Here is a 56,656-nt window from a genome sequence, read left to right as displayed (position 1 = left end):
TGGGAACCGGTAACAATGGTTCAATCAATGCCCAGAGTTGATCATCCAAAATCGGTTTGGCCATAGCAGTGCTCCTTGCTCGCCAAACTTATAGCCTGACTGGACGAGAAGCACTAGCTCATTTTGTTAGATGCTCTAAATCTTCTTCTCCGCAACACAAAGATAATCCATAACAACAAGGGAAGCATTCCCGCCACGCGTGGCAACCAGATCGCCCACCAGGAAAGTGGTTTGATCGGCAGATCGTACACCGCCAGTTGTACTTCGGATTGACTATCATTGCCGCAAACCAGATATCGCCCATCGGTGGAGGTACGTTGCCATACTCCCTGCTGCTGAAGTAACTTCTGTCCGCTGGCAAGATCAAGAACGCTGCGCAAAGTCTTTGGCCCCAAAGGGACATGTCTAAGCCACGGATAGCGATTCACCCAATTGTGCCATTGAGGCACAATTGAATCTCTACCTTCAGACACAAATAGCTGTTTCTGATTTGGTATCACGCCAAATTCTATGTTGTTCGCATGCTCACCAAGGTCGCAGTTTTCGAGAATTATACCTGCTCTACCATATATGGAGAGTTTGCTCGACTTGTTTCCAGCTGTAGAGTTTTCAGTGGTCTGCAACACTGCCCAATCTTTCCCATGAGGTGCTACACGTACTTCTGACGGAAATGGCGAAGAACGAAGATTTAACAACGACAACGTTCTCGTGTTCAGGATATACCAGCGCGGGTTGCGTGAATTGCGCGAAGCAGCCCATAGTGTGGTGGGGTCTTCAAAATTAGTATGAATCAGCACATTTTCTGAATCAATCCAGTCCATGCTTGGAGACTTGATCTCAGGCCATTCCCTGACAATTTTCCCTGTACGATAGTTAAATAATCGAAGACCAGGCATTTTGGCATCCAGCTGTGCCTTGGCTACCGGAGTTCTGTGAGTCTTAAGGAGATATTCGCTGACAACGCCATGGTTAAAATATGGTGAATGGAGGATATGTTCGCCATCTTCCAACAGCTTGGCATGTCCCCAGCCTGAGATAATGCCTGGCATGGCCTGTTCCCCGATAAGCATCTGATCGCTTGTTCGATACACTCGAAACAGAGGAATGAACTTGAAGAGTTGACCTCCAAGCCTGGATGTAAACACACTCGAGAGTAGCATCGATGTGTTCGTGTTTCCTAACTGTTGAAAAGGTTCAAGCGACATTTTGCTCATGACAGCTGAATAAGTACCACTCGGTGAGACAAGCGGTGTTGATTCTGCAGTGGTAAAGCCCGGCAACTTGGTGCGTGTTTGCAATTGTGGATTAATGTGGTGCAAATGAAATTTGCCTGCTGGGCGACCTATCACAAGGGTATCTACATCCGAGTTGTTAGAGACATATCTTCCCCAGCCGCTATCTGGTCGATGAGTGTCAAAAGAAAATACCATCTCGCCATCACTCAAGCGGTGATACGCAGAAGTGCTACCGGAATTATCGTAGTAAACAACATTCAACCATGGTCCCAACAGATTCCAGGTAACTTGCCTCGGCTCTTCCTTCAATGTCAGTCGATAGCGTGGCTGAGGCTCCATCATGGCGACTAGCTGGAACCAGATAAACCAGCCGCAACCGCCAGCCAGCAACAGGAGCAGGCAGTGCCAACCGAAACGACCTCGTGGCAACAAAGTTGGCTTCATGTTGCACATTTCCTCATTGGTCATCGCTCTTTGGAGCATTAGACAATTCGGCTTGATTCTAGGCGATCACCACAGAATGATCCCACAGAAATGCTTCTTCGACAATATCGTGTAGGGAATTATCTCCGCCGATTGAGTCAAACAGTCCTCCGTCTCCCCAGGTGTTGTCTGGAGAACCACAAACCTGTTCATGTGTCATTTGACCATTTTCATAGAGTTGATACCAGGACTCCATACAGTTGTCGTACTAGTAAAAGAATGCCACACCACTAACCTCCGAGAAGTATGCAGCTATCCGACGAAGTTCGTCTGCTGCATCAGGATGGCCTTTGGCATACACGCCATAAATACTGTCGTTGAGCAGAACCAATCGAAGAGGTAAGTGCGAATGAATTGAAGCAAACATGGCACGAGCTTCCGTTTCGCTAGTGCGAATCAGCACTCCGTGAAATGCAAAACTCATGTTTTCCTCAGTCTGTGTAGTTCCTGCATATATCGTCACTTCCGACTGGAATGAACAAAACCACGGAACATGATGTATGCCCGTGGCTGCCAAAGGAAGCATACTCCCATACGTCGCAGTTCCTGTAAGCTATACTACTACGGTACTTAACGCTCCTGGTGTGGAACATGATCACCCGACGTCGATTTCTTGGCTCCGTGGCTGGCTCGCTGGCAGTTACGCAGGCTTTCGCTCATGCCCGTCATCAGCCGAAGAGGTATCCGAAGCTCACTTTTTACGGTTCCACGCAGCAGGTCTCCGGCTCGTGTCATCTGCTCGAATGCAGCAAGGGATTGTTTCTCGTTGATTGCGGCATGTTTCAAGCTGATCTGCCAGAGCCAGAGAAGGATAATGTCGAGTTTCCGTTTGATCCGAAAGACGTGAAGGCTGTCTTTCTGACGCACGCTCATATCGATCATTCAGGCCGGCTACCTTTGCTTTGCTCCAAGGGTTTTACTGGGCCGATTTACTGCACGGATGCGACACGTGACATCACCAAGGTCATGCTCGAATCGTCCATGAGCATTATGGAAGACAACCGCGATGAACGTGAACCGCTGGGTTCCATTGAAAACGTGGCTCAGGTGCTTAAGCAGATTGTTGCAGTGCCTTACAATCGCAAGTTTGAAAAGCATGGCATGACACTGCGGTACACCGATGCCGGCCACATTCTCGGCTCCTCCATGGTGGAGTTCTGGGTGGAAGGGGTGAAACTTCTCTTCACGGGCGACATGGGGCCGGATCATACGCCTATTCTGTGCAAGCCGACACAACACTACGGAGCCGATGCGGTACTGTTTGAATCAACATATGGCCCCTCGGCACGAGACTTTGTCAGCTTCGATGCGTTTGGCAAGCGACTTAACGACATCATTAATAATGGCGGATCGGTTTTGCTGCCCTCTTTCGGCCTGCACAAAACGCAATGCCTGATTTTCGTGCTGCACGATCTGATGCAGAAGCGTATTTTGAGCCAGGATATTCCCATTTTCTGCGATTCATCTTCGGCCCAGAGGGCGACCCAGATTTATTCGAAGTACAAAGAGTATTACGATCCGGATGCTCTGAAGCAGTCGAAACAGGAAGGCGGCCTGTTCTACCGCAATCGTTATCGCGATGCGCGAGGCGATGAAACGCTGGCTCGCCATACGATGAAAAACAGCGAGCCGGCGATTTATCTCTCCACCAGCGGTATGCTCGACCATGCCATGTCGCCCAAGCATCTGCTCAAAATAGCAGGCAGTGAAAAGAACGCGGTTTTCCTGGTCGGCTTTCAAGCCCCTGGCTCTGTTGGCGCCAAGCTGCAGGCTGGTGAAAGAAAGATCGAGATTCCGTGGGAAGAACGACGGGGCGATAAGTTCGAACGCGAGATGAAGGAAACAGAAGTGAAACTGCAGGTTGAAAAAGTCACTGGGTTTTCGAGCCATGCACGCGGACAGCAGATTCTGGAGTGGCTGGGACAATTCACTTCGGTGGGGCAGGCCTTCGTGGTGCATGGCGACAAGGACCGTGCTACTGGCTTGGCCGATGCTGCACGCAAGATGGATGTGCAGGCCAAGGCTCCCAAGCGGGGCGAAAGCTTCATTATTGAGCCAGGCCATCGAACCAAACCAGGTGCTGTGCCGGCACTTGACACGAGACCGGTAGCTCCTTCCGCTATCGACAAGTAACATAACCTAAGCAATCAAAAGGTCATTCACATGCTGTACACCTCACTCCTGTTTCTTACGCTGTTCATCGTTGTCGATCATCCGCCTGAAGATGACAAGATCAAAAGCGAAAACCAGGCGAATGGCATCAGGCCGCCTGCTGCTGATTTTCTGCTGACCCAGGCTGGCAAGAAGAAGGCAGGCGAAAAAGAAGCGATTCCCGCTTCGGATGTTAAAGCCATTGAAGCGAAGAAGGATGAGGAAGCGGTGGTACGTGGCGTGGTGAATGAAGTGTTCATTCCAAGGTCAGGCACGATTGCCATTCTGAACTTTGGTAAAGACAACAAGAAATGCTTCAAGGCGGTTGTTTATAAAGGCGATTTTGAAAAGTGGGAAGGCGGCGCGGATGGTATCAAGAAGAAATATCAGGGTAAAACGGTAACCGTGGAAGGCAAAGTCAGCATGTATCAGGGGTTACCCCAGATTGCCGTGAAGACCCCTTCGCAGTTCAAGGTGCAGTGAGGTTGATAGCTATTAGACTTATAAATCATAACCAGGGTTCAATCTGATTTCAGATTGAACCCGGTTGTGTTTCTAAACAGATATCATGGTAGTAGAATTTGTAATCCGTTTGCCGATGCGGGTTCTCTCTGGGTTGCGTGGCACCGAACTGTTTTACTGCACAAATCAGTGCGGGATTTGTAATTACAAGGGGGAGAAATTCAACTAATGCGTGGTATCCGGTGTTTTGGGTACATCCACGATCTTCTTCGGCGGACCGCTGATGAGTTCGATGAAGCTTTGAATGGCAACATAGAAAGCGGGGACGAAAAAGACAGCCAGTACGGTGGAAGTAATCATGCCGCCGAAGACTGCGGTGCCCAGGGCTTGTCGGCTGGCCGCTGCGGCGCCGCGAGCCCAGACTAAAGGCATGACGCCGAGGATGAATGCGAAGCTGGTCATGAGAATCGGGCGGAAACGCATTTTAGCTGCTTCAATGGCAGCTTCGAGAATAGTTTTACCCGACAGACGTAACTCGCGGGCAAACTCGACGATCAAAATGGCATTCTTACTGGCCAGTGCAATGATCAACACCACGCCAATCTGGGTGTAGATGTTGTTATCCATACCCCGGATGTTGACCGCTGCGACCACGCCCAGTAAGCCGAGCGGTACCACGAGAATCACTGCCAGCGGAAGAATCCAGCTTTCATATTGTGCAGCCAGCACCAGGTAAACGAGGAAGACAGCCAGACTGAAGACGATCACTGCCTCACCGCTGATGCGTTTTTCCTGGAAGGCAATTCCAGTCCATTCGAATCCCATGGAGCGAGGCAACACTTCGCCGGCAATATCTTCCATGGTTTTCAACGCTTCGCCCGAACTGACGCCTGGTGCCGAGCCGCCATTGATGGATGCTGCACGATAGAGGTTGTATCGAGCTATGGACTGTGGGCCGATGCGGTTCTCGACATCGAGCAGTGTGGCCAAGGGAACGCGGCCACCGGTGCGGTTGCGAACTTCCAAGCGACGCAGTTTGCTCGGATCGCCTCGGAATGCAGCATCCGCCTGCACACGCACCTGGTAGGTTCGGTCGAACTTGTTGAAATCATTCACGTAGACCGAGCCGAGGTTTGCCTGCAGCGTCGCAAAGACATCACTGAGCAGAACGCCCATGCGTTCAGCCTTGGTGCGGTCAATGTTCAGATATATCTGAGGCACACCGGCGCGGAAAGTGGATGCCGCCATGCCGATTTCTGGTCGTTTTTTGGCAGCGTCCAGTATGGCCTGTGTACGTTCCTGCAGAATATCTGGGCCAACGCCTTCCTTGTCTTCGACCATCATCTGGAACCCACCGGATACGCCAAGCCCCTGAATGGAGGGCGGAACCAATACCAGGACAAAGGGTTCCTGAATCTTAGCGAACTCCATCTGCAGTTGGCGAACTAGCGATTCCTGGGAAAGCTCCGGCGTGGTGCGTTCCGACCAGTCGGACCAGGCAGCGAAGGCGGTGGCGGCATTGGGGGCGCTGGTGCCTTCCAGCATGGAGAAACCGCCAATCACAAACCAGTGCTGCACTCCCTTGGTGCTGGCGAAGACCTTGTTCATGCGTTCCATCACATCGTGCGTGCGATCCAGCGACGCTGCATCGGGCAGATTGATCGAGATCATGACATAGCCCTGATCTTCAGTAGGCAAAAAGCCTGTCGGCGTTCGCTGATACCACCAGGCGGTAAAACCAGCCAGGCCGGCAAAGAGCAATAGAACAATAACCCAGACTTTGACCAGTTGCCTGATGCACCAGGTGTAACCCCATTCAATGGGGCGATAGACGAAATCAAATATCCTGGTGAAGATGTTCTTGCCAGTATGAGGCCTGAGGTAAGTTGCACACTGAGCAGGCTTCAGGGTTAATGCATTGATGGCACTGATGATGGCGGTGGCAGCAATAGTGAGAGCAAACTGGCGATAGAGCTGGCCGGTGATGCCACCCATGAAAGCGGTTGGCAGGAACACCGCCATCAAAACCAATGTGATGGAGATCACCGGGCCCGTCACTTCGGACATGGCTTTGATGGTAGCTTCACGTGGGGCGAGGCCCCGTTCGATATGATGTGCAGCATTTTCCACAATCACGATGGCATCATCCACCACGATGCCGATGGCCAATACCAGGCCAAACAGTGTCAACATGTTCACTGAAAAGCCCAGCATCGGCATGAAGGCGAATGCGCCGATAATGGTGACAGGTACGGTGGTGGCTGGAACGAGCAAGGCCCGCCAACTTTGCAGGAAGACGAGGATGACTATGAGCACCAGCACACCTGCTTCAAACAAGGTCACATAGACTTCGCGAATAGCGGCATCGACGAACTTGGTAGTGTCAAAGGGAATCGCGTATTCCATTCCATCAGGAAGCGTTGGCTTGATGCGTTCCATGGCAACCCGGATAGCCTTGGAGACATTGATGGCATTGGAGCCTGGCAACTGATAAATCAGAATGTTGGCAGAGTCATTGCCATTGCGGGAAGCGAATGAATCGTAGGTCTGCGCGCCGAGCTCCACCCGGGCAATGTCACGGAGATAGACTACCTGACCAGCGATGCTGGATTTGATGACGATCTTCTCGAACTGTTCCGGATCGGTGAGTCGCCCCAGAGTGGTCACTGTCATCTGGAACCGCTGGCCATCGGGAGTGGGAGGCTGTCCGATCTGGCCGGCTGCTACCTGAATGTTCTGACGGGCGAGGGCAGCTGTCACATCCTGGGTAGTAAGTTGCCGGGCGGCAAGTTTGTCGGGATCGAGCCAGACACGCATGGCATAAGAACCGACGCCGCGAACCATGACATCACCCACACCTTCGACACGGCTGAGTTCATCACGCAATCGCAACGTCGCATAGTTGGAAAGGAACAGGCTGTCGTACTTCTTGCTCGGCGAAGTGAGGGATACTGCCAGCACGATGTTGGAAGATTGCTTCTTCACCGAAAGGCCTTGCCTGCGCACTTCTTCGGGAAGGCTTGGCTCGGCAATGGAGACGCGATTCTGAATCAGCACCTGGGCATCATCGAGATTGGTGCCAATTTCAAAAGTAATGGTCAGTGCATAGGAGCCATCAGCAGAACTGGTGGAGGACATGTACATCATGTTCTCGGTGCCATTTACCTGTTGTTCAATAGGAGCGGCTACCGTGTCGGCAACCACTTTGGCATTAGCGCCAGGGTATACTGCGCTGACAACCACCGTGGGCGGCGTGATGGCGGGGTAGCGTTCCACGGGCAGCCGATAGAGTGCTACTAGACCAAAGAGAATCGTGATGACCGCGATAACGTTGGCGAAGACAGGTCGGTCGATAAAGAACCGCGAAAACATAGATGAATCCTGAATGCTAGGGAATGAAACGAACGATTACTTCGCCTTAGGTGGCGGTTTCAATACCTGCATTTCTGGAGTGACGGGTAAGCCGGGTCTTGCTTTGGTCAAGCCGTTGATCACTACCTTGTCTTCAGGAGACAAACCACTGGTGATGGAGATGACCGATGTGACAGAGACAGGTTTCGCCTCTTTCTTTTCAGGATTCGGCTGTGCAGCTTCGAGCGTCCAGCCGAGTGGATCATCTTTTTTCGGAAGGGCAGATTTCCAGATGGCTGGGCCGATGGTGACCGTTCGCTTCTGAACCACATTGCCCTCGCCCAGCACATAGACATAACGACCTTCCTGGCCGGTCATGAGTGCATCTTCGGGAATCACCGGGATGGATCGGGCATCTCCAAAAGGCACGCGGACACGGGCAAACAACCCTGGATACAGAAGACGAGCGTTGCCAGGCGGAACGCGAGGATTGTCAACCCGACCGCGAATGCGGACCGTGCCGGTGCCTGAATCGACGCGGTTCTCACGGAAGTCGATGAACCCAGGATGCGGGAAACCCTGTTCTGTGGCGACGCCAATATCCAGAGGCAGCTTTCTGCTCAGCACTTCGGCCTGCTGGCCAGCCTGCAATGCCCGCTGATATTCGACGAGATCGCGTTCGGGAATGTCGAAATAGACATAGAGTGGATCCATGCTGACGATGGTGGTCAGCATGGTGTTGTCATTCTGTCCAACGAGGTTACCGCGGGTGACTTGGGTTCGGCTGATCTGCCCTTTAATAGGTGCTCGTATTTCGGTGAAATCCAATTGCAGTTGACTGGCTTCCTTTGCTGCCTCGGTCTGTCTCAGTGTTGCCTGGGCAGCATCCTTGGCTGCAACACGCTGTTCAAACTCCTCTTCGCTGACAGCGCCTGTTGTCCGAAGTTTTGCCACGCGTTCTTCTTCCTTGACTGCTCGTTTCAATTCGGTTTCGGCCTTCTGCCTGTCTGCTTCGGCTCTCTTGACAGCGGCAACGTACTCTCGCGGATCAATCTGAAAGAGCAGACTGTCTTTCTGAACTTCGTCGCCTTCCTTGAACAGTATTTCGTTAAGAAACCCTTTGACGCGAGCAGTGATCTGGACCGATTCCACCGCTTCGAGGTTGCCGTTATATTCGTTGTACATCTGCACGTTCTGCAGAACGGGTTGGGAAACAGAAACAACAGGGGGAGGCGGCTGGGGAGGTGCTTGTCGTTCTTTCTGGCAGCCGGTGGAGAGAGTGAAGATGCCCGGTGCCAGCAGGAGGAGGAATCGAATCAGTTTTGATGGGCTCAATTCAGATCTCCAATGCTTGATGATACCATCATTGTAAGCAGAGGCTTCGCAGTAACCAAGTTGATTGCAGAGTATGAATGATTGGTGAATGAAGTGGTGGGACGAGACGTTGCGATTCGATAATTTTGCGGTGATGGTGTGAAGGGTGAGAGTAATATTATCATGCAGTTTGATAAATGATCCAGGAATTGGTGAATGGTTGGAGCTCTGATACTTGACCGCACCCTGGCAACGTCCATTAAGTATAAGAAACGAAGGCCTCGAATCCTGGGCAGCGAAACCAATGGACCGAGTCCATGAACTGGTCTGGTCCGTAACGAGAGAGACAAATTGTATTACTTCAAGAAATCATTGATGTGGCATCCTGCCAATGCAGGAATGCCACCCTTTTCATAGAAGCAGTAAGATGCTTCATGAAGCTTAGGGTGGCAGTGTTTGTGAACCAGTTGCGGTAGCAGGCTTCCATTGGGGGCCTGTCGCAGGTGGTGGCGTGGCATTTGAGGTGCTCGTCGCAGGTGGCGGCGGAGCCACTGTTGAATTCAATGGAGGCAAACGATTGGCTGGTGGAGCTGTGACATTCTGGCCAACAATGTGTGACTGAATCTGCTGCTGAATCTTCTGGCTTTGTGCTTGATCGCCAAAGGTACCAACGCGTACGTTCACTTCGGTCTGATGGCTGTCGCTTGCCATGATACGAGGCTGCTCTTCCAGATCGATGCTGATGCTGGTGCCATCTGGCAGGCTTGATTTGATGGTGCCTTTCAGCCCTTCATGATGTTCACTGATCACCGGCAAAGCCAGATCGCTGAGCGCTGACTTGGCAGCCTGCCAGGTTCTGCCGAATTCTGCGGCGTGCATCTGCGAATAATTGCCCTGGTAATAGGCATACGCTCCGGCTCCAGCTACGGCACCCGCAGCAGCCAGCATGCATCCGCTAAGACTAACGCTGAGCAGGAACAGAGACAGCCATAGTACTACCCGGCATCTGCACCTGGACTTTTTCACAGTGATAGTCATCGTCATCCTCCCAGATCCAGCGCCAATCGGTGACGTAACACCCAGAACTTCCCGTTGCCAAGAGGAACAGCACTGAACTCAACAGCCATCGAATTCCAGACATGATCCGCCCCCTCGCAATACGATGGTTCGGCACCATAGCAGGAATCAACAAGGGTGCAAGGCCAGTCTGAAGCGATAGGCAAAAACGCGAGGCTGAAGCAGCAATGGCATCAGTTTTATGGTGAAGACTCCTGCATACTACGACTGATCGCTTACCAGTACTCAAGTGTTCCTTCTTGCAAGTTGCACCCAAATTCATCACAATGGCATCCTGATTCTTTATTCCTGCTGGTCTCGTTTGCCTTATGGACATTTCTGCAACTTTACGAACAGTTCCATTACTGGAGGGGATGTCCGATCATCATCTGCATCGGCTTGCAGCCTCGGCAGTGGTGCAGCATTATGCCTCTTCAACAACTTTGTTTCAGGAGAATATGAGTCACCATACCTTTTATCTGGTGGTGGAAGGAACTGTGGCTCTGGATATCCACATCCCGCGGCGTGGACTGAAACGGGTGCTGAGCGTTGGTCCGGGAGAAATACTGGCATGGTCAGCTCTTTTAGGAAATGGTGTAATGACTACTTCTGCTGTCACCATCGTGCCCGCCACGTTAATCGCCTGGCCAGCAGAGAAGTTTCTGGCACTGTGCCAGGCAGATCACGAAATCGGCTTCCTCATGATGCAGCGTATCGCACAGGCACTATCGAGGCGACTGACTGCTACCCGCCTGCAACTGCTCGATATGTATGCTGAGAATGAACCCGTAGTTCAAGTTCACTGATGAAACCACAGTTCCTCGCCAATGCTGAACTTCAGTCGCTGATCGATCTGCTGATCGTACAGGGTTATCAGGTCGTTGGCCCCACCCTCAGCCAGGATGCCATTGTCTATGATGCCCTACAAAGTGTTGGCGAGTTGCCTCGAGGCTGGACGGATGAACAACAGCCAGGCCACTACAGGCTGAAGAAACGGGAAGATGATCAATATTTCGGGTTTGTGGTAGGCCCGCATTCCTGGAAGAAATACCTGTTTCCACCAAGCATCAAAGTGGGCACAGCTATCAGAGTGCAACTAGGCTGGAAAATGGAAACACCTGAGCCAGTTGTGCAGAAACTCGCCTTGCTGGGCATGCGCGCTTGCGAATTGGCAGCGCTGGCTGTGCAGGATCGCGTTTTTCTGCATGGCCCCTATGTCGATCCATATTACCAGGCCCAGCGGGAGAATCTATTCCTGATTGCTGTCAACTGCACCCAGGCTGCATCCACCTGTTTCTGCACCTCGATGAACACGGGGCCACGTTGCACCTCCGGTTTCGATTTGGGCCTTACGGAACTCAGCGATGGCTTCATTGTTGAAGTGGGAACCACATTGGGTGAAACCATTGCGAAACAACTCCACTCATACGAGGCTACCGCGGAACAGTTAAGGCAAGGGGAAGAAGCCAGAGCACAGGCGGAACGTCAGATCAGCAAGCAAATGGATACCGATGGTATACGCGATATACTCCTGAATAACCTGAATCATCCACGATGGGAACTTGTCGCTCAGCGATGTTTATCCTGTGCCAACTGCACGATGGTCTGCCCAACGTGTTTCTGTTCAACTGTCTCGGAAGTGACCGATCTTCAGTCCGAGCAAGTGGACCGTGTCCGACGCTGGGATTCCTGTTTCAATACCGATTTGAGCTATACCAACGGTGGAACGGTACGGAAAACGATTCACGACCGTTACCGTCAGTGGATGACACATAAGCTGGCAAGCTGGCATGACCAGTTTGGCACATCGGGCTGCGTTGGCTGTGGCAGATGTATCACCTGGTGCCCGGTAGGAATCGATATTACCGAAGAGGTTACCGCTATTCGCAAGTCGATTTCACTGCCCATGCTGCATGTCGCAACGGGGGGCAATTCGACATGATACATTCCGGCAATCCCTGGCAGCCTGCACCTGCCAGGCTGGTCAGAGTCCATGAAGAGATAACTGGTGTCAGCACATTTGATTTTGTGCTGGATGGAGTACAGCATCCCTTCACCTATGCACCCGGGCAGTTCAATATGCTGTATGTGCCCGGTGTTGGCGAGGCAGCTATTTCTCTCAGTGGGATGACCGGCCCGGTGCTGCATCATACGATTCGGGAAGCAGGCAATGTAACGCATGCCATTACACAGTTAAAGCCTGGCATGTCCATTGGTATGCGTGGACCATTCGGCACTGCCTGGCCTATGGATCAGTGCCATGGCAAAGATATTATCGTGGTTGCGGGTGGAATTGGACTGGCACCGGTGCGGCCAGTCATTCATGCCGTGCTGCAGGAACCCCAACGTTTTGGCAAGTTGACGATCTTGCATGGTGCTCGTAGCCCGGCAGGCTTGCTCTATGGCCGTGAATATGACAACTGGAGAAATCAAGGCATTCAAGTTGAAGTTATAGTTGATCGGGCTGATGAATATTGGAACGGACAAGTGGGGGTGATCACTCAATTACTGGACAGGCTGGCGGTGACAGACCCTGCGGAAACTGTCCTGATGACCTGTGGCCCGGAAGTCATGATGCATTTTGTCGCCAAGGCGGCTATGTCGAAGAGCATACCGGAAGGCCAGATCTGGCTTTCACTCGAAAGACATATGAATTGTGCCATCGGTCATTGTGGTCATTGTCAGCTTGGAGGAACTTTTGTCTGCAAGGATGGTCCTGTTTTCCGATATGATCACATCAGGCCGCTGATGGCCGTGGAGGGGCTCTGATGAGCCACCTGGCTGAATCCAAACTCAAACTGGCTGTCTTCAAATTCGCGTCCTGCGATGGTTGCCAATTGTCGCTCCTTGACTGTGAAGATGAGCTTTTGACAGTCGCCGGACTGGTGGAGATTGCTTACTTTCTTGAGGCCAGCAGTACCATTGTCAAGGGACCTTACGATATTACTCTGGTAGAGGGTTCCATCACCACGCCACATGATCAGCAGCGCATTCAGGAGATTCGCAGGCAATCGAAGATTCTTATCACCATTGGAGCCTGTGCCACTTCGGGAGGTATTCAGGCTCTGCGGAACTGGGGCGATCACCAGGAGTTTCTCAAGGCAGTCTACGCCAGGCCTGATTACATCTCCAGCCTGGCAAGCTCCACTGCCATTGCTGATCATGTCAAAGTGGAATATGAACTGCGTGGCTGTCCGATCAATCGGCATCAATTGCTCGATGTCATTCGCAGCTTGCTGGCAGGCAGCAAACCCAGGCTGCCTGCTTACGGCGTCTGCGTGGAATGCAAGCTGCGTGGAACGGTCTGCATTGCTGTTGCCCGCGGAGTTCCCTGCCTGGGGCCGTTGACACAGGCAGGATGCGGGGCCATCTGCCCTGCGTATGATCGAGGCTGCTACACCTGTTTTGGCCCTGCTTATCAGGCTAATGCCCGAAGCCTGATTCAACACTATCGATCGCAAGGCATCACAGGCGATAGCCTCATCCCATTGTTACGCAACTACAATGCCCATGCTCCGGAGTTTCGGGACATCAGCAGCAGATTAGATGGCAAATTCCCACTACCGATGACAGGCACATGACACCATCGAGAACCATTCAAGTCAATGCACTTACCCGTGTCGAAGGGGAAGGGGGGTTGCACATACGGCTCAAGGGCAATGTGATTGAAGATCTTCAACTGGCTATCTATGAACCTCCACGATTCTTTGAAGCATTTCTTCGAGGCAGGCCACTGAACGAAGTACCCGATGTGGTGGCCCGTATCTGCGGGATCTGCCCGATTGCCTACCAGATGACGGCAGTGCATGCCATGGAGAACGCGTTGTCTATCACAGTTCCACACGAAATCAGGCAACTGCGCAGGCTGTTATACTGTGGCGAATGGATCGAAAGCCATGTGTTGCACGTGCATTTGCTGCATGCACCTGACTATTTCGGCTGCACCAGCGGCATTCAACTGGCTGAACGGTTTCCGCAGGAGGTTACACGCGGGTTGCGACTGAAAAAGCATGGCAACGAGTTGTTGGAAATACTGGGTGGCAGAGCCATCCACCCGATCAATGTGGCGGTTGGCGGATTCTATCGAGTTCCACGGCGTGAAGAACTGGCCAGGCTGATTCCTGATTTCCAGTGGGGGCTGGAGGCTGCAGTGGCTGCGACACGGTGGGTCGCTGCATTTCCAATTCCAGAAATGTCGCGTCCGTATGATATGGTTGCGCTCGTGCATCCAGATGAGTATCCAATGAACGAAGGCAATATCTGTTCTACTACAGGATTAAATCTGCCTTTTGATGAATATGAAAACGTGTTTGAAGAGGAACAGGTGCAACACAGCACCGCATTGCATTCTGTATACAAACAAACCCGAGCCTGTTACCATGTCGGCCCGTTGGCACGGGTGAATCTCAACTTCGATATGCTCTCGCCAATGGCACAACAGGTTGCAGCAGAAGTGGGATTTACTGTGCCCTGCAACAACCCCTTCCAATCGATCATAGCCCGATGTCTGGAGGTGGTGCATGCTTATGAGGAGGCACTGGATATTCTCCAAAACTATCGGCCATTTGCGCCTGCTCGCCAGAATGCAGCTTATCAGAAGGCGGAAGGTTGTGCAGCCACCGAGGCGCCACGGGGCCTGATTTATCACCGTTATCAGGTAGATGAACAGGGTAAGGTCACCTTTGCTAAGATCGTTCCTCCCACTTCACAAAATCAAAGGCAGATGGAAGATGATCTTCGTGAATATCTACCTCGTCTGATACATCTTGCAGACGCTCAGGTTGCCAGCGAATGCGAACGGCTGATTCGCTGTTATGATCCGTGCATCAGTTGCTCGACGCATTTCCTCAAGCTTACGGTGGATCGTGGCTGAAAAAAGGCCTATGCGTTTATTGATTGGCCTGGGCAGCCATCATGGCGATGACCAGGTAGGCTGGAAACTCGCGGAGGATCTGGGCCGATTGGCTGACCTTCCCTTTCGACAGGCGGCAATACCTGCGGGCCTGTTGCACTGGCTGAATGGTGTTGATCAGCTCTATGTATTTGATGCTTGCCAGAGTGGTGGAACACCGGGCCAGGTATATCGGTGGCAGTGTGGGGCACATGGTCAATTTCTCGAAGGAATCATTCCCGGCGTGAAGTCGCTGCGTTCGATGAATACCCATCAACTCAGCCTGCCCGACACACTGTCACTGGCTCATCGTTTGGAAATGCTGCCTCGCCGTGTTGTCATCTGGGGAATTGAGGGGAAAAGCTTTGAAACAGGCCAGCCTCTGTCTTCAGAGATAACTGCTCTGCTGCCTGACATCCTGCGTCAACTGGCCAGTGAACTCGACCATGCATGAACGATCATTGATGCTGGCTCTCCTCAAGCAGGTAAGCTCCATTCAGGAAGAATATGGGGGAGCTGCAGTGCTGGAAATTGCTGTTGAAGCGGGCAGCTTAAGTGGTGTCGAGCCAGAGTTATTACATGAAGCATTTCGGGAATTTGTAACACAGCACCCACAAGCGAATTTAACTGTGAAGACAGGATTGGTGACAGCACGTTGTAAATCCTGCGAACATAAGTGGGCCATGGAGAAATTTGCTTCGGAATGCCCGGCATGCCAGTCTTCGTCGGTACAGATTACCGGGGGTGATGCGTTTCAGCTGCTTTATGTTAAACTCATGGAATGAGGATTTGAAAGACTGCTCATGAAGATTCTGGTAGACAAACCTGTTTTAAGCGAACAGCAGGCGCATGCAGACGGGCTTCGTCAGACGTGGACCAATCAGGGTACGCTGGTGGTTCATCTCGTTTCATCACCCGGTGCTGGCAAAACGAGCCTGCTGGAAGCAACGGCTCGACACTGGAACGGCCGATTCCGCATGGCAGTACTGGTTGGCGATATCGCCACGGAACGTGATGCAGAACGACTGTTGCGCTATGCCCCCACCCAGCAACTGACGACTGGAGGCGCGTGCCACTTGAACACTACACTGGTTGAACAAGGCTGGCTGAAGTTGCCTGCTCAGCCTTACGATTTTCTCTTCATCGAAAACGTTGGCAACCTGGTCTGCCCAGCGTCTTTTGATCTTGGTGAACACCATCGCGTGGTGCTACTCAGCGTTACCGAGGGGGACGACAAGCCGGGCAAATATCCGAAAATGTTTCGTACCAGTCAGGCGCTCGTTCTCAGTAAGTGCGATCTACTGCCTCATGTTCCCTTTTCGGTGGAGGCTGCAGAACGTGATGCTCATCGTATTCAACCTGACCTGACTGTACTGACATTATCTGCCTGGAAGAACACCGGTATCGATGCCTGGTGCAGCTATCTGGAAACCCAGCGACAGCGGATTACAACTTCACATGCCACATGCCGCATTTCCTGACCGCATGGCCAGGCGAGTGTTACTGCAGGGACAAGTGCAGGGAATTGGCCTGCGACCTGCGGTATTGCGCTGGGCATCAGCCTGCAATATCTTCGGCTGGGTAGCCAACGAACCTTCCGGCGTAGTGATGCATGCGGAGGGCAATGGGGTCAACATGCATCGCTTTCTGATGGGGCTAGCCAGCCAGTTGCCAGATGAAGCAGTAATTTCAGATCAGATTACGAAAGAAGTGTATCCAGAAGGGCATCGTCGCTTCGATGTTCATGCAGGTTCGATCGTATCTACCCTCCGGGCACGCGTACCTCACGATACTGTCATATGCGGGCAATGCCTGCAAGAAGTTCTGTGCGGGAACGATTCCCGACGACAAAACTATCTGTTCAATAATTGTGCCCAGTGTGGTCCACGTTTTTCGATTCTGCATTCGATGCCTTTCGAGCGAGAGCATACGAGCATGAAGCGGTTTCCGTTGTGCCTGGAGTGCAGGAACGAGTTTACTGCTTCATCTGATCGTCGATTCCATGCCCAAACCATGTCGTGCGTGCATTGTGGTCCGACTTTGTCTGGAGCAGAGTTACACGATTCTCGAACGGCCGTCGATGCTGGTGCAACACTCATCAGAAATGGCGGAATTCTTGCACTCAAAGGAATCGGCGGCTACCAGTTGATTTGTGATGCCACCAGCGATCTTGCCGTATTAACGCTTCGCCAGCGTAAAGGCAGAGTCAGCAAACCACTCGCGGTCATGGTCAGAGATCTGAAAGCAGCATCAACTCTGGCAGACATGACAGGAAATGAAAAGGCACTCACCAGTCGTGCTGGCCCTCTTGTTCTCTGCCGGGCTCATACTGTCAATGGATTATCAAATCATGTCCATCCCGGTTTGAATGAAGTGGGCATCATGCTGCCGACCACCGCCTGCCATTATCTGCTCTGTTCAGCGGTAGATCATCCTCTCGTTATTACCAGTGGCAACCGCGAAGGGGAACCGCTGGCTTATACTCCCTCTGCGGCGGCTGAACAGCTTGGCAACATCAGTGATCAGATGCTGAATCATGATCGTGATATTGTCCGTCCCATCGATGACAGTGTCGTACGCTGCATGGCTAATCGGATGAGTGTGATCCGCCTGGGTCGGGGGTTGGCTCCTCATACTTTGCCTGTCAACATCACACTGCCACTGGTTGCCCTGGGGGGGCATCAGAAAGTGGCGATGGCGTTATGTAATCGAGAGCAATCGATACTCGGCCCGCATATCGGGGATATGGATACCGTTGCCGGTCAATCACGATTCGTGGAACAGTATCGGCAGTTGTGCCAGCTATATCATTGTGAGCCAGGCCATCTGGTGCATGATCTGCATCCCGACTACTTTACCACCCGCTGGGCAGAACAACAGGCAACGCCGAGGCTTGCAGTACAGCATCACCACGCTCATATGGTTGCTGCCATGCTGGAACATGGCTGGCTAGGCAAGACCGTGCTGGGTATTGCATTCGATGGCACTGGCTATGGGGGGGATGGCAGTATTTGGGGCGGAGAGGTCTTGATGGCAAATGTCACTGAAGCCAGACGACTGGCTCACCTACGACCATTTACACTGCCCGGCGGTGAGATGGCGGTCAAGCAGCCAGGCCGTGTGACACTTTCCTTACTTAGCCAACTGTACGATCATCATGAACTGATCAATGTGCTACAGCAGCGCCAGGTAGAAGAGCCTTATCAGCCATGGTTGCCTTTGCTCGATGTGCCTCAGTTGCATGTGCAGACAACCAGTGTTGGCAGGCTTTTTGATGGCATTGCCTGTCTGCTGCTTTCACGGTTTGAAGCACATTATGAAGGCGAACCAGCCATGCTGCTGGAAGCCTGTTGCGATCGCTCTGCTACGGGCAGCTATTGCTTTCCAATTAACAGCCATGAACTCGACTGGCGCCCCATGCTGCACGAAATTCTCCATGATATGCAGCAAGGTCAGCAACCAGGCACGATTGCGATGCGCTTTCACCGGAGCGTTGCAGAGACGATTGTTGCGATCATTCGAAGCTATCCATCATATCCGGTAGTGCTTGCTGGCGGCTGTTTTCAGAACAAGATTCTGGTTGAACTGGTCAATGAACTGCTTGATGATAATAGCCGGATAGGTTTACCAGGGATGATTCCCTGCAATGATGGTGGTCTGGCTGCAGGGCAACTCGTGGTGGCTGCTGCACGGCTGAACTGTCTTTCACTTTGAGGAGTTGTTATGTGCCTGGGAATTCCCGGCGAAGTAACGCGATGGATCGACCGCGATCCGCTACTGGCCAGGGCAGAAGTGCGGTTTGGTGAATTGTCCCGTGTCTGTCACTTGGCGTGCGTGCCCGAAGCGGAGATAGGAGATTACGTCATCGTCCATGCTGGCATAGCCATCAGCAAGGTCAACCCAGATGAGGCACGCCGCCTGTTTGATGAACTTGACCAGTTTGCATTACGCGAAGAGTTGGCAACCGAGATACCACCAGCGGGCGACATTCATGAAATACCTTGATGAATATCGTGACCGGGATCAGGCTCATCAATGGATAACACGCATCCAGCGTTTAGCCAGTCGCCGCTGGGTGCTGATGGAAGTCTGTGGCGGTCAGACGCATAGCCTGCTTAAATATGGAATTGAATCGGCACTAAAGGATGACATCGAACTGGTACATGGCCCCGGCTGCCCAGTCTGCGTTACTCCCATTGGGGTGCTGGATCAGGCGCAGGAGTTAGCCAGGCAGCCTGACATCACGCTGTGCAGCTTTGGCGACATGTTGCGTGTGCCAGGTTCTACCTCCTCTTTGCTTCAAACACGTGCTCAGGGTGGAACTGTCAAAATGGTCTACTCGCCGCTGGAGGCAGTGAGTTTCGCTGAGCAGCACCCTGAAAGACAAGTGGTCTTTTTTGCTGTGGGGTTTGAGACTACAACTCCTGCTACTGCACTGGCAGTGCTTCAGGCACATCAACTCTGTCTTAAGAATTTTTCCCTGTTGGTACATCATGTGCGTGTTCAGCCAGCCATGGAGGCGATCATGCAATTGCCTGAGGTGCGCGTGCAGGCATTCCTGGCTGCAGGCCATGTCTGTACCGTCATGGGTTACGACACCTATGCGTCCTTTGTGGAGAAATACCAGGTACCAGTGGTTGTCACCGGATTTGAGCCACTCGATCTGCTGGCTGGTATTCACGAATGTATCAGGCAATTGGAATCGGGTAATGCCCAGACATCTAACCAATACCCTCGCAGTGTTCGTCTTGAAGGAAATCTGTCAGCCCGGCAATTGATTGATCAGGTTTATGAAGTGAATGATCAGGAATGGCGTGGGTTGGGAGAAATACCGGAAAGTGGCTATAGATTACGGGCTAAATGGGAGCAGTTCAATGCAGGCAAACGGTTTGGCATGATGCCGGCCAAAGTGCAGAATGATGCAAGTTTGTGTCAAGCGGGAGAAGTTCTTTCCGGACAGATGCGGCCAACGGAATGCCCCAGTTTTGGCAAGGCATGTACGCCCGAAACTCCAATGGGCGCTCCAATGGTTTCCTCAGAAGGGGCGTGTGCTGCCTACTATCGTTATCGTTTGCCGATCATCACCTGACAGGAATGACTCGATGGCCCACCCTGCCTGGTTACTTAATTGTCCGGTGAGCGTATCCGCACAGTCCGACTGTGTCACACTCGCTCATGGCGAGGGTGGCAGGCTCATGCGGCGTTTACTGGATCAAATAGTACATCCCAGCCTGGGATGTACTTTGCCCTTTGCCGATGCTGCTATTCTGCAGCCAGCAGGCAACAGGCTTGCGTTCAGCACTGATAGCTATGTGGTTTCCCCCATCTTTTTCCCTGGTGGCGATATTGGTTCACTTGCAGTGTATGGCACCTGTAATGATCTCGCAGTGAGTGGCGCCATTCCACGTTGGCTGAGCCTTTCCCTGATTCTGGAGGAAGGCTTGCCAATAGCTGTGCTGGAGAAAGTTCTCCATAGCATCGCCCAAACCACAGCCGAGTGCCAGGTGCAGATTATCACCGGAGATACCAAGGTGGTACCGCATGGTGAAGCGGATGGAATTTTCCTAAATACTACAGGCATTGGGGAGTTGATGGAACCTGTTCCACCTGGAGCAGAGTCGCTACAGGAAGGAGATGTCTTGATAACGTCCGGCCACATTGGCCGGCATGGCATTGCCATTCTTGCTGCACGTGAGCAACTTGATTTCCACCCTGCACCCAGCAGTGATGGAGCATTGTTGCTCCCTGCCATCAGTGCATTGCGAACTGGAATTGGCAGCGAAGTGCGTGCCATGCGTGATGCCACCCGTGGCGGAATCACTGCTGTACTGCATGAATGGGCAATAGCCAGCCAGAAGACGCTATTCGTTGATGAAAGTTGCATCCCGATTGATGCAGTTACCCGCAGCGCCTGTGAACTGCTGGGATTAGAGCCTCTGCATCTGGCATGCGAAGGAACAATGCTGATGGCAGTTTCAGCACAACATGCCGAAGAGGCAGTTTCGATACTTCGCAAGGTTGAAATCTCACGTCACGCTGCGATCATTGGCAGAGTTGAGTCTCGTGCTGTAACTCCCGTGATTATTCGCCGAACCTTGGGGCGGGAACAATCACTGGATGAACCCAGTGGTTCGCCGCTACCCCGCATCTGCTGAAAAAGGAGCCAATATGTCCCGATATATTAGCTGGTTTTCCGAACTCTCCATCGCAGATGTACCACTGGTCGGAGGCAAGAATGCTTCATTGGGAGAGATGTACCGGGAACTGACGCCTCAAGGGATTGCTATTCCGAATGGGTTTGCAGTCACCGCGGATGGTTACCGTGCAGTGATAAAAGAAGGCAGACTGGCCGAAGTTCTAAAGCGATACCTTAAAGGGCTTGATACCGGTAATCTGGCTGACCTGGCAGAACGTGGCCGAGCCATTCGCGATGCCATTCTGAATACCCCATTACCTGAAGATCTGCAAACTTCCATCGTTGAATCCTATCGGAAATTGGGCAAGGAATTTGGACAGGACCCCGATGTTGCAGTACGTTCCAGCGCTACGGCCGAGGATTTACCCGGCGCGAGTTTCGCCGGTCAGCAAGAATCGTTCCTGAACATTCGCGGCGAGCGGGCATTGCTCGATACGTGCAGACAGTGCCTGGCTTCGCTCTTTACCGATCGCGCGATTTCGTACCGAGTGGATAAGGGATTTGATCACTTTGCAGTCGCGCTTTCAATAGGCGTGCAGAAGATGATTCGTTCAGATTTGGCCTGCTCCGGTGTGCTTTTTACACTCGATACCGAAAGCGGTTTTCCCGATGTCGTCTTGATCAACAGTGCCTTTGGACTAGGTGAAACTATTGTCAAAGGCCGTGTTGCCCCTGATGAGTTTCTCGTCTTCAAGCCCATGCTCGAAAATACTGACCTTATCCCGATTATTAAAAGGCGGATCGGTTCAAAGCATGAAAAAATGATCTACGCCAGCCGCGGCGGTAAAAGTACACGCATCGTGGCTGTGCCACAGGAACAACAGCAGAGCTTGAGTCTGACTGATGATGAAGTGCTGACGCTGGCGCGCTGGGGATGTCTCATCGAGAAGCATTATTCGAATAAGTCGGGACAAGCCGTTCCCATGGATATCGAATGGGCAAAAGACGGGCAAAGTGGCAGGCTCTTTATCCTGCAAGCCCGACCTGAAACAGTTCATGCGATGAAGAAAAAGGCAGAAATTGAAATCTTCGAACTGCAACAGAAGGCAAAGGTCATTCTTCAAGGCAAAAGTGTCGGAGCGCGAATCGGGGCTGGTGCGGTACGCGTTATCCGTAGTACGGAGGAACTGAGTTCATTTCGTCAGGGAGAAGTACTGGTTGCTGACATGACTGATCCCGATTGGGAACCGACGATGAAGATGGCTGCAGCGGTGGTAACCAACCGGGGTGGTCGCACCTGCCATGCTGCCATCGTCAGCCGCGAACTCGGTGTGCCCTGTGTGGTCGGGACGGAACAGGCAACCGCGTTACTAAAGCCAGGCCAGCCTATCACCGTTTCCTGTGCGGATGGGGATGTAGGCAAGGTGTACGATGGCAAGTTGCCCTTTGAGCGTACCACGATTGATGTCAGCAAAATGCCTCGCCCACGAACCAAAGTGATGATGAACCTGGGCGATCCGGATAAGGCCTTTGCTCTTTGCAGCCTTCCCAATGATGGTGTTGGCCTGGCAAGAGAAGAATTTATCATCTCATCCTTTATTCGAGTGCACCCGCTGGCGCTGCTGCGATTCGATGAACTGCCAGCCGGCCAGGACAAGGAAGAGATTGCCCGCCTGACCAGAAATCATCCCAACAAGGCAGACTACTTTGTGGAAAAACTTGCGGAAGGTGTCGGGCAACTGGCAGCAGCATTCTATCCCAGGGATGTCATCGTCCGGCTTTCCGATTTCAAGTCGAACGAATATGCAGGCCTGCTTGGAGGTAAGCCGTTTGAGCCTGATGAAGAAAACCCGATGATAGGTTTCCGTGGCGCCAGCCGGTATTACGATCCCCGCTACCAGGAGGGCTTCCTGCTTGAATGTCAAGCGATGCGGCAAGCCCGTGAAGTAATGGGACTGACCAACATCAAACTGATGATTCCCTTCTGTAGAACGGTCGAAGAAGGAGAAAAGGTTCTTGCCGTAATGGAGAAGGCTGGACTTAAACGTGGACAGCATGGCCTGGAAGTTTATGTCATGTGCGAGATTCCCAGCAATGTGGTGCTTGCGGAAGATTTCGCCCGGATCTTTGATGGTTTCTCGATTGGCTCCAATGATCTTACGCAACTGATCCTTGGGCTGGATCGTGATTCCAGCATTGTGGCACATCTCTTCGATGAGCGCAACCCTGCTGTCATGCGGTTCATTGAAGATGTCATCAAGCGAGTGAAGGCACTCGGGAAGAAGATTGGAATCTGCGGCCAGGCTCCCAGTGATTATCCGGAATTCGCTCAGTTCCTGGTTCGTTGTGGCATTGATTCCATTTCGCTGTCACCCGATACGATACTGAAAACGACTCAGGCGATTCTGGAAATGGAAAAGCAGCAAACCTCGGTTACCAGAAAAGTGCAAAGCGAAAACTGAATAAGTGTGCCATGGTGGGATCTTGATTGATGTCATCCGGCATGGCAGCAGTGTAGTTAAACATCATGCGCATGTAGTTATTGAGATACCAATTGACGCCCAGTGTGAGTTGATACAGATATGCGCCTGCAGGTTCACCGGAGATGGCAGGCGGCATGTTGGGCGAATTGAAATCAGCATAGGAGAATCGCGCCAGTAACTCGACGGCGCCCATCCCTCCACGAGGATCGTCCCTAGTACGAAGTGCAGGGCGTAGTACTTTCACCTGATCAAACGCACCGCGAGTACGATCATATCCCCGGTGTTCACCAGTCAGGAAATAGGTGTAATCGATGTAGAAACCATGCAGGAAGACGGTTCCCGCATTTGTTTGCTGAATGGAAGTAGCAAACCATTCTGCCTGCCAGGACGCAGAGCCGTTTACCCAGGCCGCTTGGAGATTATAAATCTGCTGGCTGTTGGCATTAAAAATTACGGCAGGCAGAAATGGAGATGCAGGATCATCGGAAACCGTCAACAGGTTTGACGCCACACCGGGATCAAAGATTACCAGTCCATCTTTCGGAGAACGTAGGGAGATGGCGGAACCCAGATGCAGCAACTGGAAATTATCATCATCAGGCACATAAACTGGCAAACTGGTAATTCGTCCTGTAAGTGCCCAGGCATCATCATCGCCTTGACTTTGTCCGCCATTATTGGTGCCATCACGAAATACACCCAGTGCAGCTGTCATGCGCTCATCATCAGGCCACCAGTACCCGCATACCCCCCAATTCCGTGTAGGATCCAGTTCATTCAGTGGAGAACGTTCCATGAAAGTCATGAAATTCGTACTGGTATTTCCTTCCAGACTGAACGGCTCACGAAAGTAGCCGACACGTAATTCACGCACCCAGGGAAACATCTGATAGCCAATGAACACATCACGTAGTCTCGGAGTACCTCCAGCCAACTCGACTTCAGAAACCCACCGGGCGACATCGCCAATGGTTCCCTGGGCCCCCAGTCTCATTCGCCGGAAGCCGTAGCCATTCCGCAAATCACCGATGATTTCCTTGCTTTCGCTAGATTGCACGGCCAGGATCGCGTCAGTCTCGATTCGACCACGTACTTTGATGGATTGTGTCAACCAGTCTTCCACTGAATCAGGTCGGCTGTCGGAAGACAGAAAATTCAGCCTTGGCACATTGGGAAATGCAGCATTTGGAAGTGTATTATTTTCGGAAGCAGTCGCAAAAGAGGTTGATGTTGTACGAGTTGCAAAATCCTGCGAGCAGACATCTGATGTATGAAATAATGCGATGAACAAAATCCAGTGCAAACGCCAGTTCATGGATTATTTCGACCTTTGGTCAAATGAGCAACGTGCACCGGGTATGTTAGATAACCAAAAACGATATTAGGTCAAGCTGTGTTTCGCTTAGAACTAAATTGCAACAATTGCATCAGCAGAGTAATAAATTCCAAGCATTTTGTCACAAACAACTTTGTGCACAGGCGTTGAACACTTAACATAATTCCAACTTGATGGTCGGTACGGAATCGGCTTTGATCAACGGAGTTTAACCATGTCCAGCGAAACTGTTCCCAATCGTTTCAGTGAAGTTGCCAAGTATATTCTGCATGCAACGGATTTCTCAGAAGATTCAGAATTCGCCTTTGCTCATGCATTGCGGCTGGCAGTCAACAATCATGCCCGATTGACCATCATGCATGTGAGCAGGGACAAGCATGCGGATTGGGACAGTTTTCCTTCCGTGCGCGAGACGCTCCAGCGGTGGGGGATGCTGGAGCCGGGTGCCCGGCGAGCTGATGTATCCAAACTGGGAATTGAGATCGAGAAAATCAATGTGTATGACACCAGCAATATTGTTGGCGGCATTTCCAGCTATCTGGACAAGGGATCGGTAGATATGCTGGTCCTTGCAACCCGGCAGCGCACGGGATTAGCCAATTGGCTCAAGCCTTCCACTGCTGAACAGGTGTCTCGCAAGATGGCGTTGCCAACGCTCTTTGTGCCTTCAGGAGTACACGGCTGTGTTTCTCCGGATGACGGGCATGTCACATTGGATCATATTCTGATTCCTGTTGATCATACCCCTCCAGCAGGCGGTGCTATTGAACGCGCCCTGCGGGCGCTGACGGCTTTTGGCAAAAATAATGCAACGCTCACTCTGTTGCATGTTGGGGCTGATCAATCCTATCCCCATGTTACTGTACCTGAAGGTCCGTGGAAGGTGGTTAAGATCAGCAGAGAGGGGCGACCAGTTACAGAAATTCTTAATGCTGCAGAAGAGGGTGGTGCCAATCTCATCATTATGGTCACCAAAGGTTCGCAAGGATTTCTCGATATGCTGCGAGGCACAACGACTGAACAGGTACTGCAGAACGCCCACTGCCCGGTGTTATCCATTCCCGCTGATTTTTAATCAACAGATACCATGAGCTCTTCACGACCAAAGTCACTATCGTCGGTACTCTCGAGCACTGTCTACGAAATCCCCATGTGGGCCCGAACCTTGATTGTGCTGGCTGGGCTGGCAGGGCTGGTGATTGTTGTGGTAGCCAGCCTGGTAGGACGTACCGAATACACCGTATCGATGGACAAGCTGCTGCATTTTGGTGGCTATACAGTGCTTTCCGCCATCTTTGTCCTTGGCGTTCGAACTGCACTTTGTCTGCCTGCGCTGGTAGTGCTTGCTCTGATGAGTATCGGCATTGAGTATCTGCAGCCACTGAATGCCCGCACGTTTGATGTTGCTGATATGATGGCAAATATCATTGGCATCGTGACAGGGGCAGTCGTCGGCCTGGTCTTACGCATGGCCATCCGTGTCGTAGGCAGTCAGCTCAGACAGGCGAAACTGCGGAAGCAGCGACGCAGTTATTCTACTGGTTCCATCCTCCTTCGAGAGGGTTCGCCGGTCAATAAGTTCATGGTAATTGAAAAGGGGAAAGTGCAACTCAGCAGGGAAGTAGATGGGCTAAAGCAGATTCTCGGCACCATGGGGGAGGGAGAAATCATCGGCTTGCTGGGAGTGATCCAGTCTCAACCACAGTTCACAACCGTGGAAGCTGTTCAGCAGACGACAGCGTACAGCCTGGATTTGAATGACATCATGGATACCTCGGATTCTACAACCGACCCTGTGAATGTGGTGCTCAATGCACTTTGTCGCCAGGTGCGTCAACTTGCAGAACGGGCGAGTAGTGTGGATCAGCCAGTTGCATAATCTGTTTTGCGTGAGTAGACACCAATGAGTAGCCCGAACTGCATGGCATCTTGTGGTGGACTGAATTGAATCGAAACTACCCCATTACGCCTTCCAGCCTTTTTTTACATGTTCCTGAAATTGGCGCACCAGCTTGCTGTGATAACGGTATGGGTTGGAAATCATGGCAATTATGCGAGTGGGCTTCTGACCGGTCAGAGAACGGTACACACGGGTGTTGCTGGTATCGCGAGCACACGCCATGGCGGGAACGAGGCTGATGCCATGCCCCAGGGTTACAAGTTCCTGCACCATGGTCAGCTGGCTCGTACGTTCAACGGAAACAGGGTGAAACGATTTCTGTCGACAATAAGTAATTACATTATCTGAGAGACAGTGCGCTTCACCGAGCAGCACGAAGGGAAGTTCTTCGATATCATTGGCTCGAATGGCCTTCTTGTGGGCGAGTGGATGACCGTTACTGGTAACTAGTAGCAACTCTTCTTCAAACAGAGGTTCTACTTCGACATACTTCGCAGTTATGGGTAAGGCAGCGATGGCTATATCCACTTCACCTTCTGCGATCTTCTTCAACAGATTATCGGTTGTATCTTCCTGCACAATGACATGTGCCCTGGGAAACTGCAGATGAAACGACTGCAGACATTCGGGAAGAAAGTAAGGTGCGATGGTAGGAATCGCGGCGACGCGGACTTTGCCTGACTGTCCATCATCGCAGATTTCAGCTTTGGCATCGTCAGCCATCAGAAGGATATTGCGGGCATGATCCAGCAGGAGCCGACCAGCGTCATTGAGGACAACCCGGCGGGATTGTCTCTCAAAGAGTGGTTGCCCCAGTTCTTCCTCGAGCCTGGCAATCGACCTGCTGAGCGATGGCTGAGATAACTGAATATGCTCGGCAGCGCGAGAGAAATTTTCGAGTTCCGCTACTTTCAGAAAATGTCGCAATTGTTCCAGTTCCAAATAGAATCTCCTTGTCCAATTTATTGTTCTGCTATGCATTTTATGCATAGCAGTTATCCTTGCAATGCATTGGACGCAAGTTCGGTTTTCGCGATACTAATGTTTGGAGCAAGGCTGATGTTCAGCATACCGACTGCCTTGCAGAATCTCGAATTCCAGGGAGAACGTAAATGACAATCCGCAAGTCAACACGACTGGCTTCATTGGCAACAGGCATTGCAGCTCTGTGCCTGGCTACCAGTGTTCCTGCACAGACTGCTCCTGCTTCACCGCCTGCTGGTGGACATTCTGATACCGAAGCTCTGATGGCATCCGGCGGCACATGCCCGGTAACCGGGGCTACCATCAGTGTTAAAAAAGCGGTACCTGCTCAACAGGCTGCCGCTCCGATGAACAATTACACCAATAAGGACTGGTGGCCCAATCAGTTGAAGTTGAACATTCTGCATCAGAACTCGCCTGCAGGAAATCCCATGGGGCAGCAGTTCAACTATGCGGAAGAATTCAAGAAGCTTGATGTGGATGCAGTGAAAAAAGACATCATGAAATTGATGACCAATTCCCAGGAATGGTGGCCAGCCGACTATGGACACTATGGACCATTCTTTATTCGCATGGCCTGGCATAGTGCAGGCACTTATCGAGTTGCAGATGGTCGCGGTGGCGCTCGCTACGGCACCCAGCGTTTTGCTCCGCTTAACAGTTGGCCCGATAATGCCAACCTGGACAAGGCTCGCCGACTACTTTGGCCAATCAAGCAGAAATACGGGAATAAACTTTCCTGGGCCGACTTGATGATTCTCACAGGCAACTGTGCACTCGAATCGATGGGATTTAAGACCTTTGGATTCGCCGGTGGCCGTGAAGATGTCTGGGAACCGCAGGAAGATATCTACTGGGGACCAGAAGGCAAATGGCTCGATGACAAACGATACACTGGCGATCGTAAACTGGAAAACCCTCTCGCAGCTGTGCAGATGGGTTTGATTTATGTCAATCCTGAAGGCCCCAATGGCAAACCTGATCCACTGGCTGCTGCTCGCGACATCCGCGAAACATTCGGTCGCATGGCCATGAATGACGAAGAAACGGTTGCCTTAATCGCAGGTGGGCACACATTCGGCAAAGCACATGGTGCAGCCAGCCCGGATAAGAATGTAGGGCCGGAACCTGAAGCAGCCGACATCGAAGAGCAGGGGCTTGGCTGGATAAACAAATTTGGCAAAGGCAAGGCGGGCGACACCATCACCAGCGGCCTGGAAGGCGCCTGGACTGCCACACCAACGAAGTGGTCGCACGGATATTTCGATAACCTGTTCCGTTATGATTGGAAACTGAACAAAAGCCCGGCAGGCGCCTGGCAGTGGACCCCAACTGATGAGAACGCCAAGGGAATAGTGCCTGACCCATTCGACAAATCCAAGTCGCATGCTCCCATGATGTTCACCACCGACATAGCATTGAAGATGGATCCTGCCTATGCCAAGATCTCGAAACGATTCCACGAGAACCCCGATCAGTTCGATGAAGCTTTTGCCAAAGCCTGGTATAAGCTGACTCATCGCGATATGGGACCAGTTTCCCGTTTGCTTGGAACATCAGTTCCTAAGGCCCAACTGTGGCAGGATCCCATCCCTGATGTCGATCATCCCCTGATCGATGAAAAGGATGTTGCCAGCCTCAAGAGTAAGATTCTTGAAGCGGGCATACCCGTTTCCCAACTGGTAACGACAGCATGGGCATCAGCATCCACCTTCCGGGGCAGTGATTTCCGAGGTGGCGCCAACGGTGCACGCATTCGACTCGCTCCCCAGAAAGACTGGGAAGTCAACCAGCAGGCTGGCGTAGCCAAGGTGATTCAATCTCTGGAAAAAATCCAGCAGGAATTCAACCAGACTCAGACTGGTGGCAAGAAAGTGTCGCTGGCAGACTTGATTGTTCTGGGAGGATGTGCAGCGGTCGAATCAGCTGCGAAGAAGGCAGGGCACAATGTAACCGTACCGTTTTCTCCGGGACGCATGGATGCAACTCAGGAAATGACCGATGCTGATTCGTTTGCTGTACTGGAACCAAAAGCTGATGGCTTCCGCAATTACCTGCGTGCTGGCCTGCCTCAATCTGCTGAAGAACTGCTGGTAGATCGCGCTCACAAGCTCAAGCTCACTGCCCCTGAAATGACTGTGCTGGTCGGTGGCTTGCGAGCCTTGAACGCCAATACCGGCAATTCAAAGCTGGGTGTGTTCACCAAACGCCCGGAAACTCTTACCAACGATTTCTTCCTCAACCTGCTCGATCTGAATACGGAATGGAAGAAGTCGGACAAAGGTGAAGGGCTTTTCGAAGGGAAAGACCGTAAGACCGGTGAGGTCAAGTGGACAGGCACCAGGGCAGACCTCATCTTCGGTTCCAACTCACAGCTTCGAGCCATTGCAGAAGTTTATGGTAGCGATGATGCTCAGCAGAAATTTGTGAACGACTTCGTTGCTGCATGGAACAAGGTCATGAATCTTGACAGATTCGATCTTGATCCATCCTTCCGCAAAACTGCCAAGAAATAACAAGATTGGATACAAATACATACGCCGCGCTGACAATGTCAGCGCGGCGTTTTTCTTTTAAGACTGCTCTCAGCGTGTATCACCTTTGAATCGAAATGCAGGCTTACCAGTAATATCACTGCTCAGAAAGCTGGGACACCAGTAACGCTCCACATGTTCAACCACTAGATCCGTGCCAGCAAAGTGCGTCTGGCATGGGGGTCTCTCTGGGTTGTACATCGTATCGGTCATATCCCGCATTAAGGCGACATCTTTGCCGAGTTTGACCATTTGCCTGATAGCAAAGGGCCTGCCCAAGACACACATGTTCAAATGCACGCCACACAAGATCACATGGTCGATCTGATGCTGACATTGCAGGTTCCAGGTTTCCTGGCCGTTGTCGGTGATCGCGTCTTGATCCGCAATTTCAATGAGAGAATTTTGCCGAGTCCACGGTGATCGTATTTCGCATTTCTTCTCGCAGTCGCATCCCATGTCGGAATCATCGATGGGCAGAACTCCTTCTCGCGATTTGTCAGGCCAGCACCAGGCTGTGCCCCATCGCTGGGTAGTTGCCAGCGGAATCGGCGTTTGATGAAAAGGAGCCTCCATGGCATGACGTCGTTGCCCGCTGTTCTTATAGAAATCCATGCAAGTGCTGGGAGCATGAATGATCTTCACGCCTTGCGAACGGGCTGTCTTAAGCATCTCATTCATGGGCACGGCCAGTTCGTTTACCCGCTGAGCAGCGGATTTGCACCAGTGTTGATCCCACATATCGCAGACAATGATCGCCGTCTTATGTGGATTCCATGAAACCGGCTTCATTGAAGCAGCTACCGCTGGCTGTCCGGGCGCAGATGCTCTTGATCGTAATGTCAGCTTCAGTTGTAAAGGGTTTTCCGATGCCACACTTTCTGGCTGCATCAGAAACACGATGCTTGAAGGCACCACAGAGAGAAGTGAGATCATTGCAGTTCGTCGATTCATCATGGGTAACTTTCGCGGGCTGAAAACTTCGTAGATCAACCATCAGCGAGTATTGTTTCGAATGGACATCCAAATTGCAAAGAATAATCGTTCCAAGGCTGCTCATTTGGTTGAAATAGTACGAATTTGCTGGCACTTTATGCTCGACGACTACGGCACGCAATGGTATTTTCAGCTGAATATCGGCAACGGTTGTTGCGGAAATCGCAGGGAATCTGTCAGTGCCCGATGTACCCGTCCATCTCCATTACATGAACGTGAATGTGGAAGGACAATTGCCTCATCGCCTGGAATTCGGTCCGCTGTACGGCAGACTCGTGACCGAAGATGATATCAGTGGTCAGGTAGTCACTGTCATCAGTTACGGTTTGCCACGCCGTTATTTTGTGTGGAGTACTTTCACAGCCAGCACGCGGGTTAAAGAATATCGCGGCAAAACGGTAGTGCAGGGCGATGGCTGGCATCTCTGCCCACCTTATGAAGTTCCAGAAGCCAATATAAGTTACCTCGTTGGCGGTAATATCAGGGATCATCTCTTTGTTAAGGTAAAGGATGAAGCTACGGCGCAGTGGCTGCTCGATATTGTCGATCGATACAGACCACCTGGAAAATCAGACAGGCTGCGATTGTTCCTCAAACAGATGTATCACCTGGTTGGCAATGAAGAAATTGAACAGAAAATCCGAAAAGCATGGCGGACGATCAAAGACTGAAAATGAATCATACCTGTTTCTTAAAAATCTCATTTCCAGGATAGTTGAACTCAAACAAGACGGGGATTTTCTGGCGGATTATCGCTTATCTTAGTACACGATATGATTACCACGATATTACTATGATCCTTGCAGAACCTGTATTAACTGAAACACGAGGTTAGTATGCAGGAAAGTGAAATATTCCTAGTGGCTTGCAAGCTGCCTTTGTCCGAACGTGATGCGTTTCTGGAAAGTGCTTGCAATGGCAATACGCTATTGCGTCAGGATATTGTTCATCTGCTGCAGGCTCATCAGCTATATGAAGGCGCTGCATCAAAGCATACTGACACTGCTTCCACTGATACCAGAGTTGAATCACTCCACACTCAGTTGACTCAAGGCTGTCTGTTTGAAGGCAAGTATCGCATCAACAAACTGCTGGGCGAAGGAGGCATGGGTGCGGTTTTCCTGGCAGATCAGTTGGAACCGGTGCAGCGGCAGGTAGCGATCAAGATTATTCGCGGGCATATTGCTCTGCCATCCATGGTGGCCAGGTTTGAACTGGAACAGCGGGCACTGGCGCTGATGAATCATCCAGGCATTGCCAGAGTCTTTGATGCTGGCATCACCGCACATGGCAGTCCCTATTTTGTCATGGAGTATATTCAGGGTGAAACCCTGACTCGGTATTTCAAGTCTTCCGAATCATCCATGAAGGCTCGGCTGTTGATCATGATTCAGATTTGCCAGGCTATTCATCATGCTCATCAGAAAGGTGTCATTCATCGCGACCTGAAACCAAGCAATATTCTGGTTACCACGGTCGATGGCAAGCCTGTTCCTCGCATCATCGATTTCGGTACAGTGAAATCGCTTGAGGACAAAAACCTGAATCCCCTGTTGCAGACCGAATTTGGTGCCTTGGTGGGGACTCCTGAATACATGTCGCCTGAGCAGTCAGCGTTTGGAGCCGATATCGATACACGCTCAGATATCTATTCTCTGGGAATCATTCTGTACGAAATACTGACCGACACCGTTCCTTTTCCACGATCAGATTTTGAAAAGACGGGACTGTCTTCGATGCTGCAGGCGATTCGGCAACGAGAGCCAGCCAAGCCAAGTATTGCCGTGATGAAGCGTGATTCACTTCTGGGTTCAGCCAGCACTTCTCGATCTTCGGTGATTAGAGGTGATCTTGACTCGATTGTGATGAAAGCGCTGGAAAAGGATCGCGAAAGCAGATACACCTCAGCTGAAGCCTTGGCTCAGGATCTGATGCGATACCTCGCTGATGAACCTGTTCTGGCACGCCCCGCATCTGCCAGTTATCGATTGAAGAAATTTGTGGTCAAGAACCGTGGCTTTGTTGTTGCTGCTTCATTAGTAGTCCTGGCTCTGCTGACCGGCTTAACGGGCACCACCTGGGCGATGTTCAAATCGGAAGAACATGCCAACGCTGCATCGGAAGCAGAATCGGTTGCCAAAACACGCCTTGAACAGGTTGAAAAGGAAAAAAAGAAAACGGATGAGCAGATTAAGATATCCAATTCGATTATTGATTTTTTCCTGGTTGATGTCTTCCGCCAGGCCGACCCAGCATGGCAGAAATCGCGCGGACAGAAAGTTAATCCTCAGATTTCACTGACTGATGCCATTCAGAACGCAGCCATATCCATCGAAGGACGATTTACGGATAAACCATATCACGAAGCAGTCATTCGCAGAACCCTCGGCAGATCGCTTGTCAAAGTAGGAGAGCATCGACAGGCAGTTGCACATTTCAAACGTGCTGTTGAATTGATTGAGCCTATTCAGGATGTTGATCCATCGATTATTCCGCTATACAAATCAGAGTTGGCGGATGTTCTGGTCCGGATCGGCAACTATCGAGAAGCAATATCTTTGCTGCCTGGAATTCTTAAGGAAGAAGAACGACTCCTTGGAGAAGATGAAAAGCAGACACTCGATACACTCCATCGCCTGGCTGCTGCTCATACTTCACTGGGACACTATCCGCAGGCGAAAGAGTTTTGGGAAAAACTGATTGAACGAAGAACAAGAAAGTATGGAAAGGATAATGAGTACGTCATGTCGAGTCGGGCGGAGTTGGCATATGTCATCGCCAGAACCGGCAATGTTCCTGAAGCCATCAAGCTGCTTGAGCCTGATTACGCAACAGCCATTAAAATTCTTTCTGAAGATCATGCTGTTGCCTTGCATTTAACACGCATCCTGGCACTCTGTTACAACTTCGATGGGAACCATACCAAAGCCCTGCCGATGTACGAAAAGCTGGAACGAATCTACACCAGCCTTTATGGCAAAACGCATCCGGAGACTTTGATTAATTGCATCCATACGGCTAACTGCTTGAGAAAAGGCAATCGTCACCAGGATGCAATCCAGTTGCTGGAACCGGCGATAACACCCATTACCCAGAAGTTTGGCGACAACCATGAATACACATTGATGAGCATGCACTCTTTGGGAGCTGCTTACCTTGTAGAAGATCAGGACGATAAGGCTATAGCTTTACTCGAAAAGGTATACGAAGCACGACGCAAACGAAGTGGAGATCAGAATCTTGACACCCTGGCCATTATTCCTGATCTCGCTCTTGCATATCAGAAACAAGGGCATGCAAACAAGGCCATTTCTGTCTACGAAAAGTACTACCAATATTGGCTCGGCAAGGAAGGTACCCAGGCAACGAACACCAGAAAAGCCACGCTCCATCTGGCAACTGCATACCAATATGCTGGTGACATGGACAAAGCTGTAAAACTACTTTCACCTTTGATGCAGGAGATGAAGAACTCCTTCAAAGCAACCAATCAAGAGCAACTCACTGCGGTCACTCGATACCTAGACAGTCTCGAACGGCTTGGTAAACCTGAACAAGCTGAAGAGTTAAGAAGAAAATTATCAACTGAGATGTCTAGTACCGATCCTGCTGCACAACAATTTGCACTTTCCCAACTCGCCAACAATTTGAATATGCAGAAAAAATACACTGAAGCAGAACCACTTATTCTGCAATGCTTGAAACTGCAGCAAAGCTTATCAAGAAAACCTGCATGGGAGCAGGCGAAGCTAAATACTATCCATGCAGATACACTGACGGGGCTCAGGCAGTACGAGCCAGCAGAGAAACTGTTGCATCAAGGATGGCAGATGCTGAAGCAATCTAATCCCAAGGGAGAACAGAAACTGGTGTATCGGGAAGTGCAGGCCGATTTGATGCATTCCTGCATCCAGTTGTATCAGGCTTGGAATAAGCTTGATGCAGTCAATCATTGGAAGGAACAATTGCAGGCAATCTCAAACAACAAGTAAATGCATCAAGCAGTATTACTCGCTGGTAGTATCGTCACGATCTTTCGACTTCATCCATTCACGTCCCAGCCAGGCCCGGGCATAAGTCCAATCGTCTTCCGCCGTGGAAGCGGAGATACCCAGCAACTCGCCACACTCTGGAATAGTGCAGCCGGAGAAAAGTCGCAGTTTAACAAGCTCCGCTCGCCTTGGCCATTTCTCCGCAAACTTGTCGAGCAGTTCATTCACGCAAAGCAGTTCTCCAGGGTCCGTCAGCGTACCGGCAATATCTTCGAGTGGCATTCGCGCTAGCTTGCCTCCTCGCTTTACTCGACCTTTGCCACGGGCATGATCAATCAGGATGCGTCGCATCGCTTCTGATGCTGCCAGAAAGAAATGTCTGCGGCTGGTAAAGGAAATAGGCGTCGAACCGCTTTCAGCCTGCATCAGCCGCATGAATGCTTCATGCACCAAGGCTGTCGGCTGCAAAGTATGCTGCACTGCCTCGCTCGACATATGGAATGCCGCCAGGTTGCGTAACTGGTCATAGACCAGCGGGAATAGCGAACCAGCAGCAGACTGATCTCCTGCATCCAGTGCGTTAAGGATTTGTGTCATATCACTCATGATAAAAGTGTAAAACAACCCTGCCTTGAAATCGAGATGAATTACGATTCAGAAATCCTCTTCCATGTCGTAACCCGCTTGACCAGCAGCGTTGCATACGACCCGCGGGGCAGGGAAAATTTCATCGTTATTTTGCGATGGCCCTTGTGCAGCTTGTCCCAGCCTGTTTCAAATGCAAACTCTGCAGGCTGATAAAACGCATTGCGATTTCCCTTCGAAAAGAATGGTTCGCGATATTGCTTCAGTTGAATAGCCTTCATGCTCAGCCCTTCTTGAGCCAATACTGATTGAATTGCCTCTTCCGCTGGATGACCTGCCAACGGTTCACAACGGGATGATGGCAGTGGAATCGTCAGTTCCTTCAACTGAATTCGGGTTTCCTCATCCAAAAGTCCCGGCATGGCTAACTGATGATGTTTCTGCTGAATGAAGCCTGAATGTTCCTGAGGGAAATGAGTCATGATCCATGCATGCAACATCCGATTCCAAAGATGACTTTGATAAGCAGACAGATACATGTTTCGCAAGAAATATGGGATAAGTGTAAACGCCCGACGATAATCATCAGGCTGCTGTGCAAGATGCCTTGCAATCCCCTGCAGATATCCTGGAGGCAGTTTATTCGACAATGATTTCCAGTTACCCCACTCTTGTGTAAGCAGTTGTTTGGCTCTTTTCTCTTTTGATTTATCGTGCTCATAGTAGGTGGTCAGTGCCAGCCGAAGCGCCAGTTCTTCATTGCCATCAATCAATGCTCGGACGACATATTGCTGATCGCTGCTCACTGATCCAAACCGTTGGTCGTCAAAATAATTGCCAATAAGCGTCTGATTGATTGCTTCAAGCTCATGCATGATAAGTGGATATTCCTCTTTGGAAACATCCCTCATCACAATAGTAAAGTGATTGCCATGAAATGATTGTGGACCAAAAGGCTCTTGGAGCTTCCCCAGACAGCGAACGGAGATCAATTGATCCTGATAGTCTCGCTGCGGGCCGTGTTCAATGGTCAGATACTGCATGGTGTGTGCGTGCCGGTCTTTCAATCCACCATAGCGAACACGTTTCTGATCAACACGCCAGGCGGTACAAAGCTGCTTCAAGGCTTCCGGTGTGCCGATGCTCCGCTTTTCCAACTGATAATAAGTGAATTCCCCTACGCTACCCGCTTCGCACGTTGTCAATTCTTCCACTCGAAAGTCATCGGGCTTGCACTTGATCTTCATGTCACTCACAATCTTTATCGACTCTGCCAGAAGATGTTATAATGAACCTCTCCAGAGTTGAACTCCTGCAAGGCCAATGATGTTATGCATTCATTCACTTTCCTGATCGCATGCCTCCTGTCACCTGCACTGATGCACCACGACGTGAAGGCTGAGAACTCCATAGTCTTCCGCGAAAATGGTCGCTTTGGCGGCTGGCCTGCCAACAATGGCATCTGGAACTGGGGCAGTGAAATTGTTGTTGGTTTTACACTAGGCTACCACAAGGATAATCCCAACGGCCACACTATTGACGGCAATCAGCCGCAGGTGCCCCGATTTGCACGCAGCGTGGATGGTGGCAGAACCTGGAAAATCGAACTGCCTTCATACCTCAATAAGGAAGGTAAAGAAGCTACTCCCCAACCCTGCACCGAGAGCATTGATTTCAAACATACCGATTTTGCCATGCAATTTCGCATGAAGGGTAGCAACCACGGCTACTCACACTTCTACTGGTCCAATGACCGCTGCAAAACCTGGCATGGCCCATATTTGTTGCCCACATTTGATCGCAAGGGGATATTTGCCCGCTCCGATTACGAAATACAGGGCAAGCATGAAATGACAGCTTACCTCACCGCTGCCAAAGAAGATGGCAACGAAGGCTGGCCCTTTGCAGCTCATACCAAAGACGGCGGCAAGACCTGGCAGTTCCAGTCGTGGATCGGAACTCAGCCCGGAAAAGGTGGCTACTCCATCATGCCATCCACCGTGCGGTTGTCAGCGAATGAGTTGCTTTCTTTCATTCGCCGACGTGCTGATTCAGATCAGACCAAAAGCTGGTGGATTGAACCCTATCGCTCATCAGATAACGGAAGGACCTGGAAACTGGAAGAAGATAACCGCATTGACAATGCAGGCAACCCGGCTCATATGCTGAAATTGCCTGATGGCAGACTGGTAGTGACGTACGGCTATCGCCGTGCTCCTTTTGGCATCAGAGCCAAGATCAGCAGCGACCAGGGCAAAACCTGGAGCCAGGATATCATCCTGCGCAAAGATGGAGGCAATTGGGATCTGGGCTATCCACGTACCGTTCTTCGAAGCGATGGTAAACTGGTTACCGTCTACTATTTTAATGATACATCCAGTGAATTTCGTTACATTGCAGCTACCATCTGGGCTCCTCCGACCACACCATGACACATTGATGAGGGCATTACATGTTGCGACCTGTTGCATTACTGCTGTTCGCTTTAAGTTCACTGGCATCAGCAGTTGGTGACGAACCAGTACGTCACAGGGTGCTGGCGGCAGACCGTGCTACGGGGAAGATTGCCATCATCGGCATGGATGGCAATGTCGAATGGGAATATCCCTGCAAACACGATGTTCACGATCTTCATCTCCTGCCCAACGGCAACATTCTCACGCATCTGAATCACACTGAAGTAGTCGAAATCAATCCCAAGAAAGAAATTGTCTGGAAGTACCAGGCTCAGCCTCGAGAGGGTTACACCGGCAAGATCGAAATCCATGCGTTTCAACGTCTGAATGATGGCACAACCATGATCGCTGAATCGGGAAATGGCAGAATCATCGAAGTCGACAAGGGTGGAAAGATCGTCAAACAGTTTCCATTGGCACTGAAGAATCCTCATTATCATCGTGACACGAGAATGGCTCGCGTGCTGACCAATGGCCATTACCTGGTATGTCATGAAGGTGATGGCTGTGTGCGCGAGTATAATTCTCGAGGCAAACTGATTTGGGAATTCTATCTCGACCTGAATGACCGCCCGCGCAGCAATGGCCATGGGCCGGAAGGTCACGGCGTGGAGGTTTATGGAGCTGTGCGATTGTCGAATGGTAATACGCTGATTGCAGGAGGTAATAACAACCGCGTTCTGGAGGTAACACCAGAAAAGAAAATCGTCTGGCAGGTTGACCAGAAAGACCTCCCTGGTATCACACTAGCCTGGGTAACCACCCTTCAGGTTCTCCCCAATGGGCATATCATCATTGGCAACTGTCATGCTGGCAAGGAAAACCCGCAACTGATTGAAATCGACCGTAAGAAACGAGTCGTCTGGACATTCAACAATCAGAAGGAGTTCGGCAACAATCTGGCTTCAGCCCAGTTGCTTGATGTGAAGGGAGCTGTTATCCGCTGACAGGGCGGTACCATTTTTCTTTCTCAATAATTGTTCTCACAGAATCAGGGACAAGGTATCGTATCGACCTCTGATCTGCCACTCGCTGCCTGATGTCGGTACTGGAGATTTCGATCAATGGTGCATCGACATAGTGCGAACGGAAATACTCAGGTGGCTCATCCAGTTTGATGCCTGGACGCTTGACAATCATCAACGTGCAGAGCTTTGCTATTCCCTGTGGGTCGCGCCACGTTTCCAGATCATGTACACTGTCCATGCCTAAAATCAGATACCACTCATTCCCTGGTTCGCTGGTGTGCAGATGGCGCAGCGTGTCTACCGTGTAACTCAATCCAGGCCGATTCTGTTCACAAGTGTTTACACTAAACTGGCTATGTCCCTGGAGTGCCGCAGATAACATCTGAGCGCGTTGCTCGAAGCTGGCATGGGTACCTTGCGCTTTATGCGGCGGTCGTGGGGCAGGAACAAAATCGACACGATCCAGCATGCCTTGTTCCAGACACTGCTCGGCAAGGATGAGATGTCCGATGTGGACAGGATCAAATGAACCGCCAAAGATGCCAACACGCATGACTAACCTGATTTACGTCGGTGTGCATCTATTTTTAATACGACTTCAACTTCCCAGTGTCCGGCTGGGTCCGGTTGTGGCTGGAAGTAAGCAATCATCGTAACGCCCTGGTGTACCAGTTCAAATCCTGCTTCAGACTGGCTGACAGTTCTTATTGGAAATGCCCAGATGCCTGCGGGTGATGATGTCTGCAACCTGCAGTCCAGCCCCAGGTATTCATCTACTACGCCCAGATGATCGGTAGATTTCAAATCAATCAATGTCTGAGTTGGGCCTGCATTCTTCTTGCCAGCATGATAATAGTAGCGATCATCTTGATCTGATGGAAATCCTGCGAAATTGAATTCGACAGCAAAATAATAATCTGGCTTGGCAGGCAAATCATCCAGTCGATAACGCACTGTTAAAGTATTGGCGGTTGCCGATGCGACAATTTCCTTGGAAACATGCACGGTATCGCTGCGTACTTTACCCTGTCGATACAGACGCAGTCTTTGATGTGTGTCACGGTCGATCAATCGCCTGATGTATGGGCCTTGAACAAAATCTCCCAATTCTTCCTCGTTGTGCTTCACCACGTTTTCCAGTGTGGTATCGAGAGGAAAGAAATGATCGATCAGACTTTTGCGAGGATACTTGTCATACACCAGCTGCTGATCCAGTTCAGCCTGTTTGAACTGTGCCGGCTGCCCGGGATTGACTCCCGCTTGTACCTTGCTCGAACCGATCTGCTTGATCGTTTCATGGTAAGGTTCGGGCCGGCGGGTCATAGTTGCCAGCAGGTTGTATTTCACTGGCCTGATATCCAGTTCGTAAAGCATGCCACCCTGATGCGGGCAGAAGTAAGCAACATAGAGTGCCGTAGCAATGCGCAGTTCGCGCCGCCCATCCAGGTTGAAATCATGCAGTTCAATATCCACCCGCTGACCTGCAGCCACATCGTCAGGCAGACAAACATTGTCCGCCGATATTAAATGCTTGAAAATGGCTTGGCGTAGGTGAGGCAGATACAATCCGCCGAACGCCCCATGCCAGTAAGGGCAGTTGCATTGGCCGCGATAGAGTTCATGAATCGCTGTCTCAATCGAAGGATTGGATGCAGCGGCAGCAACGTGATCGCTGACCTCAATCATTCGAGCCTGCATCTCGCGCACTTCAGGGTACTTGGAAGCGAAGTTTCTCCAAATGCCGCCACGCAGGTTATTCTTGATTTCTTCCTGCACACCCTTGCCTTCAAACTGCTTCAACAACTTCTGTCGTTTGAGTTGCCTGCTTGTTGGTAAAGCCCATTCGGTCATTTCGCGGTAGCTGCATTCAGGCAGATAGATGGTATTGAGAGGCGGAGTTTCATCCAACGCCTGCGACAACGTAACCAGTTGTATCTTTTCCTGTTCCTGCCGTTCGAGCAGCAGGTCAAAGAATTTCGTGAGCCATTGATTCTGGTAGCACAAGGTATTGGTGCCAGGCCATGAGCCAAATTTTTCGCCATCATCCGCACAGACGACTACCGAATCAGGATAGGTTTCTGCCAGCAGATCGAGATAGGCAATGGCTTCCGAAGGATCTTTCCAGGGAACCATGTAGCGCAGTGGTTCGCTGATAGGGAAGATACGAAGCAGAAATCCCTGGTCTTCGGTCAGGAAGTAGCCATGCAGGTCGTCTTCTTCCATGCCAGCTTGCTTGAAGTGATAATCATCTAGTAGGGTATACTCAATATCAGCTTCGAGAAGATCGGTCACCAGGCTCGGTTCCCAGACACGTTCTGCGAGCCACATGCCGCGGACATCACAATTAAATACCGATTTGAGTTTTTCAGTATAACGACGAATCTGCCCCACACGATCGCGACGTGGCAGCAACGGTAGAATGGGTTCGTAGTATGCACCACCCAGAATTTCAAGCTGACCGGCTTTGACGAGTTCTTTCAGATCACCAAGATGATCGGGCTTGTTGCGTTCGAGCCATTCGAGAAGCGGCCCGCTAACATGCAGGCTGAAGGCGAGTTCAGGATACTGGCTGATAATATCGAGAAATGGAAAATAGGCGTCGTTATAAGCCTGGGACATCACGCTGTCGAAATTGCCGACAGGCTGATGATCGTGCAGCGCAAAGGCGAAGCGTAATGGCATGCTGTTGTGCCGCCTAATCCATCCGGGTAATCAAGACCGTGTAATCAGAAAGAGTCAGAGCCATAAGCTCTTGGACAATATTAACGTACATAAACTGGCATATCCTGACGAATCCTGAAAAAGGCCATTCTCTAACGATGAACGCCCAGATGCCCGCGTTAGAGCCGTTATAGTCGTTACTATTGGTGTGTAGCCTACGTCACAGCAGTCCTCTTGGCAAATGATGCGAACCATGTTCCAGACGATACTTTGACACGTTCGATAGAGAATAGGTGTGTCACGGCAGGGAGGCCGCTCGATGCTGGCATTTGTATTGATTTGCTGTCTTCAGTTGGGGGATAATCCCTATACAGTCGATCAAGTACCGCCTGTGCCACGGTATCAGCCTGATCTGGACAACCATATAAATGATGATGATGGCTTCCCGATTATGCTGGGAGCATTACTTTCGCTCAGCAGCGATAGCGCATTTCCTCGCTTTATTGGGCCCAGCAGCAATCCGTGGTTGGCGAAAGACCCGCGATCTTTAACAGAAGCTCGCCTCCTGGGAGTTGGCAACTGGACTCCATCCAATCAGGTTCTCGGTAATACCTTCAGCCAGTCTTACCTGTTGCAGACCCGGGTCGCACTCACCAAGCGCTGGCAGGTCTTCATGGATAAGAATGGTTATTCCTTTATCGATCCGGAAAATGCTCCAGGCAACGATGGTTGGAACAACCTGGCATTCGGTGCCAAGTATGTACTGATTCGTGATGTTGAACAACAACGACTGTTATCAGCAGCGGTGCAGTTGGAAATACCTACCGGTGAAGCGAGCGTCTTTCAGCGCCCCAGTGATGGAAGCCTCACTGGTATACTGACGTTTGGCCAGGAGTTCTGGTGTTTCTGGCATCTACTGGGCAATGCTGGAGTTCGCGCACCGCTCAGTAATGACGGCAGCACTTTGCTGTTTACCCAGTTGCACCTTGATCGCGAATTATTCGGCTGGCTTCATCCGCTCGCTGAATTCAATTACTACCGCATTCTGACTGATGGCCGTGGCGTGTATCCTGCAGGTTTAGGGCAGGGCGATGCCATGCTCGACTGGTCAATACCCCAAACAACTGGCTCCGATCTGGTCACGGTGGCAGTTGGTTTGAAAGCACGCTACAACCGCATGGCAGAGTTTGGCGTTACCTATGAACGCCCCCTTTCCGAAACGCCACGATTGTTGGAGCACCGCATCATTGCTGAAGTGGTGGTTCGTTACTAAGGGTTTGACCTGGTATGGCTTTGCCATGCGGATCCGCAGCGGGTCGGTTCAAATCGGCTGACAGACTTTCCAACAGTTCAGGCCCAACGTAATGTTCGATGGATTCTGCAGGGCTATGCAAGTGATCCGCAGGTAAAGCCACATTCCGCTGCAGATACGATTCCCAGATACGGTGCGTGCGAATGATCCGCTCCGCTTTCTGTAAGCCAAGTTGCGTCAGATGAATCCTGCCATCCACCTCATCAATCAACTTGCGGCGTTTCATGACATTCATTGTGTATTGCCTGAGCCAGCTTCCCTTGTTATGAAGCAAGGCAGCCTGCTGCAGTCCTGATTGTGATTTCTCACGAGCACGGTAGAGTGCACTCAGTACATCTTCCCGCATGACTCGCAAAGACAATCTGATCTGCCTGAGTAGCCGGACAATAACACCCTGAGAAGGTGAAAGAAAAACTGCACCTGTGAACAGTAGCCCGGCACAGACTGCCATCATGCCTGCCACGCTGGTGTTCCAGGCATCGGCGAGCATGTAACCCAGGATTGAGGATGTAATACCTGTTCCAGCAGCCATGATCATCATGTTGAATAATCGTGTAGTCAGTAGTGATGCAGTTGCTGCTGGTACAATGAGCATGGCAACCACAAGAATGGAGCCAACAGATTCAAAAGCCGCGACGGTAACTGCTGACGTCATCGACATTAATAAAAGGTGCATCAGGTAAGAAGAAAAACCCAAAGTATCAGCCAACTCGGAATCAAACGCAGAGAGTTTCAGTTCTTTCCAGAGTACAGCGAGCATTGCAACGATCAGGATGAGAATAAGTCCCAGGCTGATTACTGCCTCAGGAATATCCAGGCCGGCGAGTGTCAGGGTTTTTGATGATGTGAACTCTATCTGCCCATACAGCACACAACCAGCATCGAGATCAACATTCTTCGCTGCGACGTTGATGAGAATAACTCCCAGAGCAAACAGCGAAGTGAACACCACACCCATGCCAGCGTCTTCTGATACCCGTGCATATTGACTGAGCCATTGAGTGAGGATCGCAGTCAACACGCCCATGCCCATAGCTCCCAGCACAATGGCTGGGCCAGTTATTTTGCCACTGAGCATAAATCCGATGGCGATACCGGGAAGCACTGCATGACTGATGGCATCGCCCAGCAGACTCATCTTTCTCAACACCAGGAAGCTGCCCACCAGGCTGCAATTGACACTCGCCAGCGCACCAACCAGGATTGTCCACAGTGCTATGGATGTCATGGCGTTTCAGTCTTCCATTCGACCATACTGCCAGTGAGATCGAGATTCATTCTCTGCCGTAGCCGTGCAAGCCAGCCTCGACGTGGTGCAAAGAGTGCCGAGATCAGAAAGAACACGGTGCCTGCCAGCACGATGATCGGCCCTGCTGGAAGATAGGCAAATTCGGCAGAAAGCAAAGTACCGACCAGACCGGTGATGGCCCCGAATGCAGCACTCACTGGCAACATGATTGCCAGCCGCTCAGTCCAGAAGCGGGCCGTCACGGCAGGCAAAATCAAAAGGGCAGCCATCATGACCACTCCCACCACAGGCAAGCCGGTCACCACGACTAATCCCAACAGCATCAGAAGTACAAAATCAAGGAACAACACCGGCCAGCCCTGGCTTTTGGCAAATTCGCTGTCGAAACAGAGTACATTGAATTCCTTGAAGAGGAAGAGAATGGTCGCCAGGCAGAGTAAACCAATAGCTCCAATCAGATAGACATCACTGGCAATAATCCCTGCTGTCTTTCCCAATATGTAAGAATCCAGACCTGCCTTGCTTCCCGTGGCGGTTTGATTCTGCACAATACGGCTGATGACAATCCCGAGACCAAAAAAGGTGCTCAGAATAATTCCCAAAGCTGCATCGGTTTTGACTTTGGTATATCTCGTGATCAGACTGACGAGCATCAGCCCCAGCAGACCACTGAGGAAAGCGCCTAGCAACAAAGCTGGGAGTGATCGCTCTCCCGCGAGCAGAAATGCAATGCAAAGCCCAGGCAATGCTGCATGGGCATAGGTATCACCTGCCAGCGATTGTTTACGCAAAACTGCAAACGACCCGATCAAGCCCGACACTGCACCAAGCAAACCGGTGCCAACCATCACCAGCATGGTGTTGTAGGTAAAGAGATGACTCATGCTGTCGGCACCTTGTCTCGTACCGCCAGTCCTACTTTTTCCAAGGCAACCAGCCTGCCACCGTAGGTACGCTGTAATGCCTCATGCTGGAATACTTCCTGAGTTGGTCCAGCAGCCACCAGACGGGTATTCAGAAGTAGAAGCTGATCAAAATACTGCTGGGCAGTGCGAATATCATGATGCACCACCATGACCAGCTTGCCCTCGTTTCGCAGTCGCTTGAGAATCTGGAAAACTGTCTGTTCCGTGGCAGCATCCACACCTGACATCGGCTCATCCATGAAATAGATGTCGGCTTTCTGTGCCAAGGCACGCGCCAGGAATGAACGTTGCTGCTGCCCACCCGATAACTGTCCAATTTGCCTATGAGCCAGATCAGCAATGCCGAGTTCTTCGATGCAGTGCATGGCCCACTCACGTTCCTTTTTGCCAGGCCGACGAAACCATCCCAGCGAGCCATAAGTGCCCATTAGAACGAGATCAAACACATTGATAGGGAAATCCCAATCGACACTTTCACGCTGAGGCACATAGCCCACCCGCTGCCTGACCTTGGAGAGATGTTGCCCAAACAGGGTAACTTCGCCACTCGCCTTGGGCACCAGGTTCAGAATCGCCTTGATGAGCGTGCTCTTGCCCGCGCCGTTGGGGCCCATCACTCCAACCAGGCTAGGCTCGTGAATGGTGAAATCGACGTTCCACAGCACTGGCTTATGGTGATAAGCCACCGTCACATCATGAACATCCAATAATGGTGCTGTCATTTCAGTGCCTTGACTATCACATCGACATTATGTTTCACCATGCCCAGATAAGTTGCATCGGGTTTGCCTTCTTCACCTGGTGCATCGGAAAACAGTTCTCCGCCAACAATAACAGCATGATTCTGTGCAGCACATCCTTCCACCAGTGCTTTGATGTTCTTCTCGGAGACACTGGTTTCCACGAAGACTGCCTTGATCTTTCTGGCAACGATAAAATTCACCAGTTCATTGATGTCCTTGACGCTGGCTTCACTTTCAGTGCTGATTCCCTGAATGCTTTTGACTTCCACGTCGTAAGCTTTGCCGAAATACCGGAACGCATCATGGGCAGTAACAAGGACACGTCGCGATTTCTCGATTGTACCCAACTGTTCACGGGCATACTTATCCATCTCTTCGAGTTGCTTGTCATATGCTGCGGAAGCTGCACGATAATCCGCAGCGTGAGAAGGATCGTATCGGCACAACTCATCACGAATAAAGTAAGATGCCTGTTGCCAGAGTTTGACATCAAACCACAGATGCGGGTCAACAACGTTTTCCTCTGTTCGCAGCAGGGAAGGTGAATCGATTTTTTCAGTGACAGGTAGCGAAACTTTCTTTCGATTCAGTTGCTCAAGCAACTCTGTCATTTTCCCTTCCAGGTGATGGCCTGAATAGAAAATGACATCGGATTCGTTAAACAGCCTCATATCGCCAGGCGATGCTTTATAGAGATGCGGATCCACACCCGCTTTCATCAACTGGGTCACCTTTACATGCTTTTGACCAATGTTGGCAACCAGATCAGCAACCATACCCGTGGTACACACGATATTAATCGGTCCACTGCCTTGATAGGTCAAAGTAGCGCGTGATGGTGATATTTCGGATTTACAACCTGCCAAGCCAGCAAGCATCAGTACTATTGCAATAACCTTAAAACTGAGGCGTTGAATAACGTTCATAAGCCTTACCTACTTTCTATTGTTAGGTATACCTAATAACAAATTGTCGTCAAGACTTTCTTCCATTATTTCAATGCTCTTACAATAAAGTTTCAGGAGGAAATGACATGTATTCGTTCAAATGGCATATCAGCGTAGTAGTATCAATTCTTTGTCTCGCTACAACGAGTCTGGCTCAGGAACCATGGGGAATTATCACCGGCAAGTCAGTCATGAGCCTGCGTTCTGGGCTTCGTTTTGTTTACCAGCAAGCTGGCCGCAAGGATCTGGTGGCTGCCCTCGATAGCACTGCGGTGACCAACCTGATTGCAGGCAATTTGAAAGGGCTTGATCTGGCCCGCCCGCTGGGCTGCATCATCAAACCCGATGTACTCGGTAATGCAACGGTGGTGACCTTCATTCCCTGCACCGACAGGCAGCTCTTTGTGGGCTTTCTGGAACGTCATGGGATTTCAGTATCGAACGCCAGCCAGGATTTGTACTCCGTGCAGGTTCCCTTGTTGGGCAAAATTGCCATGACCTTTCAGCATCAATATGCCTGGTTTGGTTTCACTGAAACAGAGGTTTCCGGAAACCAGATTGATCCCAGACAAATGATTCCCGAACAACACCAGAAACAACTACTGGCCATGAGTCTCTACTTTCATCGAATCCCTGCTCAACAACGTGTGCAGCTTTCGAACAGACTTTCAACGGTGATGAACTGGATGACAGGCAACAGCAAAGATTCACAAGAATCGTTGCAGGCACAAGTTGGAAAATCGGTTCTACAGATGATGTTATCCCAGCTTTCACGCGATGCACGGGAAATGACTGCTTCAGCACGGGTTGATGAAAAGGCACGAATGATGCATGCACAGTTGAATATCATCCCGCGCCAGGATACCTCACTCGCACGCCTGGCTTCCAGAATCTCAACACCATTTCAATACAGCTACATACCATTCAAAAAGGAGAAGCCCGCAGAAGACAAGCTGTTGTCAAAAAATGCGGATACTTCTCAGCCTGAGAAACCACTCAACATCACACTCAAGGGTGGAAGTGAATTACTGGCGCAGGTTGACATGCACGGCTCCCTGCTCGCCCCTGATGAAAAAGACTCCACCAGAAAACCTAGACCATCGCGATTGCGCGAAAGACCTCGCCGTCGATAACCCGGACTGGCACTGGCATCTCCCCGGCAGGTAGCGTACACTGTTGGTAGCAGACCCTCTTCCACTGCTGAGGATGAATCATGAGTAACGATTACGTTCGCATATTCGACACCACGCTTCGCGATGGTGAACAGTCCCCCGGTGCAACTTTAACCTCCGCAGAAAAACTGGAAATCGCCGGCGCTCTGGCTCGCCTGGGTGTAGACGTGATGGAAGCAGGTTTCCCCGCTGCTTCGCCTGACGACCTGGAAGCCGTTCGAACGATCGCCAAAACCGTTGGCAACGAGTCCATTAATGGCAACGAACCTCCCATCATTTGTGGATTAGCCCGTACAGCATTCAGCGATATCGACAAAGCCTGGGAAGCTGTGCAACATGCAAAAAGGCCCCGCATCCATACTTTCCTGGCTACTTCCGAAATCCACATGAAGCACAAGCTGAAGATGGAACCCAGGCAGGTTATGGACAAAGTGCTCGAAATGGTTGGCTATGCTCATTCACTCTGTGCTGATGTAGAATTTTCGCCGGAAGATGCAGGCCGCAGCGACCCTGCATTTCTGTATGAGGTGCTGGCCTTGGCCATTCGTGCCGGTGCAACCACGCTCAATATTCCTGATACGGTGGGCTACACCATTCCTGAAGAATATGGCCAACTGATTGCAGGCATCATCAAGAATACCAAGGGTATTGATAACTGCATCGTCTCGGTTCATTGCCATAATGATCTGGGCCTGGCAACGGCCAACAGTCTGGCTGGCATTCGTGCCGGAGCTCGGCAGGCGGAAGTCACCATCAATGGCATCGGCGAACGGGCAGGCAACACTGCTCTCGAAGAAGTGGTGATGGCTTTAAATACCCGCAAGCCTGTTTATAACCTGCGAACGGGGATAGATACCACGCAGATTGCACATGTGAGCAAAATGGTTTCTGGTTACACCGGCATCGTGGTTCAACCCAACAAGGCCATTGTTGGTGCCAATGCATTTGCACATGAAGCGGGCATTCATCAGGATGGCATGCTGAAAAATGCCACCACCTACGAAATCATGCGACCTGAATCAGTAGGTGTCACCAAGACCAATCTGGTGCTAGGCAAGCATTCAGGCCGACATGCTTTCAAAGCCCGCATGGAAGAACTCGGGCACGTACTGGCTGATCAGGATCTCGACTGCATCTTTGCACGCTTCAAAACTCTGGCAGACAAGAAGAAGCAGATTCACGATGCAGACCTTATCTCGCTGATGAAAGAACCCATTGGCGCCACCAATGGGACCAACAAACCTGTTCGCGTTACCGTGAGTGTTGGCTAACTATGTCGAAACAGCCACGAACGATCATTGACAAAATCTGGGATAACCACGTGGTGCATCAGGAATCTGGTGCTCCTGCAGTGCTTTACATTGATCTGCACCTGGTCCACGAAGTCACTTCGCCCCAGGCATTTGATGGACTGCGCAAACGTGGCCTCAAAGTACACCGTACGGATCGCACAGTTGCAACTCTCGATCACAGCATTCCAACGCAAGGTCGCGGACTGGAAATGGCCGATGACATGGCTGCCCAGCAATGCCGCAAGCTGGAACAGAACTGTAAGGAATTTGGAGTTACGCTTCATGGCCTGGGCAGCCCGCATCGGGGAATTGTCCACGTCATCGGCCCTGAACTGGGACTCACTCAGCCTGGCATGACTATTGTTTGTGGCGACAGCCACACTGCAACGCACGGTGCTTTCGGAGCACTCGCCTTTGGCATCGGCACCAGCGAAGTGGAACACGTGCTCGCATCGCAGTGTCTACTGCAGCGGAAGCCGAAATCATTTGAAGTGAAAGTGGATGGAACGCTGAAACCAGGCGTTTCACCCAAGGACATCATTCTGGCTTTGCTCGCCAAGATAGGTGTGCGTGGTGGCACTGCTCACGTCTTTGAATATACAGGCTCTGCCATCAGAGCCTTGTCGATGGAAGGCAGAATGACTGTCTGCAATATGTCCATCGAAGGCGGCGCCAGGGCAGGGCTGGTAGCTCCCGATGATGTCACGTTCCAGTATCTGCATGGCAAGGAACACTGCCCCAAGGGTTCGGACTGGGACAAAGCGGTGGCGAAGTGGAAGGCACTGGCCAGTGATGAAGGTGCAGCTTTCGACAAAACTATTTCCATTGATGCCAGCCAATTGGAGCCAATGATTACCTATGGCACCAATCCAGGAATGGGAATGCCTATTTCGAGTGCAATTCCCGATCCTGCCAGCATCAGCGACAGCACCGAGCGGGCAGCGCTGGAGAAAGCCATGCAATACATGGCCTTGCCTGCAGGCAAGCCACTGCTCGGCCACAAGATTGACGTTGTCTTCATTGGCAGTTGCACCAATTCCCGCATCAGCGATTTGCGAGAGGCAGCCCGTGTTTTCCAGGGTAGAAAAATTGCTTCGCATGTGCGCACGCTGGTAGTGCCTGGCTCGCAGGAGATTAAGAAGCAGGCGGAACAGGAAGGCTTGGCTGATATCTTCAAGCAGGCCGGTGCCGAGTGGCGTGAAAGCGGCTGCTCCATGTGCATTGCCATGAATGGCGACCAGATCAGCCCCGGACAGTATGCTGTGAGTACGAGTAACCGCAATTTCGAAGGCAGACAGGGTCCTGGCGGACGTACGTTTCTGGCCAGTCCTCTGACCGCAGCCGCTGCTGCAGTGACGGGGGTGGTGACGGATGTTCGGAAACTGATCAACTGATAATATCTTGCTGGAAATGCCATGGCTCGCTTTACCACACTGACATCACGCCTGATTCCCCTGGTGCGAAATGATATCGATACCGACCAGATCATTCCTGCCCGGTTTCTCAAAGTAACCGATAAGAACGGCCTCGGCGAAAACCTGTTTGCTGACTGGCGTTATGATGCGGCTGGCAAACCCAAGCCTGATTTTGTCCTCAATCAGTCTGCTCACCAGGAACAGACCATCCTGCTTGCTGGCGACAATTTCGGATGTGGTTCTTCGCGTGAACATGCTCCCTGGGCATTGCGAGCCTGGGGTATCCAGGCTGTGATCGCTCAAGGGTTTGCCGATATCTTTAAATCCAACGCCCTTAAAAATGGCGTTCTGCCTGTCGTCTGCGACGATGCATCATTTTATTCCAAACTAGTGCAACTCGCTCAAAGCCATCCAGATACCAAGGTAACCATAGACCTGGCAGCACAAACGATCCGATTACCTGACGGAACCAGCAGCACTTTCCAGGTGGATAGTTTCTCCAAAACCTGCCTACTGAATGATCTGGATGAACTGGGCTACATACTGAAGTTCAAACAGCAGATTGAAGCATACGAAGTATCTCGAACCTGATTATAGTTTCTGCTCAATCAACCTACTAGCCTGGCTGAAATCGACTTGTTCCAGGCTGCTGATGCCCGCCGTCAATTGATTGAGAATGTCTTCCTGAATGATACCTCGCTGTTGCGCCTGGGCATACGGCATGGTATGGAACATGACCATTGAGTAGCGTGGGATGAAGCGAGGACCGAAGCGATCTTCCAGAGCAAAAGACAATACTTTCTTCAAGGCGAACCGCGGATCACGCACCGTTGACCGCATTTCAACATAATTCTCGAGAGCCATCGTTGCAATGGCATCAGCGTTCGGCTTTCGCTCCGCAAAGAACCGTTCAAAGAGAGTTTCGCAAGGCATGTCTTCATCGTTCAATAATTGATCAAATGCGACCACATCTTCAAAACCACAATTCATACCCTGGCCGTGAAAAGGAACAATAGCATGGGCAGCATCACCCAGCAGCAAGGCATTGCCTCGATAATGCCAGGTATCGCACCAGATGGTTGCCAGATTTCCCAGCGGGTTGGTGAAGAACTGTTCTGTCAGATCAGGCATCATGTCTCGTGCATCGGGGAAATACTTCCTGAAAAAATCATGTACTGACTGCTTATCCTGCAGAGTAGCAAAGCTCTCCGCACCGGTTTGTGGAAGAAACAAAGTCAAAGTAAATGATGCATCCGGGTTGGGCAGGGCTATCAGCATGAATTCACCGCGTGGCCAGATGTGTAACGAACGCTCATCCATGCGAAAGCTGCCATCCGCCCCGGCTTCAATCGTCAATTCCTTGTAGCCATGCCCCAACGGCTCTTCAACACACTTACCACCTGTTGCACGGAGTATGGCATCCCGCACATGCGACGCAGAGCCATCGGTGCCCAGCACCACTTCGAAATCCAGCCAAGCCTCTTTTCGATTTGTTTCGTTCAGCATCTTGAGTTTCTTATTGGCAAAATCAACACCCAGGCAATTTTGCTCAAAATGAATGGTCGATCCTTCCGCTTCCGCCAGTTCGAGCAATTTCTGGTTCAGGCCTCCACGCGAGACGGAATAAATCACTTCTTCGGGGCGATGCCCGTACGACAGAAACGAGGTCTGCCCCTGTTCATCATGAATCATTCGGCCCGCCATGGGGATAAGCAGGGGGCGCAGGTCTTTCAGGATGCCAGCACGCTCCAGAGCTGCCATGCCACGATTGGCCAGAGCCAGGTTGATGGACCGCCCAGCTGAAATGCGTGACTTCCGCAGATCAGGCCGACGTTCATAAACGGTTACGGTGAAGCCTCGCCGTGCCAAGAACACCGCCAGCAGGCTTCCCACCAGGCCAGCACCCACCAGTATAATGTGTTTCGATCTCATAGCCATGTCTTCAGAAGATGAACAAAACGATAGACTTCCGTAAAGGTGTTATAAAGGGGCACGGGCGCCACGCGCATGACATTCGGCTCTCGCCAATCGCAGGCTACACCAGCCTGCTCAAGCCGCTGATGTACCTCTTTGCCAGAATACTGGCCACTGCGAATGCTCAATGACAGTTGGCATCCTCGATGATTCGCATCATGTGGCGTGATGATCTGCACACGATCTCCACATTCCAGCTTCAGCAGATATTCCAGGTAGCCAGTCAACAGTTCCGACTTTTTTCGCAAGGCGCTCAAGCCACCCGCTTCGCGAAACAGATCGAGCGATGCACGCATGGCTGCAAGCGACAGAATGGGAGGGTTGGACAGTTGCCAGCCTTCCGCAGTAGGCATGGCATGAAACTCCGAGCCCATCTGGAAACGTGTCGATTTATCATGGCCCCACCAACCAGCGAAACGATGCAAACTGGTGTTCCGGACATGTCGTTCATGAATGAAACAGCCAGCTACCGATCCCGCTCCACTGTTGAGATACTTGTAGCTGCACCATACAGCGAAATCGACATCCCATTCATGCAGAAACAGTGGAATGTTCCCCATAGCATGGGCCATATCAAAACCAACTATTGCACCCACATTATGCCCAATACGGGTGATTTCAGCCATGGGTAACACCTGCCCGGTGTAGTACTGTACCCCAGGCAGCAGAATCAAACTCAATTGTTTCCCATGCTGCTCGATAATCTGCATCAAATCTGCTTCATCAATCAATTCTGAACCTGGTCTTTGTGCTACCTTTACCAGTGCTTCTGCAGGGTCCAAACCATGGTGTTGCAAGTGGGAAACTACTGCATAGCTATCTGATGGGAAGGCATGCTCTTCAATAAGAATTTTGAACCTTTGTACGGTCGGCCGATAGAAACTCACCATCATCAGATGCAGGTTGACCGTCAGGGAATTCATGGCAACCACTTCATGAGGCAGGGCACCTGCCAGTGATGCAAGTCCCGTTGTCAGAAATTCATGGTAAGGCATCCAGGGATGATTGCCCTCAAAATGCCCTCGCACTCCTCGTGTTGCCCAATCATTGAGAAAATCACTGACGTAGGCTCCGGTACGTTTCGGCTGCAGACCCAGTGAGTTCCCACAGAAATAGATTTCTTGCTGACCGTTGTGTCCAACCGAAATATGAAACTCATCGCGAAACCGTGCAAGTGGATCATCACGATCCATTGCCTGTGCATAGTCTGGAGTTCGATCAAACATTACACGAACTCCACGGGAAACAGCCAGGGTCTGGATGGCGCCACATCGGTGCTGAATGCTGGAATCTGCAAATCGAGCAAATAGTTTCCATCCCGTACTTCATCTGGAACATAAATCATTTCTGTAATTGTTTTATCTATGTATGATCCGGCTTGAAGCGAATGCGTGCCTTCTGCGACGTTCCAGAACCGGTGGTGCACTGTCAGCAAACCCTCATCCTGCATTCGATCAACCGATGGCATGTCAACGAGGAGATGCTTGACGCCGAGTTGATTCAGGTAATCAATCGCCTCGATTGTGAAAAATGGCGGTAAGGTTGTTTCACCATACCTTGCACCTAGTTTTGATTCATCGTTTGGTAAAGTGCGAATCAACAATGCAGTAAAGCGAACTGCTGAAATATGCTGCAATGCTTGATGCAGCATCATTTTGGTAATTACTTTATCTCCATTTACGAGAGCAGGACGGTTATGCTTATCGATAGCAGTTACCGATGCTGGTTCAACAGAAATCAGCGTCGCCAGTTTCAATCCGCCAGGTAGTGCCTGATGCACTGAAAACTGATTATCAACAATGTGGCCAATGCTTTCGGTATGTGTGCCGTTGCAATGTGGATTGATAGTTATGACAGGCACATTGCACGAACCACCCAGTTTGGTGTCGCCAATGAAACTACCTGACCTCATCGGTACAGTGCTGGCGCGTTTTGCCGCAAAGTGGCTGGGTTGCAAACCATTAAAATCAACTGGAATGCCTACACAAATTCCCTTACTGAAATCAGCTTGCAGCGATTGACCATTGATTGTCATGGTGGCAATCAAGCAAAATGCTCCCGTTTCAGATTTAGCCATTCGAGTGCTGTGCCATGCAGAAGCCTCTCCTGGGTGTTCCGATCAAATCCACTGGTTTCAATCAAATGACCAGGTACAGTTTCCCCCAGAGGAAACGGATAATCCGTTCCAAGTGCAATGCGATCCGCACCGACCGTTGCCACAAAGTATTTGAGGTATTCCGCATCATGCACCAGCGAATCGTAATAGATTCGCGACAAGTACTCTCGCGGATTCACACGGTTATCGATGGCACACAAGTCGGGCCGGGCTTCGAAGCCATGAGCAATGCGGCCAATGGTTGCTGGAAATGCACCACCACCATGTGCAAATGCAATACGTAGCCGAGGCAGTTTTTCGAGCAGTCCGGAAAATATCACCGAGCAGATCGCGAGCGTTGTTTCCGAAGGCATGCCTACCAGCCAGGGCATCCAGTACTTGGACATGCGATCCTTGCCGAGCATTTCCCATGGATGCACAAACAGACAAGCCCCCATCTGCTCCGCTGCTTCAAACACCGGATACAGGGATGCATCATCAAGGTTGACACCATTCACATTGGACCCAATCTGAATGCCTGGAAACTGCAGATCTTTTACACATCGTCGCAGTTCCCGCACTGCCAGCGTTGCATCCTGCATCGGAACAGTACCCAGCCCCACGAATCGCTTGGGGTATGTCCTCACCACATCAGCAATATGGTCGTTAAGCAATCGCGACAAATCGTAGCCATGTTCCGGCTTGGCCCAGTAACTGAACATTACCGGCACCGTTGACAATACCTGCACCTGACAATCATGCTGGTCATATTCCTGCATTCGCCGGACTGGATCCCAGCAGTTGCTTTCAATTTCACGAAAGAACTTGCCATCGATCGTCATTCTGGCACGATCACAGCCACAGCTTTCAAGTTGCACAAACCCACCGTAGCCATATTGCTGTTGCAGGTCAGGCCACATCGGCGGCAGAATATGCGTATGAATATCAATCTTGAACACGTTTACTTCTTTACAGGTGGTTCCATAATCTTGCCACAATTCTTACATGTCCGGTTGGACTCCGAGCCATAATACCGTTCAAAGATCGGTGGAAAATCCTTCTCTATATTCTTTAGCGGGAAAAATTCTTCGTACAATTTGTTGTCGCAGCCTTCACAGTACCATTGCAGTCCGTCAAGTTCACCAGGCTGGCGTTTGCGTTCAATGACCAGACCAACAGAGTTGGCCATGCGCTCCGGCGAGTGTGGCGTACGGCCAGGCAGGTTGAAAATCTCACCAGCTTTGAGCGGAATATCGACGCGTTTGCCATCCTGAATCGTGTGCAGCACCATTTCACCTTCCAACTGATGAAAGAACTCAGGCCCTTCCTGGAAATGAAAATCCTTCCGCGCGTTAGGGCCACCCACCACCATGACGATAAAGTCATCCGTTGCAAAAACTTTCTTGTTACAGACCGGCGGCTTGAGCAAATGGCGGTTCTCTTCGATCCACTTCTGGAAGTTGATACCCTGGTTCAACATGACTTTCCCCTTGTTCACGGTGTCAGGAAATGGTCGCTATGCACTTCAATTCAATGGCTATCGGCGTTGGCAGGCAA

General features: G+C 51.0%; 49 protein-coding genes and 1 pseudogene (1 of these 50 cut by a window edge). 27 read left to right on the top strand and 23 right to left on the bottom strand.

Features of this window, described 5'->3' with window-relative positions; genetic code table 11:
- Window positions 1-113 precede the first annotated feature (113 nt).
- Together JNJ77_07190 and JNJ77_07185 are read right to left on the bottom strand one after the other, a co-directional pair.
- Complete coding sequence (locus JNJ77_07190) at window positions 114-1,508, bottom strand: hypothetical protein (protein ID MBL8822356.1); 1,395 nt, start codon at window positions 1,506-1,508, stop codon at window positions 114-116.
- A 418-nt stretch (window positions 1,509-1,926) separates the two neighbouring features.
- A complete protein-coding gene (locus tag JNJ77_07185; protein ID MBL8822355.1) occupies window positions 1,927-2,142 on the bottom strand; it encodes a hypothetical protein in 216 nt (71 codons plus the stop codon).
- A gap of 167 nt (window positions 2,143-2,309) precedes the next feature.
- On the opposite strand from JNJ77_07185, the gene JNJ77_07180 reads away from it, so the two are divergent.
- Both JNJ77_07180 and JNJ77_07175 read left to right on the top strand, forming a co-directional pair.
- Window positions 2,310-3,851, top strand: a complete 1,542-nt coding sequence (locus tag JNJ77_07180) for an MBL fold metallo-hydrolase (GenBank protein MBL8822354.1) — start codon at window positions 2,310-2,312, stop codon at window positions 3,849-3,851.
- 30 nt (window positions 3,852-3,881) lie between these two features.
- On the top strand, window positions 3,882-4,352 hold the full coding sequence (locus tag JNJ77_07175; protein MBL8822353.1) for a hypothetical protein: 471 nt from the start codon (window positions 3,882-3,884) through the stop codon (window positions 4,350-4,352).
- 204 nt (window positions 4,353-4,556) lie between these two features.
- Here JNJ77_07175 and JNJ77_07170 read toward each other — a convergent pair whose 3' ends face one another.
- The 4 genes from JNJ77_07170 to JNJ77_07155 form a co-directional block, all read right to left on the bottom strand.
- Window positions 4,557-7,703, bottom strand: a complete 3,147-nt coding sequence (locus JNJ77_07170) for a multidrug efflux RND transporter permease subunit (protein ID MBL8822352.1) — start codon at window positions 7,701-7,703, stop codon at window positions 4,557-4,559.
- Window positions 7,704-7,739: 36 nt separating this feature from the next.
- Window positions 7,740-9,017 (bottom strand): efflux RND transporter periplasmic adaptor subunit, encoded by a 1,278-nt coding sequence (locus JNJ77_07165; protein MBL8822351.1) that lies wholly within the window; start codon window positions 9,015-9,017, stop codon window positions 7,740-7,742.
- Between the two features lie 420 nt (window positions 9,018-9,437).
- Complete coding sequence (locus tag JNJ77_07160) at window positions 9,438-9,944, bottom strand: DUF3568 family protein (protein MBL8822350.1); 507 nt, start codon at window positions 9,942-9,944, stop codon at window positions 9,438-9,440.
- Window positions 9,945-9,957: 13 nt separating this feature from the next.
- Window positions 9,958-10,137 carry a hypothetical protein gene (locus tag JNJ77_07155; protein ID MBL8822349.1) on the bottom strand — a complete coding sequence of 60 codons (180 nt, stop codon included), beginning with the start codon at window positions 10,135-10,137 and terminating at the stop codon, window positions 9,958-9,960.
- A 289-nt stretch (window positions 10,138-10,426) separates the two neighbouring features.
- On the opposite strand from JNJ77_07155, the gene JNJ77_07150 reads away from it, so the two are divergent.
- Genes JNJ77_07150 through ppsA form a run of 13 tightly spaced genes read left to right on the top strand, consistent with a single transcriptional unit; the run spans window position 10,427 to window position 23,541 of the window.
- The gene (locus JNJ77_07150) at window positions 10,427-10,858 is read left to right on the top strand and encodes a Crp/Fnr family transcriptional regulator (GenBank protein MBL8822348.1); all 432 of its coding nucleotides are present in this window, start codon (window positions 10,427-10,429) and stop codon (window positions 10,856-10,858) included.
- Window positions 10,858-11,994, top strand: coding sequence for a 4Fe-4S dicluster domain-containing protein (locus tag JNJ77_07145; protein ID MBL8822347.1), 1,137 nt, complete (start codon window positions 10,858-10,860; stop codon window positions 11,992-11,994). The genes JNJ77_07150 and JNJ77_07145 overlap by 1 nt, the downstream gene beginning before the upstream one ends.
- Window positions 11,991-12,821, top strand: a complete 831-nt coding sequence (locus JNJ77_07140; GenBank protein ID MBL8822346.1) for an FAD/NAD(P)-binding protein — start codon at window positions 11,991-11,993, stop codon at window positions 12,819-12,821. The genes JNJ77_07145 and JNJ77_07140 overlap by 4 nt, the downstream gene beginning before the upstream one ends.
- Window positions 12,821-13,633, top strand: coding sequence for an oxidoreductase (locus tag JNJ77_07135; GenBank protein MBL8822345.1), 813 nt, complete (start codon window positions 12,821-12,823; stop codon window positions 13,631-13,633). The genes JNJ77_07140 and JNJ77_07135 overlap by 1 nt, the downstream gene beginning before the upstream one ends.
- Window positions 13,630-14,925, top strand: coding sequence for a Ni/Fe hydrogenase subunit alpha (locus tag JNJ77_07130; GenBank protein MBL8822344.1), 1,296 nt, complete (start codon window positions 13,630-13,632; stop codon window positions 14,923-14,925). The genes JNJ77_07135 and JNJ77_07130 overlap by 4 nt, the downstream gene beginning before the upstream one ends.
- A gap of 10 nt (window positions 14,926-14,935) precedes the next feature.
- Window positions 14,936-15,397, top strand: coding sequence for a hydrogenase maturation protease (locus JNJ77_07125; protein ID MBL8822343.1), 462 nt, complete (start codon window positions 14,936-14,938; stop codon window positions 15,395-15,397).
- Window positions 15,390-15,728 (top strand): hydrogenase maturation nickel metallochaperone HypA, encoded by a 339-nt coding sequence (locus JNJ77_07120; GenBank protein MBL8822342.1) that lies wholly within the window; start codon window positions 15,390-15,392, stop codon window positions 15,726-15,728. Before JNJ77_07125 ends, JNJ77_07120 begins: the two co-directional genes overlap by 8 nt.
- 18 nt (window positions 15,729-15,746) lie before the next feature.
- Window positions 15,747-16,424, top strand: a complete 678-nt coding sequence (gene hypB / locus JNJ77_07115) for a hydrogenase nickel incorporation protein HypB (GenBank protein ID MBL8822341.1) — start codon at window positions 15,747-15,749, stop codon at window positions 16,422-16,424.
- Window positions 16,402-18,657, top strand: coding sequence for a carbamoyltransferase HypF (hypF, locus tag JNJ77_07110; protein MBL8822340.1), 2,256 nt, complete (start codon window positions 16,402-16,404; stop codon window positions 18,655-18,657). The genes hypB and hypF overlap by 23 nt, the downstream gene beginning before the upstream one ends.
- A 9-nt stretch (window positions 18,658-18,666) precedes the next feature.
- On the top strand, window positions 18,667-18,948 hold the full coding sequence (locus JNJ77_07105) for a HypC/HybG/HupF family hydrogenase formation chaperone (protein ID MBL8822339.1): 282 nt from the start codon (window positions 18,667-18,669) through the stop codon (window positions 18,946-18,948).
- Entirely contained in the window at window positions 18,935-20,032 is a 1,098-nt protein-coding gene (gene hypD / locus JNJ77_07100) for a hydrogenase formation protein HypD (protein ID MBL8822338.1), read from the top strand. Before JNJ77_07105 ends, hypD begins: the two co-directional genes overlap by 14 nt.
- Window positions 20,033-20,045: 13 nt before the next feature.
- Window positions 20,046-21,098, top strand: coding sequence for a hydrogenase expression/formation protein HypE (hypE, locus tag JNJ77_07095; GenBank protein ID MBL8822337.1), 1,053 nt, complete (start codon window positions 20,046-20,048; stop codon window positions 21,096-21,098).
- A 13-nt stretch (window positions 21,099-21,111) separates the two neighbouring features.
- Complete coding sequence (ppsA, locus tag JNJ77_07090; protein ID MBL8822336.1) at window positions 21,112-23,541, top strand: phosphoenolpyruvate synthase; 2,430 nt, start codon at window positions 21,112-21,114, stop codon at window positions 23,539-23,541.
- On the opposite strand, the gene JNJ77_07085 is transcribed toward ppsA, so the two are convergent.
- The gene (locus JNJ77_07085) at window positions 23,513-24,877 is read right to left on the bottom strand and encodes a hypothetical protein (protein MBL8822335.1); all 1,365 of its coding nucleotides are present in this window, start codon (window positions 24,875-24,877) and stop codon (window positions 23,513-23,515) included. The genes ppsA and JNJ77_07085 overlap by 29 nt on opposite strands.
- Window positions 24,878-25,112: 235 nt before the next feature.
- On the opposite strand from JNJ77_07085, the gene JNJ77_07080 reads away from it, so the two are divergent.
- Complete coding sequence (locus JNJ77_07080; protein ID MBL8822334.1) at window positions 25,113-25,973, top strand: universal stress protein; 861 nt, start codon at window positions 25,113-25,115, stop codon at window positions 25,971-25,973.
- A 75-nt stretch (window positions 25,974-26,048) separates the two neighbouring features.
- The gene (locus JNJ77_07075) at window positions 26,049-26,777 is read left to right on the top strand and encodes a cyclic nucleotide-binding domain-containing protein (protein ID MBL8822333.1); all 729 of its coding nucleotides are present in this window, start codon (window positions 26,049-26,051) and stop codon (window positions 26,775-26,777) included.
- Window positions 26,778-26,861: 84 nt separating this feature from the next.
- On the opposite strand, the gene JNJ77_07070 is transcribed toward JNJ77_07075, so the two are convergent.
- The gene (locus tag JNJ77_07070; GenBank protein ID MBL8822332.1) at window positions 26,862-27,740 is read right to left on the bottom strand and encodes a LysR family transcriptional regulator; all 879 of its coding nucleotides are present in this window, start codon (window positions 27,738-27,740) and stop codon (window positions 26,862-26,864) included.
- Window positions 27,741-28,045: 305 nt separating this feature from the next.
- Here JNJ77_07070 and katG point away from each other — a divergent pair, with 305 nt between their 5' ends.
- Complete coding sequence (katG, locus tag JNJ77_07065; GenBank protein ID MBL8822331.1) at window positions 28,046-30,298, top strand: catalase/peroxidase HPI; 2,253 nt, start codon at window positions 28,046-28,048, stop codon at window positions 30,296-30,298.
- Between the two features lie 69 nt (window positions 30,299-30,367).
- Here katG and JNJ77_07060 read toward each other — a convergent pair.
- A pseudogene (locus JNJ77_07060) lies at window positions 30,368-31,168 on the bottom strand (protein-signal peptide and transmembrane prediction).
- A 323-nt stretch (window positions 31,169-31,491) separates the two neighbouring features.
- Here JNJ77_07060 and JNJ77_07055 point away from each other — a divergent pair.
- Entirely contained in the window at window positions 31,492-31,983 is a 492-nt protein-coding gene (locus tag JNJ77_07055; protein MBL8822330.1) for a hypothetical protein, read from the top strand.
- A 165-nt stretch (window positions 31,984-32,148) separates the two neighbouring features.
- Window positions 32,149-35,304, top strand: coding sequence for a serine/threonine protein kinase (locus tag JNJ77_07050; GenBank protein ID MBL8822329.1), 3,156 nt, complete (start codon window positions 32,149-32,151; stop codon window positions 35,302-35,304).
- Window positions 35,305-35,319: 15 nt separating this feature from the next.
- On the opposite strand, the gene JNJ77_07045 is transcribed toward JNJ77_07050, so the two are convergent.
- On the bottom strand, window positions 35,320-35,910 hold the full coding sequence (locus tag JNJ77_07045; protein ID MBL8822328.1) for an RNA polymerase subunit sigma: 591 nt from the start codon (window positions 35,908-35,910) through the stop codon (window positions 35,320-35,322).
- A gap of 41 nt (window positions 35,911-35,951) precedes the next feature.
- Window positions 35,952-37,136 carry a tRNA pseudouridine(13) synthase TruD gene (gene truD, locus JNJ77_07040; GenBank protein ID MBL8822327.1) on the bottom strand — a complete coding sequence of 395 codons (1,185 nt, stop codon included), beginning with the start codon at window positions 37,134-37,136 and terminating at the stop codon, window positions 35,952-35,954.
- A gap of 84 nt (window positions 37,137-37,220) precedes the next feature.
- Here truD and JNJ77_07035 point away from each other — a divergent pair, with 84 nt between their 5' ends.
- Together JNJ77_07035 and JNJ77_07030 are read left to right on the top strand one after the other, a co-directional pair.
- Complete coding sequence (locus tag JNJ77_07035) at window positions 37,221-38,321, top strand: exo-alpha-sialidase (GenBank protein ID MBL8822326.1); 1,101 nt, start codon at window positions 37,221-37,223, stop codon at window positions 38,319-38,321.
- Between the two features lie 20 nt (window positions 38,322-38,341).
- Window positions 38,342-39,292, top strand: a complete 951-nt coding sequence (locus JNJ77_07030; GenBank protein ID MBL8822325.1) for a PQQ-binding-like beta-propeller repeat protein — start codon at window positions 38,342-38,344, stop codon at window positions 39,290-39,292.
- On the opposite strand, the gene JNJ77_07025 is transcribed toward JNJ77_07030, so the two are convergent.
- Window positions 39,282-39,866, bottom strand: a complete 585-nt coding sequence (locus JNJ77_07025) for a nicotinate-nucleotide adenylyltransferase (protein MBL8822324.1) — start codon at window positions 39,864-39,866, stop codon at window positions 39,282-39,284. The genes JNJ77_07030 and JNJ77_07025 overlap by 11 nt on opposite strands.
- 2 nt (window positions 39,867-39,868) lie before the next feature.
- A complete protein-coding gene (locus JNJ77_07020) occupies window positions 39,869-41,995 on the bottom strand; it encodes a DUF1926 domain-containing protein (GenBank protein ID MBL8822323.1) in 2,127 nt (708 codons plus the stop codon).
- Window positions 41,996-42,293: 298 nt separating this feature from the next.
- On the opposite strand from JNJ77_07020, the gene JNJ77_07015 reads away from it, so the two are divergent.
- Window positions 42,294-43,247 carry a hypothetical protein gene (locus tag JNJ77_07015; protein MBL8822322.1) on the top strand — a complete coding sequence of 318 codons (954 nt, stop codon included), beginning with the start codon at window positions 42,294-42,296 and terminating at the stop codon, window positions 43,245-43,247.
- Here the strand turns inward: JNJ77_07015 and JNJ77_07010 are convergent.
- The 4 genes from JNJ77_07010 to JNJ77_06995 are packed head-to-tail and all read right to left on the bottom strand — an operon-like array spanning window position 43,219 to window position 47,130.
- A complete protein-coding gene (locus JNJ77_07010) occupies window positions 43,219-44,514 on the bottom strand; it encodes a metal ABC transporter permease (protein ID MBL8822321.1) in 1,296 nt (431 codons plus the stop codon). The two genes, JNJ77_07015 and JNJ77_07010, sit on opposite strands and share 29 nt — an antisense overlap.
- Window positions 44,511-45,419 (bottom strand): metal ABC transporter permease, encoded by a 909-nt coding sequence (locus JNJ77_07005; protein MBL8822320.1) that lies wholly within the window; start codon window positions 45,417-45,419, stop codon window positions 44,511-44,513. Before JNJ77_07005 ends, JNJ77_07010 begins: the two co-directional genes overlap by 4 nt.
- Window positions 45,416-46,183 carry a metal ABC transporter ATP-binding protein gene (locus JNJ77_07000; protein MBL8822319.1) on the bottom strand — a complete coding sequence of 256 codons (768 nt, stop codon included), beginning with the start codon at window positions 46,181-46,183 and terminating at the stop codon, window positions 45,416-45,418. Before JNJ77_07000 ends, JNJ77_07005 begins: the two co-directional genes overlap by 4 nt.
- Entirely contained in the window at window positions 46,180-47,130 is a 951-nt protein-coding gene (locus JNJ77_06995; protein MBL8822318.1) for a zinc ABC transporter substrate-binding protein, read from the bottom strand. Before JNJ77_06995 ends, JNJ77_07000 begins: the two co-directional genes overlap by 4 nt.
- Before the next feature lie 107 nt (window positions 47,131-47,237).
- Here JNJ77_06995 and JNJ77_06990 point away from each other — a divergent pair, with 107 nt between their 5' ends.
- From JNJ77_06990 to leuD, 4 genes are all read left to right on the top strand, one after another.
- Window positions 47,238-48,284, top strand: coding sequence for a hypothetical protein (locus JNJ77_06990; GenBank protein ID MBL8822317.1), 1,047 nt, complete (start codon window positions 47,238-47,240; stop codon window positions 48,282-48,284).
- An 80-nt stretch (window positions 48,285-48,364) separates the two neighbouring features.
- Window positions 48,365-49,594, top strand: coding sequence for a 2-isopropylmalate synthase (locus JNJ77_06985; protein ID MBL8822316.1), 1,230 nt, complete (start codon window positions 48,365-48,367; stop codon window positions 49,592-49,594).
- Window positions 49,595-49,596: 2 nt separating this feature from the next.
- Window positions 49,597-51,009 (top strand): 3-isopropylmalate dehydratase large subunit, encoded by a 1,413-nt coding sequence (gene leuC, locus JNJ77_06980; GenBank protein ID MBL8822315.1) that lies wholly within the window; start codon window positions 49,597-49,599, stop codon window positions 51,007-51,009.
- Window positions 51,010-51,030: 21 nt separating this feature from the next.
- Entirely contained in the window at window positions 51,031-51,621 is a 591-nt protein-coding gene (gene leuD / locus JNJ77_06975; GenBank protein ID MBL8822314.1) for a 3-isopropylmalate dehydratase small subunit, read from the top strand.
- On the opposite strand, the gene JNJ77_06970 is transcribed toward leuD, so the two are convergent.
- The 6 genes in view from JNJ77_06970 to JNJ77_06945 are tightly spaced (at most 41 nt apart) and all read right to left on the bottom strand, a layout consistent with a single transcriptional unit that may run on beyond the window.
- Window positions 51,622-52,968 (bottom strand): FAD-dependent monooxygenase, encoded by a 1,347-nt coding sequence (locus JNJ77_06970; protein MBL8822313.1) that lies wholly within the window; start codon window positions 52,966-52,968, stop codon window positions 51,622-51,624.
- The gene (gene kynU, locus JNJ77_06965) at window positions 52,959-54,230 is read right to left on the bottom strand and encodes a kynureninase (protein ID MBL8822312.1); all 1,272 of its coding nucleotides are present in this window, start codon (window positions 54,228-54,230) and stop codon (window positions 52,959-52,961) included. Before kynU ends, JNJ77_06970 begins: the two co-directional genes overlap by 10 nt.
- The gene (locus JNJ77_06960) at window positions 54,230-55,039 is read right to left on the bottom strand and encodes a cyclase family protein (protein MBL8822311.1); all 810 of its coding nucleotides are present in this window, start codon (window positions 55,037-55,039) and stop codon (window positions 54,230-54,232) included. The genes kynU and JNJ77_06960 overlap by 1 nt, the downstream gene beginning before the upstream one ends.
- An 8-nt stretch (window positions 55,040-55,047) precedes the next feature.
- Complete coding sequence (locus tag JNJ77_06955) at window positions 55,048-56,019, bottom strand: amidohydrolase (GenBank protein ID MBL8822310.1); 972 nt, start codon at window positions 56,017-56,019, stop codon at window positions 55,048-55,050.
- A gap of 41 nt (window positions 56,020-56,060) precedes the next feature.
- Window positions 56,061-56,579: a 3-hydroxyanthranilate 3,4-dioxygenase gene (locus tag JNJ77_06950; GenBank protein MBL8822309.1), complete on the bottom strand. Its 519-nt coding sequence runs from the start codon at window positions 56,577-56,579 to the stop codon at window positions 56,061-56,063.
- Window positions 56,580-56,601: 22 nt separating this feature from the next.
- On the bottom strand, window positions 56,602-56,656 hold the 3' end of the coding sequence (locus JNJ77_06945; GenBank protein MBL8822308.1) for a RidA family protein. 368 nt of this gene lie beyond the right edge of the window; only the last 55 of its 423 coding nucleotides appear in the window; its start codon lies off the right edge, out of view; the stop codon is at window positions 56,602-56,604.

Source organism: Planctomycetia bacterium, assembly GCA_016795155.1.
Lineage (GTDB): Bacteria > Planctomycetota > Planctomycetia > Gemmatales > HRBIN36 > JAEUIE01.
This window is presented reverse-complemented; position numbering and strand designations above follow the sequence as displayed.

What these genes read in the sequence shown, in the direction of transcription:
- JNJ77_07185 (MBL8822355.1), bottom strand. Translation starts at nt 2,142, where the DNA reads ATGAGTTTTGCATTTCACGGAGTGCTGATTCGCACTAGCGAAACGGAA.
- JNJ77_07180 (MBL8822354.1), top strand. Translation starts at nt 2,310, where the DNA reads ATGATCACCCGACGTCGATTTCTTGGCTCCGTGGCTGGCTCGCTGGCA.
- JNJ77_07175 (MBL8822353.1), top strand. Translation starts at nt 3,882, where the DNA reads ATGCTGTACACCTCACTCCTGTTTCTTACGCTGTTCATCGTTGTCGAT.
- JNJ77_07170 (MBL8822352.1), bottom strand. Translation starts at nt 7,703, where the DNA reads ATGTTTTCGCGGTTCTTTATCGACCGACCTGTCTTCGCCAACGTTATC.
- JNJ77_07160 (MBL8822350.1), bottom strand. Translation starts at nt 9,944, where the DNA reads ATGCTGGCTGCTGCGGGTGCCGTAGCTGGAGCCGGAGCGTATGCCTAT.
- JNJ77_07155 (MBL8822349.1), bottom strand. Translation starts at nt 10,137, where the DNA reads ATGTCTGGAATTCGATGGCTGTTGAGTTCAGTGCTGTTCCTCTTGGCA.
- JNJ77_07150 (MBL8822348.1), top strand. Translation starts at nt 10,427, where the DNA reads ATGTCCGATCATCATCTGCATCGGCTTGCAGCCTCGGCAGTGGTGCAG.
- JNJ77_07145 (MBL8822347.1), top strand. Translation starts at nt 10,858, where the DNA reads ATGAAACCACAGTTCCTCGCCAATGCTGAACTTCAGTCGCTGATCGAT.
- JNJ77_07140 (MBL8822346.1), top strand. Translation starts at nt 11,991, where the DNA reads ATGATACATTCCGGCAATCCCTGGCAGCCTGCACCTGCCAGGCTGGTC.
- JNJ77_07135 (MBL8822345.1), top strand. Translation starts at nt 12,821, where the DNA reads ATGAGCCACCTGGCTGAATCCAAACTCAAACTGGCTGTCTTCAAATTC.
- JNJ77_07130 (MBL8822344.1), top strand. Translation starts at nt 13,630, where the DNA reads ATGACACCATCGAGAACCATTCAAGTCAATGCACTTACCCGTGTCGAA.
- JNJ77_07125 (MBL8822343.1), top strand. Translation starts at nt 14,936, where the DNA reads ATGCGTTTATTGATTGGCCTGGGCAGCCATCATGGCGATGACCAGGTA.
- JNJ77_07120 (MBL8822342.1), top strand. Translation starts at nt 15,390, where the DNA reads ATGCATGAACGATCATTGATGCTGGCTCTCCTCAAGCAGGTAAGCTCC.
- hypB (MBL8822341.1), top strand. Translation starts at nt 15,747, where the DNA reads ATGAAGATTCTGGTAGACAAACCTGTTTTAAGCGAACAGCAGGCGCAT.
- hypF (MBL8822340.1), top strand. Translation starts at nt 16,402, where the DNA reads ATGCCACATGCCGCATTTCCTGACCGCATGGCCAGGCGAGTGTTACTG.
- JNJ77_07105 (MBL8822339.1), top strand. Translation starts at nt 18,667, where the DNA reads ATGTGCCTGGGAATTCCCGGCGAAGTAACGCGATGGATCGACCGCGAT.
- hypD (MBL8822338.1), top strand. Translation starts at nt 18,935, where the DNA reads ATGAAATACCTTGATGAATATCGTGACCGGGATCAGGCTCATCAATGG.
- hypE (MBL8822337.1), top strand. Translation starts at nt 20,046, where the DNA reads ATGGCCCACCCTGCCTGGTTACTTAATTGTCCGGTGAGCGTATCCGCA.
- ppsA (MBL8822336.1), top strand. Translation starts at nt 21,112, where the DNA reads ATGTCCCGATATATTAGCTGGTTTTCCGAACTCTCCATCGCAGATGTA.
- JNJ77_07085 (MBL8822335.1), bottom strand. Translation starts at nt 24,877, where the DNA reads ATGAACTGGCGTTTGCACTGGATTTTGTTCATCGCATTATTTCATACA.
- JNJ77_07080 (MBL8822334.1), top strand. Translation starts at nt 25,113, where the DNA reads ATGTCCAGCGAAACTGTTCCCAATCGTTTCAGTGAAGTTGCCAAGTAT.
- JNJ77_07075 (MBL8822333.1), top strand. Translation starts at nt 26,049, where the DNA reads ATGTGGGCCCGAACCTTGATTGTGCTGGCTGGGCTGGCAGGGCTGGTG.
- katG (MBL8822331.1), top strand. Translation starts at nt 28,046, where the DNA reads ATGGCATCCGGCGGCACATGCCCGGTAACCGGGGCTACCATCAGTGTT.
- JNJ77_07050 (MBL8822329.1), top strand. Translation starts at nt 32,149, where the DNA reads ATGCAGGAAAGTGAAATATTCCTAGTGGCTTGCAAGCTGCCTTTGTCC.
- JNJ77_07045 (MBL8822328.1), bottom strand. Translation starts at nt 35,910, where the DNA reads ATGAGTGATATGACACAAATCCTTAACGCACTGGATGCAGGAGATCAG.
- truD (MBL8822327.1), bottom strand. Translation starts at nt 37,136, where the DNA reads ATGAAGATCAAGTGCAAGCCCGATGACTTTCGAGTGGAAGAATTGACA.
- JNJ77_07035 (MBL8822326.1), top strand. Translation starts at nt 37,221, where the DNA reads ATGCATTCATTCACTTTCCTGATCGCATGCCTCCTGTCACCTGCACTG.
- JNJ77_07030 (MBL8822325.1), top strand. Translation starts at nt 38,342, where the DNA reads ATGTTGCGACCTGTTGCATTACTGCTGTTCGCTTTAAGTTCACTGGCA.
- JNJ77_07025 (MBL8822324.1), bottom strand. Translation starts at nt 39,866, where the DNA reads ATGCGTGTTGGCATCTTTGGCGGTTCATTTGATCCTGTCCACATCGGA.
- JNJ77_07020 (MBL8822323.1), bottom strand. Translation starts at nt 41,995, where the DNA reads ATGCCATTACGCTTCGCCTTTGCGCTGCACGATCATCAGCCTGTCGGC.
- JNJ77_07015 (MBL8822322.1), top strand. Translation starts at nt 42,294, where the DNA reads ATGCTGGCATTTGTATTGATTTGCTGTCTTCAGTTGGGGGATAATCCC.
- JNJ77_07010 (MBL8822321.1), bottom strand. Translation starts at nt 44,514, where the DNA reads ATGACATCCATAGCACTGTGGACAATCCTGGTTGGTGCGCTGGCGAGT.
- JNJ77_07005 (MBL8822320.1), bottom strand. Translation starts at nt 45,419, where the DNA reads ATGAGTCATCTCTTTACCTACAACACCATGCTGGTGATGGTTGGCACC.
- JNJ77_07000 (MBL8822319.1), bottom strand. Translation starts at nt 46,183, where the DNA reads ATGACAGCACCATTATTGGATGTTCATGATGTGACGGTGGCTTATCAC.
- JNJ77_06995 (MBL8822318.1), bottom strand. Translation starts at nt 47,130, where the DNA reads ATGAACGTTATTCAACGCCTCAGTTTTAAGGTTATTGCAATAGTACTG.
- JNJ77_06990 (MBL8822317.1), top strand. Translation starts at nt 47,238, where the DNA reads ATGTATTCGTTCAAATGGCATATCAGCGTAGTAGTATCAATTCTTTGT.
- JNJ77_06985 (MBL8822316.1), top strand. Translation starts at nt 48,365, where the DNA reads ATGAGTAACGATTACGTTCGCATATTCGACACCACGCTTCGCGATGGT.
- leuC (MBL8822315.1), top strand. Translation starts at nt 49,597, where the DNA reads ATGTCGAAACAGCCACGAACGATCATTGACAAAATCTGGGATAACCAC.
- leuD (MBL8822314.1), top strand. Translation starts at nt 51,031, where the DNA reads ATGGCTCGCTTTACCACACTGACATCACGCCTGATTCCCCTGGTGCGA.
- JNJ77_06970 (MBL8822313.1), bottom strand. Translation starts at nt 52,968, where the DNA reads ATGGCTATGAGATCGAAACACATTATACTGGTGGGTGCTGGCCTGGTG.
- kynU (MBL8822312.1), bottom strand. Translation starts at nt 54,230, where the DNA reads ATGTTTGATCGAACTCCAGACTATGCACAGGCAATGGATCGTGATGAT.
- JNJ77_06960 (MBL8822311.1), bottom strand. Translation starts at nt 55,039, where the DNA reads ATGACAATCAATGGTCAATCGCTGCAAGCTGATTTCAGTAAGGGAATT.
- JNJ77_06955 (MBL8822310.1), bottom strand. Translation starts at nt 56,019, where the DNA reads ATGTGGCCTGACCTGCAACAGCAATATGGCTACGGTGGGTTTGTGCAA.
- JNJ77_06950 (MBL8822309.1), bottom strand. Translation starts at nt 56,579, where the DNA reads ATGTTGAACCAGGGTATCAACTTCCAGAAGTGGATCGAAGAGAACCGC.